Annotated in this window: 47 protein-coding genes and 1 pseudogene (1 of these 48 only partly in view); 23 read left to right on the forward strand and 25 right to left on the reverse strand. The window is 72.4% G+C overall.

The genetic code is table 11. The features are described 5' to 3' along the window. The 4 genes from ABD979_RS15980 to ABD979_RS15995 form a co-directional block, all read right to left on the reverse strand. Positions 1-610, reverse strand: the 5' portion of a protein-coding gene (locus ABD979_RS15980; protein WP_345508494.1) for a DUF1295 domain-containing protein. The gene continues 263 nt to the left of window position 1, outside the view; only the first 610 of its 873 coding nucleotides appear in the window; the start codon lies at positions 608-610; its stop codon lies off the left edge, out of view. 4 nt (positions 611-614) lie between these two features. Next, the gene (locus ABD979_RS15985) at positions 615-1940 is read right to left on the reverse strand and encodes a class I SAM-dependent methyltransferase (protein ID WP_425583994.1); all 1326 of its coding nucleotides are present in this window, start codon (positions 1938-1940) and stop codon (positions 615-617) included. Positions 1941-2058: 118 nt separating this feature from the next. Next, positions 2059-3582: a gamma-glutamyltransferase gene (locus tag ABD979_RS15990; protein ID WP_345508495.1), complete on the reverse strand. Its 1524-nt coding sequence runs from the start codon at positions 3580-3582 to the stop codon at positions 2059-2061. 174 nt (positions 3583-3756) lie between these two features. Next, on the reverse strand, positions 3757-4704 hold the full coding sequence (locus tag ABD979_RS15995; RefSeq protein ID WP_345508496.1) for a LysR family transcriptional regulator: 948 nt from the start codon (positions 4702-4704) through the stop codon (positions 3757-3759). A 96-nt stretch (positions 4705-4800) separates the two neighbouring features. On the opposite strand from ABD979_RS15995, the gene ABD979_RS16000 reads away from it, so the two are divergent. After that, the gene (locus tag ABD979_RS16000; RefSeq protein ID WP_345508497.1) at positions 4801-5742 is read left to right on the forward strand and encodes a Sir2 family NAD-dependent protein deacetylase; all 942 of its coding nucleotides are present in this window, start codon (positions 4801-4803) and stop codon (positions 5740-5742) included. Positions 5743-5797: 55 nt separating this feature from the next. On the opposite strand, the gene lexA is transcribed toward ABD979_RS16000, so the two are convergent. After that, positions 5798-6577, reverse strand: coding sequence for a transcriptional repressor LexA (gene lexA / locus ABD979_RS16005; RefSeq protein WP_345508498.1), 780 nt, complete (start codon positions 6575-6577; stop codon positions 5798-5800). 228 nt (positions 6578-6805) lie between these two features. On the opposite strand from lexA, the gene ABD979_RS16010 reads away from it, so the two are divergent. From ABD979_RS16010 to ABD979_RS16020, 3 genes are all read left to right on the forward strand, one after another. After that, positions 6806-7240, forward strand: coding sequence for a LysM peptidoglycan-binding domain-containing protein (locus ABD979_RS16010; protein ID WP_345508499.1), 435 nt, complete (start codon positions 6806-6808; stop codon positions 7238-7240). Positions 7241-7474: 234 nt separating this feature from the next. Next, on the forward strand, positions 7475-7792 hold the full coding sequence (locus ABD979_RS16015; protein WP_345508500.1) for a hypothetical protein: 318 nt from the start codon (positions 7475-7477) through the stop codon (positions 7790-7792). Further along, positions 7789-9609 (forward strand): alpha/beta hydrolase, encoded by a 1821-nt coding sequence (locus tag ABD979_RS16020; RefSeq protein ID WP_345508501.1) that lies wholly within the window; start codon positions 7789-7791, stop codon positions 9607-9609. The genes ABD979_RS16015 and ABD979_RS16020 overlap by 4 nt, the downstream gene beginning before the upstream one ends. A gap of 45 nt (positions 9610-9654) precedes the next feature. On the opposite strand, the gene ABD979_RS16025 is transcribed toward ABD979_RS16020, so the two are convergent. Further along, a complete protein-coding gene (locus ABD979_RS16025; RefSeq protein WP_345508502.1) occupies positions 9655-10884 on the reverse strand; it encodes a sensor histidine kinase in 1230 nt (409 codons plus the stop codon). Positions 10885-11361: 477 nt separating this feature from the next. Between ABD979_RS16025 and nrdR the strand changes: the two genes are divergently transcribed. Further along, positions 11362-11850 carry a transcriptional regulator NrdR gene (nrdR, locus tag ABD979_RS16030; RefSeq protein ID WP_345508503.1) on the forward strand — a complete coding sequence of 163 codons (489 nt, stop codon included), beginning with the start codon at positions 11362-11364 and terminating at the stop codon, positions 11848-11850. A 188-nt stretch (positions 11851-12038) separates the two neighbouring features. Next, entirely contained in the window at positions 12039-14960 is a 2922-nt protein-coding gene (locus tag ABD979_RS16035; RefSeq protein WP_345508504.1) for a vitamin B12-dependent ribonucleotide reductase, read from the forward strand. A 61-nt stretch (positions 14961-15021) separates the two neighbouring features. On the opposite strand, the gene ABD979_RS16040 is transcribed toward ABD979_RS16035, so the two are convergent. Both ABD979_RS16040 and ABD979_RS16045 read right to left on the reverse strand, forming a co-directional pair. Then, positions 15022-15618: a phosphatase PAP2 family protein gene (locus tag ABD979_RS16040; RefSeq protein WP_345508505.1), complete on the reverse strand. Its 597-nt coding sequence runs from the start codon at positions 15616-15618 to the stop codon at positions 15022-15024. A 128-nt stretch (positions 15619-15746) separates the two neighbouring features. Next, on the reverse strand, positions 15747-16112 hold the full coding sequence (locus tag ABD979_RS16045; protein ID WP_345508506.1) for an ArsR/SmtB family transcription factor: 366 nt from the start codon (positions 16110-16112) through the stop codon (positions 15747-15749). Between the two features lie 74 nt (positions 16113-16186). Here ABD979_RS16045 and arsB point away from each other — a divergent pair, with 74 nt between their 5' ends. Both arsB and ABD979_RS16055 read left to right on the forward strand, forming a co-directional pair. Continuing rightward, positions 16187-17281, forward strand: a complete 1095-nt coding sequence (arsB, locus tag ABD979_RS16050) for an ACR3 family arsenite efflux transporter (RefSeq protein ID WP_345508507.1) — start codon at positions 16187-16189, stop codon at positions 17279-17281. Then, positions 17278-17712: an arsenate reductase ArsC gene (locus tag ABD979_RS16055; RefSeq protein ID WP_345508508.1), complete on the forward strand. Its 435-nt coding sequence runs from the start codon at positions 17278-17280 to the stop codon at positions 17710-17712. The genes arsB and ABD979_RS16055 overlap by 4 nt, the downstream gene beginning before the upstream one ends. A 213-nt stretch (positions 17713-17925) precedes the next feature. Here the strand turns inward: ABD979_RS16055 and ABD979_RS16060 are convergent. Next, positions 17926-18225, reverse strand: a pseudogene (locus ABD979_RS16060) (hypothetical protein); the annotation flags it as partial. 24 nt (positions 18226-18249) lie between these two features. Between ABD979_RS16060 and ABD979_RS16065 the strand changes: the two are divergent. Next, the gene (locus ABD979_RS16065; RefSeq protein ID WP_345508509.1) at positions 18250-19674 is read left to right on the forward strand and encodes an NAD-dependent malic enzyme; all 1425 of its coding nucleotides are present in this window, start codon (positions 18250-18252) and stop codon (positions 19672-19674) included. Between the two features lie 141 nt (positions 19675-19815). After that, a complete protein-coding gene (locus ABD979_RS16070) occupies positions 19816-20667 on the forward strand; it encodes an NAD(P)H-binding protein (RefSeq protein WP_345508510.1) in 852 nt (283 codons plus the stop codon). A gap of 71 nt (positions 20668-20738) precedes the next feature. On the opposite strand, the gene ABD979_RS16075 is transcribed toward ABD979_RS16070, so the two are convergent. Beyond that, positions 20739-21146, reverse strand: a complete 408-nt coding sequence (locus ABD979_RS16075) for a transferase (RefSeq protein ID WP_345508511.1) — start codon at positions 21144-21146, stop codon at positions 20739-20741. Positions 21147-21355: 209 nt separating this feature from the next. On the opposite strand from ABD979_RS16075, the gene ABD979_RS16080 reads away from it, so the two are divergent. Both ABD979_RS16080 and ABD979_RS16085 read left to right on the forward strand, forming a co-directional pair. Then, positions 21356-22366, forward strand: a complete 1011-nt coding sequence (locus tag ABD979_RS16080) for an aldo/keto reductase family protein (RefSeq protein ID WP_345508512.1) — start codon at positions 21356-21358, stop codon at positions 22364-22366. 134 nt (positions 22367-22500) lie between these two features. Next, positions 22501-23040: a hypothetical protein gene (locus ABD979_RS16085; RefSeq protein WP_345508513.1), complete on the forward strand. Its 540-nt coding sequence runs from the start codon at positions 22501-22503 to the stop codon at positions 23038-23040. Between the two features lie 26 nt (positions 23041-23066). On the opposite strand, the gene ABD979_RS16090 is transcribed toward ABD979_RS16085, so the two are convergent. Beyond that, positions 23067-24974 carry an HNH endonuclease signature motif containing protein gene (locus ABD979_RS16090; protein ID WP_345508514.1) on the reverse strand — a complete coding sequence of 636 codons (1908 nt, stop codon included), beginning with the start codon at positions 24972-24974 and terminating at the stop codon, positions 23067-23069. Positions 24975-25176: 202 nt separating this feature from the next. On the opposite strand from ABD979_RS16090, the gene ABD979_RS16095 reads away from it, so the two are divergent. Continuing rightward, positions 25177-26085 carry a universal stress protein gene (locus ABD979_RS16095; RefSeq protein ID WP_345508515.1) on the forward strand — a complete coding sequence of 303 codons (909 nt, stop codon included), beginning with the start codon at positions 25177-25179 and terminating at the stop codon, positions 26083-26085. A 41-nt stretch (positions 26086-26126) separates the two neighbouring features. Here ABD979_RS16095 and ABD979_RS16100 read toward each other — a convergent pair whose 3' ends face one another. After that, positions 26127-26570 (reverse strand): universal stress protein, encoded by a 444-nt coding sequence (locus tag ABD979_RS16100; protein WP_345508516.1) that lies wholly within the window; start codon positions 26568-26570, stop codon positions 26127-26129. Further along, a complete protein-coding gene (locus tag ABD979_RS16105; RefSeq protein WP_345508517.1) occupies positions 26567-28030 on the reverse strand; it encodes an MFS transporter in 1464 nt (487 codons plus the stop codon). The genes ABD979_RS16100 and ABD979_RS16105 overlap by 4 nt, the downstream gene beginning before the upstream one ends. A 266-nt stretch (positions 28031-28296) precedes the next feature. Here ABD979_RS16105 and ABD979_RS16110 point away from each other — a divergent pair, with 266 nt between their 5' ends. Together ABD979_RS16110 and ABD979_RS16115 are read left to right on the forward strand one after the other, a co-directional pair. Continuing rightward, a complete protein-coding gene (locus ABD979_RS16110) occupies positions 28297-28701 on the forward strand; it encodes a ChaB family protein (RefSeq protein ID WP_345508518.1) in 405 nt (134 codons plus the stop codon). 145 nt (positions 28702-28846) lie between these two features. Next, positions 28847-29770 (forward strand): universal stress protein, encoded by a 924-nt coding sequence (locus ABD979_RS16115; RefSeq protein ID WP_345508519.1) that lies wholly within the window; start codon positions 28847-28849, stop codon positions 29768-29770. 44 nt (positions 29771-29814) lie between these two features. Here ABD979_RS16115 and ABD979_RS16120 read toward each other — a convergent pair whose 3' ends face one another. Continuing rightward, the gene (locus ABD979_RS16120) at positions 29815-30261 is read right to left on the reverse strand and encodes an SRPBCC family protein (protein WP_345508520.1); all 447 of its coding nucleotides are present in this window, start codon (positions 30259-30261) and stop codon (positions 29815-29817) included. Positions 30262-30397: 136 nt separating this feature from the next. Between ABD979_RS16120 and ABD979_RS16125 the strand changes: the two genes are divergently transcribed. Continuing rightward, on the forward strand, positions 30398-30784 hold the full coding sequence (locus ABD979_RS16125; protein ID WP_345508521.1) for a VOC family protein: 387 nt from the start codon (positions 30398-30400) through the stop codon (positions 30782-30784). 27 nt (positions 30785-30811) lie between these two features. On the opposite strand, the gene ABD979_RS16130 is transcribed toward ABD979_RS16125, so the two are convergent. The 3 genes from ABD979_RS16130 to ABD979_RS16140 form a co-directional block, all read right to left on the reverse strand. Further along, positions 30812-31162 (reverse strand): HIT domain-containing protein, encoded by a 351-nt coding sequence (locus tag ABD979_RS16130; protein ID WP_345508522.1) that lies wholly within the window; start codon positions 31160-31162, stop codon positions 30812-30814. Then, positions 31159-33597, reverse strand: coding sequence for a Tex family protein (locus ABD979_RS16135; protein ID WP_345508617.1), 2439 nt, complete (start codon positions 33595-33597; stop codon positions 31159-31161). The genes ABD979_RS16130 and ABD979_RS16135 overlap by 4 nt, the downstream gene beginning before the upstream one ends. A 140-nt stretch (positions 33598-33737) precedes the next feature. Beyond that, the gene (locus tag ABD979_RS16140) at positions 33738-35144 is read right to left on the reverse strand and encodes an amidase (protein WP_345508523.1); all 1407 of its coding nucleotides are present in this window, start codon (positions 35142-35144) and stop codon (positions 33738-33740) included. A gap of 128 nt (positions 35145-35272) precedes the next feature. Between ABD979_RS16140 and ABD979_RS16145 the strand changes: the two genes are divergently transcribed. Both ABD979_RS16145 and ABD979_RS16150 read left to right on the forward strand, forming a co-directional pair. Further along, positions 35273-35704 carry a hypothetical protein gene (locus ABD979_RS16145; RefSeq protein WP_345508524.1) on the forward strand — a complete coding sequence of 144 codons (432 nt, stop codon included), beginning with the start codon at positions 35273-35275 and terminating at the stop codon, positions 35702-35704. Between the two features lie 140 nt (positions 35705-35844). Beyond that, entirely contained in the window at positions 35845-36066 is a 222-nt protein-coding gene (locus ABD979_RS16150) for a hypothetical protein (protein WP_345508525.1), read from the forward strand. Positions 36067-36088: 22 nt separating this feature from the next. On the opposite strand, the gene ABD979_RS16155 is transcribed toward ABD979_RS16150, so the two are convergent. Both ABD979_RS16155 and ABD979_RS16160 read right to left on the reverse strand, forming a co-directional pair. After that, positions 36089-36541 carry a hypothetical protein gene (locus ABD979_RS16155; protein ID WP_345508526.1) on the reverse strand — a complete coding sequence of 151 codons (453 nt, stop codon included), beginning with the start codon at positions 36539-36541 and terminating at the stop codon, positions 36089-36091. Between the two features lie 455 nt (positions 36542-36996). Continuing rightward, positions 36997-37644, reverse strand: a complete 648-nt coding sequence (locus ABD979_RS16160) for a DUF6318 family protein (protein WP_345508527.1) — start codon at positions 37642-37644, stop codon at positions 36997-36999. A 234-nt stretch (positions 37645-37878) separates the two neighbouring features. Between ABD979_RS16160 and ABD979_RS16165 the strand changes: the two genes are divergently transcribed. Continuing rightward, complete coding sequence (locus tag ABD979_RS16165) at positions 37879-38466, forward strand: DoxX family protein (protein WP_345508528.1); 588 nt, start codon at positions 37879-37881, stop codon at positions 38464-38466. A gap of 196 nt (positions 38467-38662) precedes the next feature. Here the strand turns inward: ABD979_RS16165 and ABD979_RS16170 are convergent, their stop codons facing one another. After that, positions 38663-42511, reverse strand: a complete 3849-nt coding sequence (locus ABD979_RS16170; protein WP_345508529.1) for a S8 family serine peptidase — start codon at positions 42509-42511, stop codon at positions 38663-38665. Positions 42512-42990: 479 nt separating this feature from the next. Between ABD979_RS16170 and ABD979_RS16175 the strand changes: the two genes are divergently transcribed. Next, positions 42991-46356, forward strand: a complete 3366-nt coding sequence (locus ABD979_RS16175; RefSeq protein ID WP_345508530.1) for a TM0106 family RecB-like putative nuclease — start codon at positions 42991-42993, stop codon at positions 46354-46356. 54 nt (positions 46357-46410) lie between these two features. On the opposite strand, the gene ABD979_RS16180 is transcribed toward ABD979_RS16175, so the two are convergent. After that, entirely contained in the window at positions 46411-46866 is a 456-nt protein-coding gene (locus ABD979_RS16180; RefSeq protein WP_345508531.1) for a hypothetical protein, read from the reverse strand. A gap of 85 nt (positions 46867-46951) precedes the next feature. Next, a complete protein-coding gene (locus tag ABD979_RS16185; protein WP_345508618.1) occupies positions 46952-48391 on the reverse strand; it encodes an ADP-ribosylglycohydrolase family protein in 1440 nt (479 codons plus the stop codon). 155 nt (positions 48392-48546) lie between these two features. Between ABD979_RS16185 and ABD979_RS16190 the strand changes: the two genes are divergently transcribed. The 3 genes from ABD979_RS16190 to ABD979_RS16200 are packed head-to-tail and all read left to right on the forward strand — an operon-like array spanning position 48547 to position 50644. Then, a complete protein-coding gene (locus ABD979_RS16190) occupies positions 48547-48909 on the forward strand; it encodes a hypothetical protein (protein ID WP_345508532.1) in 363 nt (120 codons plus the stop codon). Continuing rightward, entirely contained in the window at positions 48902-49375 is a 474-nt protein-coding gene (locus ABD979_RS16195; RefSeq protein ID WP_345508533.1) for a hypothetical protein, read from the forward strand. The genes ABD979_RS16190 and ABD979_RS16195 overlap by 8 nt, the downstream gene beginning before the upstream one ends. Positions 49376-49399: 24 nt before the next feature. After that, entirely contained in the window at positions 49400-50644 is a 1245-nt protein-coding gene (locus ABD979_RS16200) for a lipid II:glycine glycyltransferase FemX (RefSeq protein WP_345508534.1), read from the forward strand. A 50-nt stretch (positions 50645-50694) separates the two neighbouring features. Here ABD979_RS16200 and ABD979_RS16205 read toward each other — a convergent pair whose 3' ends face one another. From ABD979_RS16205 to ABD979_RS16215, 3 genes are all read right to left on the reverse strand, one after another. After that, positions 50695-54708, reverse strand: a complete 4014-nt coding sequence (locus tag ABD979_RS16205; RefSeq protein ID WP_345508535.1) for a hypothetical protein — start codon at positions 54706-54708, stop codon at positions 50695-50697. A gap of 109 nt (positions 54709-54817) precedes the next feature. Next, on the reverse strand, positions 54818-55792 hold the full coding sequence (locus tag ABD979_RS16210) for a hypothetical protein (RefSeq protein WP_345508536.1): 975 nt from the start codon (positions 55790-55792) through the stop codon (positions 54818-54820). A gap of 94 nt (positions 55793-55886) precedes the next feature. Further along, a complete protein-coding gene (locus tag ABD979_RS16215; protein WP_345508537.1) occupies positions 55887-56741 on the reverse strand; it encodes a hypothetical protein in 855 nt (284 codons plus the stop codon). Positions 56742-56816 lie beyond the last annotated feature (75 nt).

Below are 56816 nucleotides of genomic sequence, written 5' to 3' on the forward strand. Positions count from 1 at the left end.
GCCACAGGCCGGTGTCGAGCACCGTCCCCTTGTTCGACGGGTCGTTGCGGAAGCGCGTCAGCTGCAGGTCTCCCACCGTCTCGAAGAAGAACCCGACGGCCCACAGGAGGACGCCGATCCACAGCACCCAGGCCAGACCGCCCTCGACGAACATCGCGATCTGGACGGGCAGGGAGACGAACCACATGATGAGGCCCTGCGGCAGGTAGATGTGCAGGAGCGCGTACACGTTCGGGTTGCCGTCGGCGCGCTCCATCATGGCCTCGTAACGGGGGTCCTCGCCCTTGCCGCGCGAGCGGCTGAAGATGTGCCCCGCGAGGCGCAGTCCCCAGACGGCCGTGAGCAGGAGCGCCAGCCAGCGCCGCAGCGCGTCGCCGTGGCCGCCGCTCGTGGCGAAGGCCGTGAGCGCGATGGCGACGAACCCGAGCCCCCACGTCACGTCGATGACGGCCTGCTTGCCGACGCGCAGCGCGATGGCGAAGGTGACGGCCAGGACGACGACGACGGCGAGGGCGGTGAACGCCAGGGTGCGCCCGAAGGCCCCGCCGTCGAAGCCGGTGGCCTCGGCGGCGGGGACGACGGTCGCCCAGAGCGGCGACACGGAGGTCACGCGGTCACCAGGCCCGCACGGGCGGCATACCGCTGCGGCCGTCGGCCGTCGGCTTCACGGCGAGGATCTGGTCGACGCCCATGCGGCCCTCCTCGAAGGCGAGCGCGCCACCGACGAGGTAGAGGCGCCACACGCGGCCGACCTCCTCGCCGACCATGTCGACGACCTTGTCCCAGTTGGCCTCGAAGGTGTCGTACCAGGCGTTGACGGTCCAGACGTAGTGCTCGCGCATCGCGTGCACGTCGCGGACCTCGAGCCCCGCCTGCTCGATGAGGTCGACGGTCTCGCCGACGGGACGCATGTGCATGTCGGGGGCGATGAAGGCCTCGATGAAGGGACCGCCGCCGGGGCGCGTGGTGCGCGACATCTGCTGGATCAGGGCGCGGCCGCCGGGGCGCAGCAGGCGGTGGATCTGGCCCGTGAAGGTCGGGTAGTTGCGCTGCCCGACGTGCTCGCCCATCTCGATCGAGGAGATCGTGTCGAACGGGCCGTCGGGCACCTCGCGGTAGTCCTGGAGCCGGATCTCGACGCGGTCCTGCAGCCCGCGCTCGCGGATCCGCTCGTCGATGAAGGCCTTCTGCTCGCTCGAGATCGTGACCCCGACGACCTGGGCGCCGAACTTCTCGGCGGCGTGCAGCGACAGCGAGCCCCAGCCGCAGCCGATGTCGAGGTGGCGGCCGCCCGCCTCGATGCCGAGCTTGCGGCACACGAGGTCGAGCTTGTCGCGCTGGGAGTCCTCGACGGTGTAGCCCGGCTCGGTGCTCGTCCAGTAGCCGCACGAGTAGGCCATGTGCGGGTCGAGGATGAGCGAGTAGAAGTCGTTCGAGAGGTTGTAGTGGTGCTCGATGGCGCTGCGGTCGCGGGTCTTGGTGTGCAGCCGGCCACGCAGCCTCGCCTGCGACACCGGCGGCTCGGGCGGGAGGCCCACGACCCCGAGGTCGAAGGCCGTGCGGATGCCGTTCTTCGCCACGGCCGCGACGGTGCCGGCCGAGGGGCGGCCGCCCGCGAGCGTGCGGGCCGTCGACCAGACGCGCCGGAAGCCGTCGAGGAGGTCACCGTCCACGTCGAGCTCACCCGTGACGTAGGCCTGGGCGAGGCCGAGCTCGCCGGGGTGGCGCACGAGCCGGCGCAGGGCCGCCGGGTCGCGCAGGACCACGGTCGGCGCGTCGCTCGGCCCGGCGACGCTGCCGTCCCAGGCGCGCAGGCGGACGGGGAGGGTGCCGCCGAAGAGGGGCTCGACGACCGCCGCCAGGCGGGAGGCGACGCCCCCGGGCCGGGAGGACGCCGCGGAGGGGGCGGGAGCGTCGGGGCGGTCGTCGGTCATGGTCATCGGGTGGCCTCTCGTTGGGGGTCGACGCGAGCGGGTCGGTGGTGCTGCACGTGCTTCGGTGTGGTGCTTCGGAGCGGACGGTCGCACGGATGGGTCGGGCGACCGGGGCGTCCGCGCCTCAAGGAGATACCCCGACAGCGGCCTCACGGCGCGCGTCGCCGGCAGCGACGAGGCCGCGGGGACCGAGCTCCGCCGCGCCGACACCCCCGAAGTACATGTGCGGACCCGGGTAGGCGTGCGCCGGAAGGCCGCTCGCTGCGATGGCGGCTGCGATGTCGGGCGACGGCTCGTGCTCCACGCGCGGCGAGCCGTCGTCGAGGAAACGGACGTGCAGCCGCGCGGCGTCGATGGCGTGCTGGAGGTCGTCTCCGAGCAGGAGGCCGCGCCCCAGCACCTGCATGAGCGCGGTCGTGATCCGGTCGGCGCCGGGGGAGCCGACGGCGAGGGCTGCCCCGACGGCGCTGCGCGCGGTCGTCGGCGCCATGTTCGAGGCGAGGCGTGTGCCGGGCTCGACGGCGTGCAACCCGAGGCGGTTGAGCTCCGGCTCGCCCAGGGCGTTGTTGAGCAGGATGCCGGTGCCGGGGACCACCATGCCGGCGCCGTAGCCCGCGGACATCGTGACGGCGCAGGCGGTGCCGTGCTCGTCGACGGCCGAGACGTGGGCCGTCGACGCTGAGGTCGGCAGCCCGGCGAGGCCGTGGCGCTCCACGGCGAGCAGCAGGGCGTGTCCGTCCGCGGCGAGGTCCCTCGACCGGTCGTGTACCGAGAGCCGGTAGGAGAGGACCCGGCGCTGGATGTCGATGACCTCCGGCCACGTCCAGTGCTCGTGCCGCGCGAGCTCGCCCAGCATCGCGGCGAGCATCGGCCCACCGACGGAGGGCGGGGGGTTGAGCGCCACGGTCCAGCTGCCGACGGCGCGCATCGTCGGGGTGCGCACCACGGCCTCGTAGGCCTCGAGGTCGGCCCGGGTGACGAGGCCGCCGTGGGCGGCCATGTCGTCGGCGAGCACCTGCCCGACCGCGCCGGTGGTGAAGAGGTCGACCCCCTGGGTCGCGAGCAGCTCGAGGATGTCGGCGAGGTCGGGGTTGACGCTCGTCTCGCCCGGCTCCACCGGTCCGCCGTCGGCGCCGGTGATGAGGGCGTGCGCCTCCGGGTCGTCGCCGAAGAGGCTGTCGCGCACGAGGGCGAGATAGAGCGCGGCCGCGGCCCCGGTGCGGTAGCCGTCGCGGCAGAAGTGGACCGACGGCTCGACCAGCCGGCGCCAGGGGAGCACGCCAAACCGCTCCCGTGCGAGCGAGAGCGCCTGCAGCGCACCGGAGTTCGCGACCGAGCCGTGCCCCGCGCCGATGGTGACGCCGCCGCCGTAGTCGGTGCGGACCTGCCGCACGCCTCGCCCGAACGCGGACGGGTCGAGCCCGCGGCCGGGCATCTCGACGTTGCCGTCGACGACGACGGGGTCACCGCCTGCCGGCCACACGTTGACGAAGGCGCCGCCCATGAGGCTGACGATGCCGGGCTCGGTGCTCATCGAGGCGAGGGCGGCTGCGACGGCCGCGTCGACCGCGTTGCCGCCGTCGGCGGCGGCCTCCAGCCCGGCCTCGAGCGGCGCCGGGCCGGAGGCGGCGAGGGCGACCCTCGTCATGACGGTTCGCGGTCGGTCGCGGCCCGCCGCGCCCGCTCCCGATCGGGCTCCGTCAGGGAGGAGCTGCGGTCGTCGTCACCCATGGCACCACCGTATGCCGATGGGACCGCGGGCGCGCGGACGGCGCGTCCGCGCGCGGCGGGCTCCCTCGGCCGGGTCCCTCGGTGGGCTGCGTCAGCGGGCCGCGGCGGCGAGCTCGGCACGGGGCGGGCGGGGGTCCGCGCCGGCGGCCTCGACCAGGGCGTGGAGCGCGGCGGCCACCGCGGGCACCCGCTGGAGGTCGGAGGTGGTGACGGCGAGGATCTGGCGCCGTGAGGCGGGGGAGAGGGGGAGCGTGGCGACCTCGTCGTGCTTCGCCGCGTTGAGGATGAGGTCCGGCACGAGCGCCACCCCGAGCCCGGCGGTGACGAGGCCGAGCTGGGCGACGTAGTCCTCCGTCTCGAACGCGACGTTGGGGCGGAACCCGGCGTGGTCGGCCAGCGAGAGCAGGTGGCCACGACAGCGCGGGCAGCCGGCGATCCACTCCTCCGACGAGAAGTCGGCGAGGCTGGCCGCGGCGTCACCGGCGTGGGGGTGGTCGCGGGGCACGACGAGGCGCACCTCGTCGTCCATGAGCCGACGCGTCACGAGGAGCGACAGGTCCTCCTCGAGCTCCCCGAGGTCGGCACCCTCGTAGGCGAAGGCGACGGCCACGTCGCAGTCGCCGCGACGGAGCGCCGCCAGCGACTCGGGCGGCTCGGCCTCGGTGAAGGTGACGGTGATGTCGGGGTGGCGGGCCTTGAGGATCGCGAGGGTGCGCGGCACGAGGGTGGCCGACGAGCTCGGGAACGCCTGCAGCCGCACGCGTCCCGCGCGCAGACCCGCGATGGCGGTGATCTCCTCCTCGGCCGCGTCGAGCGCCGCGAGCACCCCGACGGCGTGACGGGCGAGGACCTGGCCGGCCTCCGTGAGGCGGACCTGACGGCCGTAGCGCTCGACGAGGACCGTGCCCGTGCGCTGCTCGAGGCGCCGCACCATCTGCGAGATGGCCGGCTGGGTGAACCCGAGCGCGTTCGCGGCGCTCGTGAAGCTTCCCTCGTCGGCGATGGCCTTCATGACCCGCAGGCCCGCAGCATCGATCATGGGCCAATCATAACGGGTTCTTATGCTTTTCAGTGAGGTGACGTCAGCAAGGCATGGGTGACGAGGTCGTGCGACGAGGCGACGTAGGCTGGTCGCGTGTCCCAGCCGACCGGTCTGTCCTCCTCGTCCCCGACGACACGGCTGTCCACCTCGCGCATCCTGCCGCTCGTGACGCACGACCTCGGCACCTTCGAGGACCTCGTCGACCTCGTGAGCGGTGGCGGGGTCCTCGTGCTGAGCGGTGCAGGGCTCTCGACGGAGTCGGGCATCCCCGACTACCGCGGACCTGACGGGACCCGCCGCGTCGAGCCGATGACGTACGGCGAGTTCGCCGGCTCCGGCGAGGCCCGGCGGCGCTACTGGGCACGCAGCTACATCGGCTGGCAGCGCTTCGACGCCGCGGAGCCGAACGAGGGGCACCGGGTCGTCGCCGACCTGCAGGGGGCCGGCTACCTCGGACCCGTCATCACGCAGAACGTGGACGGGCTGCACCAGGCGTCCGGGGCGCGCGACGTCGTGGAGCTGCACGGCTCGCTCGACCGGGCCGTGTGCCTCACCTGCGGCGAGGTGACCTCACGACTCGGCCTGCACGAGCGGATGACGGAGGCGAACCCCGGCTTCATGGCGCGCTTCGCGGCCGCCGCGCACGCCGTGGGCTCGCAGTGGGGCGAGCAGGTGCGCCCGGACGGCGACATCGTCCTGGCCGACGAGCTCGTCGAGTCGTTCCACCCGCCGCGGTGCCTCGTCTGCGGCAACGACACCGTGAAGCCCGACGTCGTCTTCTTCGGCGAGTCCGTGCCCAAGCCCCTCGTGGAGCGGTGCTTCGGCCTCGTCGAGACGGCAGGGGCGCTGCTCGTGCTCGGCTCGTCGCTGTCGGTGATGAGCGGCTACCGGTTCGTGCGCCGGGCGCACGCCAAGGGCGTGCCCGTCGCCATCGTCACGCGCTCGGCCACGCGTGGTGATGCCGAGGCGAGCCTGCGCCTGCACGCGCCCCTCGGCACCACCCTGACCGGCCTGCGTTCCGCGCTCGGGGTCTGACGCTCCGGGTCTGACGCTCTGGGTCTGACGCTCCGGATCTGACGCTCGGCGCGTCCTAGATGCGTCGCAGGACGGCGGTCACCTTGCCGAGGATGGTGGCGTGGTCGCCGTCGATCGGCGAGAAGTCGGGGTTGTGGGGCATCAGCCACACGTGCCCGTCGGTGCGCTTGAAGGTCTTGACGGTCGCCTCGTTGTCGAGCATCGCGGCCACGACGTCGCCGTTCTCGGCGTGCTGCTGCTGGCGCACGACGACCCAGTCGCCGTCGCAGATGGCCGCCTCGACCATCGAGTCGCCGGCGACCTTGAGCAGGAAGAGGTCGCCCTCGCCCACGAGCTGCTTCGGCAGCGGGAAGACGTCCTCGACGACCTCCTCGGCGGTGATCGGCACGCCGGCGGCGATCTTGCCGAGCACCGGGACGTACGAGGCCTCGGGCCGGGCGTCGCCCGAGTCGGTCTCGGTGTCGTACTGGTCGCCGGCCGGGCCGGCCGTCCGGGCGCCGCGCGAGCCGCGCGCGGCGGGCGTGTCCGCCCTGGCTCGGGCGGGCGACGTGGCGCGACCGCGGTAGCCGACCTGCTCGGCCGTCGCGTCGGGGGAGACGACCTCGAGGGCGCGCGGTCGGTTCGGGTCGCGGCGCAGGTAGCCCTTGGCCACGAGCGCGTTGAGCTGGTGGGAGACGCTCGACGGGCTCGCGAGGCCGACGGCGTCGCCGATCTCGCGCATGCTCGGCGGGTAGCCCCGCCGGTCGACGGAGTTGCGGATCACCTCGAGCACCTTCCGCTGACGCACCGTGAGCCCGTCGCCGGTGTCGCGGTCGGGAAGCTCGGTCACGCCCATGGTGTCCCCTTCGTCGGCTCGTCAGACCGTTGCTGCGACCGGTCGTGACGACCGATGTCAGTGGTGGCTGGTGAGGTGTGTGGTGTGCGGAAAGCCTACGAGGTTCGAACACAGTTGCCAAACACCTGTTCGACGCGTGTCTCGACTTCATCGAACATACGTGCTAGAAATCGTCCAGACGTTCCATCGAACACCTGTTCGGTGGATCCGGAGCTAGGGGAGGTCACCATGAGCGCCACCGTGCTGACGGCCGTTCGTCCGATCGCGACGCAGGAGCAGCAGGCCGCGTCGGGTCCGCAGGGGCGCCCGCGCCTCGTCTCCGTGCCGACCGGTCGCGAGGCGGGCCGCGCCGCGCGAGCCGCCCGGGCTGCACGGGACGCCCGCGTCCCGATGCGGCTCACGCGCTTCGGCCGTCTCGTCGTCTCCCTGCTCGTCGCGTCGGTCGTGGCCCTGCTCGCCGTCGGCCTCGCCGGCCAGCTCGCGTCCGCCACCGGCGAGCCGCGCACGCTGACGGTCCAGCCGGGGCAGACCCTCTCGGGCATCGCCGCCCGGGAGCTGCCCGGTCTCAGCCGCGCCGACGGCGTGCTCGAGCTGCAGCTCGCCAACGGTCTCAGCTCGAGCCAGGTCCATGCCGGCCAGCAGCTGGTCGTCCCCGGTCCCTGAGCCCGCTCCGACCCAGCAGACCTCTGCGCACACCGTGCGCAGACCCCCAACGGCCGCGTTGGCTCCACCTCCAGCGGCTGTCGGGACCGGCGCTTCGACCCCGCCGGCCCCGTCCGGACGCCGCACCCCTGCACGGGGTGCGGCGTTCTGCTGCCTCCGGCGCCCTGTGGACGACGGGCCCGGTCCGGCGCCGTGACGTCCTAGCGTCACCACCGGGGAAGGGAGCCACGAGCGATGCACTACGAGGTGGACACCGCCGCGCTGCGCGAGAGCGCGCTGACGATCGGTGAGGTGCTGGCGCGGGTGCGCCGGCTCGGGGTCACCGACGACCTGGCCGCCGTCGCGACGGCGGTGCCGCCCGGGCGCACCACGGCAGGCGCGCCGGGGGTCGCCCTCGCGTGGCAGGCGCGGCTGGCCGGCCTCACGTGGGAGCTGCGCGAGCTCGGGGCCGGGGTGAGTGCCGCGGCCGACGGCTACGACGGCGCGGAGCAGGTGGCCCGGTCCGCCCTCTCGGGTCTGTCGGGCCTGTCGGGGTCCCGCCGGCACGCATGACCGCCGCGACGCTCGGGGGCGGACCGGGCATCCGCGAGATCCGCGCGGCCCGACCGGCGGTGCTGCTGGCCGTCGCCCGACGGCTGGAGGAGCGGCGCGCCACCGTGCTGAGCTGCACCGAGGCCCTGCTGTGGCGGCGCTCGGCCGGCACCCGGTGGTCGGGCCCGGCTGCAGCCGCCGTCGTCTCGCGGTACGCCTTCGTCGTCGACCAGCTCTCCCGGCTCGGCCAGAGCCTCGCCGCAACCGGGCACGCCCTGGGCCGGGCCGCGCGCCGGCTCGAGGCGGCGGCCGACCTCGTGCACCGAGCGGATCGTCGGGCCGCCGCCGAGGGTGCCTGGGTCGACCCCGACGGCGTCGTGCTCCTGCCCGTGCGTGCCTCGTTGGGGGAGCCGCTCGTGGAGGCGCACCGGGCCCGCCTCGACGCCCTCCTGCTCGCCGACGTGCACGCGTGCCTCCACGAGGCGCAGCGCACGGCGCGGGAGCTCGACGAGGAGCTCGCCCGCGCGCTGCTCGAGTCCGCGCGCGGCGCTGGCCCGGCAGCGGGTACGGGCTCGTCACCGGCTGCCCCGACGGGCCCGACGGGCGCGACGGGCCCGTCGGGCGCGACGGGCGCGACGCCCCTGCGTCCGTCCCCACCGCCCTCGGGCGTCTCGGGTGGCATGCCCGACCTCGTCTTCTCGACGGGCGCCTGGTGGCGCTCGCTCACCGCGGAGGAGCAGCGCTGGGTGCTGCGCGAGCGGCCGGAGTGGGTCGGCGCGCGCGACGGGGTCCCCGCGCAGGCCCGCCACGAGGCCAACCTCACGCTGCTCGCGCGCGCCGAGCGAACGGCATACGGCCGCGTGCAGGAGCTGGGCCGCGGCGGCGCCCCGTGGCACGTGGAGGAGCGGGCACGGGCGCAGGAGCGCGTCGACGGGCTCCGGGCGATCCGCGAGGTCCTCGCGCGGCGCGACGGGGTGCAGCGGCAGCTGCTGCTCGTCGACACCGCAGCGCTCGACCTGCGGGCGGTCGTGGCGGTCGGCGACGTCGACCGCGCCGACCACGTGGTGACCTACGTCGGGGGCCTCTCGACGAGCGTCGGCGGCGACCTGCGCCGCTACGACGAGACGTTCGTGCGGATGCGTTCGGAGGCGCTGCAGCTCGCCGGAGGTGCTGACGTCGCCGTCGTGACGTGGATGGGCTACGACGCACCCCAGCTGCGCGAGGTCGTCACCTCGATCGACCGGAACGTGTTGAGCTCCAAGCTCGCTCGCGACAACGCGGCGGCGCTGGCCGACTTCATGACCGGTCTCGACGCGGCCCGCGACCGTCCGGCGCACACGAGCGTGTGGGCGCACTCCTACGGGGGCACGCTCGCGGGCTTCGCCGTGCTGCGGACGAGCGCCATCGACGACGTGGCCGTCCTCGGTGCACCCGGTATGCCGTTCGCCGACGTCGGCAAGGCCTCCCTGGCGCCCGGCTCGCTCAACGTCCTCGGGGCGATCGGCGACGACGTGTTCTCCTACGGGTGGGTCGTGCACGGCACCGCGCCCGCTGAGGTCGCGGGAGCCGTCCGCCTGTCGACGCTGGCCCTGAAGAGCCCCGGGTCCGGCTGCAACCACTGGCTGCGGCCGCGCTCCGACTACGTCGACGTCGGCCGCACCTCGTCGGGCCATTCCGACTACCTGCGGGCCGGCACCGACAGCGCCCGCAACCTCGTCGCCCTCGCGGTCGGTCGCCGTGACCTGCGTGTGCTGCAGGGGGACGACGAGCGGGCGTGCACGACGACCGGGCCGAGCCTCGGCACCGACCCGCTGGCCTGGCCGCGGCTGCTGCCGTGACGACGTGGGGCGATGGCTCGCGACGGGCCGGGCAGCGAGCCGTGCTCAGCAGGCGGGCAGGTCGAACCAGACCTCGGTGCCCGGTCCGTCGACCGAGTCGATCCCGATGCGGCCGCCGTGGGCCTCGATGATGCGCTTGACCGTGGCGAGCCCGATGCCGCTCCCGTCGACCGAGGTCTCGATGCGGTTGAAGAGGCCGAAGACCATCTCGCGCTCGCCCACGGGGATGCCGATCCCGTTGTCACGCACCGAGATCCGCCAGGCACCACACCGTTCGCTGGCCGACACGGCGACGACCGGCGGCACGTCCGGCCGGGAGTACTTGACGGCGTTGGAGACGAGGTTGAGCAGCACCGAGTAGATCTGCTGGTCGTCGACGACCACGACGGGCAGGGGCCCGACCGAGACCGTGGCGGACCGGGCGGTGAGGCGCGGTGCGAGGTCCTCGAGCACCGCGCCGAGCACGGCATCCAGCTCGGTCTCGGTCGTGAGCAGCTGGGCACCGACCTGGGCGTGGGAGAGGATCTGCTCCATGAGCCCGGCCATCCGCGTGGCCGACCGGAAGGCCGTGGCGACGAGCCGCTGGGCCATCGCGTCCTCGAGGACCGAGGGCTGCTGGCCGAGCATCTCGGTGCTCGCCATGATCGCGGTGAGCGGGCTGCGCAGGTCGTGGCTCACCTGCCCGGCGAACACCGACAGGGCCTCGTTGGAGCGGTGCAGCTCGTCACGGGCGCGGGTCAGGGCCGAGAGGGACCCCTCGAGCTCGCGCGTGCGCAGACGCAGCTCGAGCACGTCGACGACCCGCTCGGCCAGGGCGCCGAGGGCCGTCTCCTGGGCGGCGTCGAGCGCCCGCGGCGCGTGGTCGAAGACGCAGAGCCGCCCGATGATGACGCCGCCCGGCGTCCGCAGGGGAGCGGAGGCGTAGAAGCGCACCGTGCCGAGGACGCCGGTGACGAAGGGGTTCTCGCGGAAGCGGTCGTCGAGGCGCGCGTCCGGCACCACGACGCGGTCGGTGTGCTCGAGCACGGCGGCGCACATCGAGTCCTCGCGGGCGCAGATCGAGGCCGCGAAGCCCGTCGTGGCGATCTGCTGCTGCTCGGTCGAGGTGATGAGGTTGATGGCGGCTCGCGGCACGGCGCACACCTGGGCCGCGATGTCGACGAGGGCCTGCAGCTCACGGGCCGGCGCGTGGTCGAGCACGTCATAGCCCGCAAGGGCGTGGTCGCGGCGGTCCGCGGGGTCGAGCGGGGACGTCGTCGATGTCCGGTTTGTCACCATCGCACTCTGTCATGGACCGCGCGGGGCCGCAGCGCGGTCCCTGCTCGTGTCGTCGGTCCGTCGCTGGTCGCGCCAGTGGTCGCGTCAGTGGTCGCGTCGTCGGTCTCCGTGCGGGCGACGGGCCCCGGATCGTGGGGCGGGAGCGGCCGCGGACCCCCACATGATGGGTATCGGCGTCCGCGGACATGCCGGACGAATGGGACCGCGAGGGCGTTTGCGCAGGTCAGCGCCACGCCGCGCCGACGGCGAAATCCCTGCTTGCGGCCTCGTCCGCTCGCGCCTACAGTTACCCCTACATCTAGTAGTTACACAGATGTAAGACGTCCACATGTAGTCCCCAGCTCAACGGGGGTTACCCACAGGTCATCCCCAGCCCGTCCCCACCTCCGTCCCCAGGCGGACCGGGGAACCGCGGTGCGGGGACGTCAGACCTGTGCTCGAAGAGCCATGCCCCGGGAAGGAAGGTGACCGCGCGTGCACTGCCCGTTCTGCCGCCACACCGACTCCCGCGTCATCGACTCGCGGACCACCGACGACGGCACCTCGATCCGGCGCCGTCGGCAGTGCCCGGAGTGCAACCGTCGCTTCACGACGCTGGAGACCTCGAGCCTCAACGTCATCAAGCGGTCGGGGGCGAGCGAGCCGTTCAGCCGGGCCAAGGTGCTCTCCGGAGTGCGCAAGGCCTGCCAGGGCCGGCCCGTCACCGAGGACGACCTCGCGCTTCTCGCCCAGAAGGTCGAGGAGACGATCCGGTCCCAGGGCAGCGCGGAGATCGACGCGCACGAGGTCGGCATGGCCGTCCTCGAGCCGCTCCGGGAGCTCGACGAGGTCGCCTACCTGCGGTTCGCCAGCGTCTACCAGGGCTGGGAGTCGCTCGAGGACTTCGAGGGAGCCATCGCGCTCCTGCGGGCCGAGCGCGACGCGCTGGGCGAGGAGCCGGTCCGCCACGACGCCCCGCGGTGAGCGGGCGCACCCGGACCTGAACGACCAGGACCCGCACGACATCAGGACCCGAACGACCAGCACGAACCAGCACCACCGCGCACGACGAGCACCACCAGCACGACCCGCACCGCCCCGGCCACGTCCGCTGTCGGTGCCACACGCAACACTCAGTCCAGCAGCAGATTCGGTCAGGGAGGCCGCGACACATGACGGAGATCGGTAACCGCAGCTCACGCGCGAAGGCGGGCGCGAAGGGCGTCCGGATCGAGCGCATCTACACCACGCCCGGCGTGCACCCGTACGACGAGGTGACGTGGGAGAAGCGTGACGTCGTCCAGCAGAACTGGAAGACCGGCGCGACGATCTTCGAGCAGCGCGGCGTCGAGTTCCCCGACTTCTGGTCGGTCAACGCCAGCACCATCGTCACGACGAAGTACTTCCGTGGCGCCGTCGGCACGCCGGCCCGCGAGGTCTCGCTCAAGCAGCTCATCGACCGGGTCGTGCTCACGTACGTCGCGGCCGGCAAGAGCAACGGCTACTTCGCCTCGGCCGAGGACGCCGAGATCTTCGAGCACGAGCTGTCGCACGCCCTGCTGCACCAGGTCTTCTCGTTCAACTCGCCGGTGTGGTTCAACGTCGGCACGAAGAGCCCGCAGCAGGTCTCCGCGTGCTTCATCCTCGCCGTCGACGACTCGATGGACTCCATCCTCAACTGGTACAAGGAGGAGGGGAAGATCTTCCAGGGCGGCTCCGGCGCCGGCCTCAACCTCTCCCGCCTCCGCTCCTCCAAGGAGCTGCTCTCCTCGGGTGGCACGGCCTCTGGTCCCGTCTCCTTCATGCGCGGCGCCGACGCCTCCGCCGGCACCATCAAGTCGGGCGGCGCCACGCGCCGTGCGGCCAAGATGGTCGTCCTCGACGTCGACCACCCCGACATCGAGGAGTTCGTCGAGACCAAGGCGCGGGAGGAGGACAAGATCCGCGCGCTGCGTGACGCCGGCTTCGACATGGACCTCGGCGGCAAGGACATCGTCTCGGTCCAGTACCAGAACGCCAACAACTCGGTCCGGGTCAACGACGAGTTCATGAAGGCCGTCGAGGACGGCACCGAGTTCGGGCTGCGCTCGCGCTCGGACGGTTCGGTCATCGACACCGTCGACGCGCGTGAGCTCTTCACGAAGATCGCCAAGGCCGCCTGGGAGTGCGCCGACCCGGGCATCCAGTACGACGACACCATCAACGCCTGGCACACGAACCCCGAGACGGGCCGCATCACGGCCTCGAACCCGTGCTCGGAGTACATGTCGCTCGACAACAGCTCGTGCAACCTCGCCTCGCTCAACCTGCTGAAGTTCCTCCGCGACGACGACACGTTCGACGCGGTCACCTTCCAGAAGGTCGTCGAGCTCGTCATCACGGCGATGGACATCTCGATCTGCTTCGCCGACTTCCCGACCGAGCCGATCGGCGAGACGACCCGCAACTACCGCCAGCTCGGCATCGGCTACGCCAACCTCGGCGCGCTCCTCATGGCGACGGGCCACGGCTACGACTCCGAGGGTGGCCGCAGCCTCGCCGCCTCGATCACCTCGCTCCTGACGGGCGCCGCGTACAAGCGCTCTGCCGAGATGGCCTCGGTCGTCGGTGCGTATGCCGGCTACGCCCGCAACGCGGACGCCCACAAGCGGGTCATGCGTAAGCACCAGGCCGCCAACGACAACATCAAGACGCTCGACGCGATGGACGGGGGCGTCCACCAGCTCGCCACGAAGGCGTGGGACGACGTCGTCAAGCTCGGTGAGAAGCACGGCTACCGCAACGCCCAGGCGTCGGTGCTCGCGCCCACCGGCACGATCGGCTTCATGATGGACTGCGACACGACCGGCATCGAGCCGGACTTCTCGCTCGTCAAGTTCAAGAAGCTCGTCGGCGGCGGCTCGATGCAGATCGTCAACCTGACGATCCCGCGCGCCCTGAAGAAGCTCGGCTACCAGCAGGAGTCGATCGAGGCCATCGTCGAGTACATCGCCGACAAGGGTCACGTCATCGACGCCCCCGGCCTCAAGCCGGAGCACTACGAGGTCTTCGACACCGCCATGGGTGCCCGCTCGATCTCGGCCATGGGCCACGTGCGCATGATGGCCGCGACGCAGCCGTTCCTCTCGGGTGCCATCTCCAAGACGGTCAACCTGCCCGAGACGGCCACGGTCGAGGAGATCCAGGACGTCTACATGCAGGGCTGGAAGCTCGGCATCAAGGCGCTCGCGATCTACCGCGACAACTGCAAGGTCGGCCAGCCGCTCTCCGACGGTGGCTCGACGGCCAAGGACAACAAGGCTGCCGCAGACGCCGCTGCCGCCGAGGTCAAGGTCGAGAAGGTCATCGAGTACCGCCCGGTCCGTCGTCGCCTGCCCAAGCGCCGCACCTCGCAGACGACGTCGTTCGCCGTCGGTGGCGCGGAGGGTTACCTCACGGCCGGCACCTACGACGACCAGCAGCTCGGCGAGATCTTCCTCAAGTTCGGCAAGCAGGGCTCGACCCTCGCCGGCGTGATGGACGCCTTCTCGATCGCCGTGTCGATCGGCCTGCAGTACGGCGTGCCGCTCGAGACCTTCGTCGAGAAGTTCACCAACCTGCGGTTCGAACCGGCCGGCCTGACCGACGACCCCGACGTGCGCATGGCGCAGTCGATCATGGACTACGTCTTCCGCCGCCTGGCGCTCGACTACCTCGACTTCGACACCCGCTCGTTCATGGGTATCCACACCGCTGCGGAGCGGGCCCGCCAGGTCGAGACCGGGTCGTACGAGGCCAGCTCGAGCGACGAGTCAGACGAGGAGCTCGAGGACGAGCTGGAGACCCTCCAGCAGTCCGCCCCGGTCGCCAAGCGCGCCGAGGCCAAGTCCGACGAGGCCAAGGGCGAGCTCAAGGCCTCCGAGGTCAAGTCCGGTGCCGGTGCCGCGTCGGCCCGCGAGACGAGCTCCGACGTGCACAGCTCGGCCGAGCTGCTCGAGAAGTTCGGCGGCATCACCGCCGACGCGCCGATCTGCATGACCTGCGGCACGAAGATGCGTCCCGCCGGCTCCTGCTACGTCTGCGAGGGCTGCGGCAGCACCAGCGGCTGCAGCTGACGCCAGTCGTCAGGCTTGACCGTCCTGGGGCGGCACCGATCCTCGGTGCCGCCCCAGTCGTCTACGCCGCCGGCGCGAGCACGCGGTGGACGACGGGGAGTCGTCGCAGCGCCCCGACCAGGCGGGTAAGAGGCAGCCGCACGAGCAACCAGCCGCCACCGGCGACCGCCCCGCCGAGCGCGAGGCCCGCGATGACGTCGTGCGGGTAGTGCGCACCGACGTAGACGCGGGTCACGGACATCAGCACCGCGGCAGCGGCGGCGAGGACGCCCAGACGCCTCGACACGAGCAGCAGGCCGACGGTGACGGCACCGGCCATCACGGAGTGGTCGGAGGGGAAGGACCAGTCCGTCGTCCGGTCCACGAGGGTGAGCACCGCCGGGTGGGCGGCATACGGCCGTGCCTCGGCGACGAGGGCAGCGACAGGCTGGTTGACCGCGAGCGCGAGCACCGTCCCGAGGCCCGCCCAGACGGCCGCGGCCAGGCGCTGGTCGCTCGCACGGCGCCGGCGCCAGATGTCGAGCAGGACCAGCGCGGCGAAGAGCGCGACGCCGTACGTGGCGAACGCCGCGGCCGGGGCGTGGAGCGCCGTCGTCGTGCGCGCGAGGTCGTTGAAGCGCAGGAACAGGCTGTCGCTGAGGTCGAGCAGGCGGCTCACGGTCGTCCTTCGGGTCGGTGGTGCGGCAGGGCACGGCAGCCCACAGGGTGACCCGAAGATCTGAGAGCGATCTCAGAGCTCAGAGCTCAGAGCTCAGAGCCCAGAGCCCAGAGCCCAGAGCCCAGAGCTCAGGGGAGGAAGCGCCGGACGTCGTCGAGCGCGTCCGGCCGGAGCCGGAACCACGCCCAGGTGCCGCGTCGCTCGCGGCTGAGGATGCCGGCCTCGACAAGCGTCCTGAGGTGGTGGCTGACGGTCGGTTGGGACACCTGCACCGCATCGGTCATGTCGCACACGCACGCCTCCTGCCCGGGTGCGGCGCCGATGATGCTGAGCAGCTGGAGCCGGACGGGGTCGGCGAGCGCCTTGAGCAGCGCGGCGCGCCGGTCGGCCTCGGCCCGATCGAGCAGGGGCACCGGTGCCGATCCGCACGCCGAGACGCACGGGACCTGCTGCGGGGTCCTCGACAGCGTGGTCGTCAGCTTCGTGATGCCCATGGTCCACCGTCTGTCGGCCTGTATCGATGACGGTCCATGTTGACACACGTCGATATAGCGGTCACCGTCACCTCGTGACCCGAGCTTCCCTGCAGCGCCCGACCGCTCCCGACCCCGTCGCCGGGAGGCTCTCGACGCTCGACCGGTTCCTGCCGGTGTGGATCGGTCTGGCCATGCTGGCCGGCCTGCTCCTCGGCCGCCTCGTGCCCGGCCTCGGCGACGCGTTGTCGCGGGTCGAGGTCGACGGGGTCTCGCTGCCCATCGCGCTCGGTCTGCTCGTCATGATGTACCCGGTGCTCGCCAAGGTGCGCTACGACCGGCTCGACTCGGTGACCGGGGACCGGCGCCTGCTCGTCGGGTCGCTGCTGCTCGACTGGGTCGTCGGTCCGGCGCTGATGTTCGCCCTCGCCTGGATCCTCCTGCCCGACCTGCCGGCCTACCGCACCGGCCTCATCGTCGTGGGCCTCGCGCGCTGCATCGCCATGGTCATCATCTGGAACGACCTCGCGTGTGGCGACCGAGAGGCAGCAGCCGTGCTCGTCGCGCTCAACTCGCTCTTCCAGGTCGTGGCGTTCGCCGGTCTCGGCTGGTTCTACCTCTCCGTCCTGCCGGGCTGGCTCGGTCTCGAGCAGACCGGCATCGACGCCTCGACGTGGGACATCGCACGGTCGGTGCTGGTCTTCCTCGGCATCCCGCTCGTGGCGGGCTTCCTGTCGCGCCGCCTAGGTGAGCGCCGGCGCGGGCGCGACTGGTACGAGAAGAGGTTCATCCCGAAGGTCGGGCCATGGGCGCTCTACGGTCTGCTCTTCACGATCGTCGTGCTCTTCGCCCTCCAGGGCGACGCGATCACCTCCCGCCCGCTCGACGTCGCCCGCATCGCGGTGCCGCTGCTCGTCTACTTCGCCCTGATGTGGGGCGGCGGCTTCGCCTTCGGCGCGGGTATCGGGCTCGGCTACGAGCGCACGACGACCCTCGCCTTCACGGCCGCCGGCAACAACTTCGAGCTGGCGATCGCGGTCGCCATCGCCACGTTCGGCGCCGCCTCGGGCCAGGCGCTCGCGGGCGTCGTCGGCCCGCTCATCGAGGTGCCCGCCCTCGTCGCCCTCGTCTACGTCAGCCTCGCCCTCCGCCGCCGTTTCACCCACTCGGAAGGACCGATCCACCCGTGAGCACCGAGACCCGAGCCGCCGACCGGTCGTCCGTCCTCTTCGTCTGCGTGCACAACGCCGGGCGCTCCCAGATGGCGGCGGCCTACGTCACCCACCTCGCCGGCGACGCCGTCGAGGTCCGTTCCGCGGGGTCCGCGCCCGCCGACCAGGTCAACCCCTCCGCGGAGGCCGCGATGGCCGAGGAGGGCATCGATATCACGGCCGAGACCCCCAAGGTGCTCACCACCGACGCCGTGAAGGAGTCCGACGTCGTCATCACCATGGGGTGCGGCGACACGTGCCCGATCCTCCCGGGCAAGCGCTACGAGGACTGGGAGCTCGCCGACCCGGCCGGCCAGGGACTGGACGCCGTGCGACCCATCCGCGACGAGATCAGGCAGTGCGTCCTCGGCCTGCTCGAGTCGCTCGGCATCACCCCCGTGCAGGCCTGAGCGGAGCGACGAGCGGATCCCGCCGGTCAGCCGGCGACGAGCTCGAGCGCGCGTCCGAGCCGCTCACGGGCGTCGGTCGCGACGTCGACGAGGCCCTCGGTGCGGGTCATCGTCACCATGGCGGTCGGGTCCATGGCCTCGACGAGGGTGTGCGGTGTCGAGGCTGCACACCACGAAGTTGCACGGCAGCAGCACCCCGATCGAGGGCTCGGCCTGCAGGGCCGCGAGCGCGAGGGGAGGCCGGCAGGCGCCGAGGATGACCTGTGGAGCGAGCCCGGTCCGGGGTGTCGGGCCAAGGGCGCCGCAGGTCCGGTATATCCGTTTTGCACAATTCCGCGGCCTTCCGTGGGACAGTGGCCGACGGAGGCGGAGGAGCCACGCCGTATGCCGCCGACTCACCTCGGCGGCATACGGCTGCGGTCCACGGGCGGTCGTGCGGCCCGCCCTGCCGGTGGTGGCGGTCGTCCGCGCGTCACGTCCACGGCGGGTGGAGGATGGCGGTGTCGGGGGCACCGAAGCACGTGCAGGAGGACCGCCATGGCCACACCGAGTCCGGGATACTCCATCACCGTCCGGGTCGAGGTGCCGGCCGCCTCCGGTTCGACGGCGGCGCTGACGACGGCTGTCGCCTCCGCGGGAGGTGCGCTCACGGCACTCGACGTCGCCGAGAGCCGCACCGACCGGCTCGTCGTCGACGTCACGTGCGATACGACGGACGAGCGGCACGCTGCCCTCATCACCGCAGCCATCGCGGCCATCCCCGGCGCCGACGTGCGCAAGGTGAGCGACCAGACGTTCCTGCTGCACCTCGGCGGCAAGCTCGAGGTCAACCCCAAGGTGCCGCTCAAGCACCGCGACGACCTCTCCAGGGCCTACACGCCGGGGGTGGCCCGCATCTGCCTGGCGATCGCCGAGCACCCCGACGACGCAAGGAGACTCACGATCAAGCGCAACACCGTGGCCGTCGTCACCGACGGCTCTGCGGTGCTGGGGCTCGGCAACATCGGTCCGCTGGCCGCCCTGCCGGTCATGGAGGGCAAGGCGGCGCTCTTCAAGCAGTTCGGTGGTGTCGACGCCTGGCCGGTGTGCCTCGACACGCAGGACCCGGACGCCATCGTCGAGATCGTGCGCGCGCTGGCCCCGGTCTACGGCGGCATCAACCTCGAGGACATCTCCGCGCCGCGGTGCTTCGAGATCGAGGCCAGGCTGCGCGGGATGCTCGACATCCCGGTCTTCCACGACGACCAGCACGGGACGGCGATCGTGGTGCTGGCAGCGCTGACGAACGCGCTGCGGGTCGTCGGCAAGAGCCTCGACGACGTGCGCATCGTCGTCTCGGGCGTGGGCGCGGCGGGGCAGGCCATCATCCGGCTGCTCCTCGCGCAGGGCGCCCGCGACATCGTCGGGTGCGGGCGTGACGGCGCGGTGCACTCGGGCGCCACGGGCATGGAGCCCTTCCGGCAGTGGATCGCCGACCACACGAACCCTCGCCACGAGACGGGCTCGTTGCGTGAGGTGCTCGCCGGCGCGGACGTCTTCATCGGCGTGTCGGCGCCGGACCTGCTGACCGGCGACGACATCGCCACCATGGCGCCGGGCGCGGTCGTCTTCGCGATGGCCAACCCGGTGCCCGAGGTCGACCCGATCGCCGCGTCGGTGCACGCGGCCGTCGTGGCGACGGGGCGGTCAGACCACCCCAACCAGATCAACAACGTGCTCGTCTTCCCGGGGTTCTTCCGCGGGCTCCTCGACGCCGGGGTCACCGACGTCACCGACGCGATGATGGTGGCGGCGGCGTCAGCCATCGCCGACTGCGTCGAGCCGGGGGAGCTCAACGCGAGCTACGTCGTGCCGAGCGTCTTCGACCCGCACGTGGCGCCCGCCGTCGCTGCGGCGGTCCGCGATGCGGCGGCGGCGACCCCCGGACGGAGGCCGTCCGACTCCTCGCCGACATCCGGCTGAGGGGCCGTGGCACGGCGGGCATGTACGGAGGGAGTGCGAGGCGGATCACGTCACGACATCGAGACGGCGAGGGTCGTCGGTGCCACGCTGGAGGTGACGCGAGATCACCCGCGCCGCGCGGCCAGTGGAAGGACTGAGGCCATGATCGCGGTCGTCGGCGGCTCCGGCCGCCTCGGTCGGCTCGTCTGCAGACGGCTCGTCGAGGCCGGGGAGCAGGTGCGAGCCGTCGCGCGCTCCGAGCCCGAGACCCCCGTGGTGGCAACGGAGTTCGTTGTCGCCGACCTGCGTCATCCCGGCTCGCTGCCGCGAGCGCTCGACGGTGTCGACACGGTGGTGGCCGCGGCGCACGGGATGGACCCGGGCAAGGGGGAGTCTCCCCGGGAGGTCGACCGCGACGGCAACGCGGCCCTCGTCGACCTCGCGGTGGCGCGGGCGATCGACGTCGTGCTCGTGTCGGTGGTCGATGCTGCCGCCGACCACCCGCTGGAGCTGCACCGGATGAAGTGGGCGGCGGATCAGCACCTCCGGGCGAGTGGTGCGGCGTGGACGATCGCGCGTGCCTCCGCCTTCGCGGAGATGTGGATCGAGATGCTGCGGGAGTCGGCGCACACGGGGAAGGGCCCGCTGGTCCTCGGCCGTGGTCGCAACCCTGTCAACCTCGTCAGCGTCGGGGACGTCGCGGTGGCCGTGGCCCGGGCGGCGACCGGCCGCAGCCTGCGTGGCGCGGTGGTGGACGTCGGCGAGGACGACCTGACGTTGGACGAGCTGGCCCGTCTCGTCGTGCCGGGGGCGACACCCCGGCACCTGCCCCGACCCGTGCTGTGGGTGATGGGGCAGGCGGCCAGGCCCGTGCGACCCTCGTTCGCGCGGCTGGTCCGCACGGCCCTCGTCATGGACCGCGCCGACCTGCGTCACGACCCGTCGGCGGCGCGGCGCGCCCACCCCTGGCTGCCGGGCACCCCGGTGCGTGGGTTGGCCATGGCTCCGGCCTGACTCGGCGTCAACCTGGGTGCATGTCAGCCTGAGTCGGGGTCAGTGAAAGGCGGCGTCAGCCAGAGTCGGCGTCAGGCGGCGCGGGCGCCCTTCGTGCCGCCACGGATGACGGCGTGGGGCGGCACGATCTCGTCGGTGTCGACGCGTGCACCGTCCCAGACGTGGGTGTCGGGGCCGATCTTGGTGCGGGCACCGATGCGGGCGTCGCGGCCGACGACAGCACGGGTCGCCACGTGCGCGGCAGTGCCCACCACGGCTCCGGCGTGCACGACCGCCTCGCGGTCGATCCACGCCCCGGCGCTGATGCGCGCCCCGGCGCCGACGACCGCGCCGCGGTCGACGTACGCGGAGGGGCCGACGTGGGCCGACGCGTCGACGTGAGCGTGCGACTCCACGAAGCCGCCGCCGTTCTCGTGGCGGACGTAGCGCAACGTGGTGCCGTTGTCCTCTTCGAACTCCTCGTACTTCCTGCGTCTCACGATCCACCTCCTGTGGTCCGGCGGGCGAGCCGTCCGGCTCGTCCTTGCGTCCAACGTTCAAGCACCCTTGAAGATTCCGACGCCGTTGCTTCAGAAGGTGTACCCGGACAACGAAGCGGGCAACCATGCAGTTCCAGCTCTCGAACGGGGGTCCCGGCGCCCCCGGGGCGCCTCTGGCGCGCGCCCGTCGGCGGCATACGGTGGGAGGCATGAACTTCCGATACCTCGGCAACAGCGGGCTCAAGATCTCAGAGATCACCTACGGCAACTGGCTGACCCACGGGTCGCAGGTGGAGAACGACGTGGCGACCCAGTGCGTGCGCGCCGCGCTCGACGCGGGCATCAGCACGTTCGACACGGCCGACGTCTACGCCAAAACCAAGGCCGAGAGCGTGCTCGGCGCCGCCCTCAAGGGCGAGCGTCGCGAGAGCCTCGAGATCTTCACGAAGGTCTACTGGCCCACCGGGCCCGGCGGCAAGAACGACACCGGCCTGTCGCGCAAGCACATCATGGAGTCGATCAACGGCTCGCTCGAACGGCTGCAGACCGACTACGTCGACCTCTACCAGGCGCACCGCTACGACACCGAGACGCCGCTCGAGGAGACGATGCAGGCGTTCGCCGACGTCGTGCGCCAGGGCAAGGCGCTCTACATCGGCGTCAGCGAGTGGACGGCCGACCAGATCCGCGAGGGCGTGGCGCTCGCCAGGGAGCTCGGCTTCCAGCTCATCTCGAGCCAGCCGCAGTACTCCATGCTGTGGCGCGTCATCGAGGGCGAGGTCGTGCCGACGTGCGAGGAGCTCGGCGTGAGCCAGATCGTGTGGAGCCCCATCGCGCAGGGTGTGCTGACCGGGAAGTACCAGCCGGGTCAGCAGCCGCCCGAGGGCTCGCGCGCCGCCGACGAGAAGGGCGGCGCCGACATGATCAAGCGCTTCATGAACGACGACGTGCTGACGCGTGTGCAGAACCTCAAGCCGATCGCCGACGAGGCCGGCCTGACGATGGCGCAGCTGGCCGTCGCCTGGGTGCTGCAGAACCCGAACGTCGCGGCCGCGCTCGTCGGCGCCTCGCGGCCCGAGCAGGTCGCCGAGAACGTCAAGGCTGCCGGTGTGACGCTCGAGCCCGAGCTCATGACGAAGATCGACGAGGTCCTCGGCGACATCGTCGAGAAGGACCCGGGCAAGACGAAGGAGACCGCGCCGCAGCAGCGCGTGGCCTGACCGGTCGGACCCTCGCGATGCCGCCCTGCCGCCGACGTGCGGCCGGGCGGCATCGCCATCCGGGACGGGGTTGGGAGCGGCGGGCTGGGGACAACTCGAACGGGAGGCTCTGCGGCAGGTCCACGATGGCCGGCATGAGCCTGCACGGACTGCCCGACATGTTCCGGGAGCTGCCCATGACGGACCGCCGGGTCGCCGCCGACGTCATGGACCTCCTGATGCGCGACACCGACCGGGCCACCGGCTGCGCAGCCGTTGTGGTGTGCGACGAGGAGCACCGGGGTCTGCAGCCCGTCCTGCTCCACGACGACCCACCACCCCGGTCGGTCCCGCAGCGGCGCAGCGGGAGCCGGAGCTTCGGCCGTGCGACGGAGTGGGGCCGCGACGCAGGTCATGACCGCCGCGACGTGGCTCGGGACCCGAGCCGTCTCGTCGGGCTCGAGGACTTCGACCGCCTCCTCGACCTGCTGCTGCCGCTCGTGGTCGCACGGTCCGGCTCGGTGCTGCTCGGGCGCGGCCGCCCGCGGGGGATGGTGGCCGACGACGTCGACCGGCTCTGGCACCAGCACGCGATCGACCGCTGCCGCGGCCTGGACGTGCCGCTGCTCGGCTTCTACGTCGCCACCGGGGACGGGATCTTCCGCCTGCCCGATCCGCTGACGGCCGTCTCCTGAACGGCTCGGACCGGAGGGGCTGCGGATCAGAAGGGCGGCGGGTCGCTGTCGGGCGGGCCGGCGACACGGGGTCGGTCCACCGAGTCGTCGTGGTCGACGCCCGGCGGGGCCAACAGCGCCGCGTCACGCACCGCCTCGAGCCAGTCACGGGGGCTGGTCACGTAGGTGCGCCCCGCCCGGGTGCGCCACCGGACGGTGCCGCCGTCGCGGCGCACGTCCCAGTGCTCGTGCGTGTGCAGGTTGTGGTGGGCACGGTGCTTGCTGGTGAGGTTGCCGACGGCGGTCGGGCCGAGCGGCCACGGCACGTCGTGGTCGAGGTCGCAGCGCGCGGCCGGAACCGTGCACCCCGGACCTCGACAGGTGCCGTCGACGGCCTCCACGACGGCGCGCATGGTGGCGGTCGGGCGGTAGGACCGGGTGGAGAGGTCGAGCGCGACACCCGTCGCGTCGTCGACGAGAAGACGCCGCCAAGCCGCGTCCTCGGTGAGGGCGATCCGGCGAGCCAGGTCCGCCGACACCCATCCGTGCCCCGGCAGCTCGCCGGGTGCGGGCGTCAGCCCCAGCAGCGACCCGACCGGCACGATGACCGTCACCCTCGCGGCCGGTCGCCGACCCAGGCGGGCGAACCACGGCGGCGGTGCCTCTGCCGCGGGTTCACTTGGGACGTCGGCTGGTTCGGCTCGACGTGGCCCTGGCGACGGGCCGTGGTCCGATGTGCCAGCCGGGGCCGAGACATCGGTGGAGCGCTCCATGGCAGTCGCGTCGAAGGTGCCCGAGGGCTCGTCTGGTTCGGCGGGCTCGCCGGGCTCGCCGGGCTCGTCGGGCTCGCCGGGCTCGGCACGCTCAACCGGCTCAGGTGGCCTTTCGCTGGCGCCCGGGACCGGCCGGCAGGAAGCGCCGCCGGCGGCCGGGTGGGCAGGATGCAACGGGCTGCCGTCGCACGTTCCGGGCCAGCCGAACATCAGGGTGTCGGTGATGACGTCGGCGCGGAGGGAGTCGAGGTCGCGGGGGTCACCTGCAGCCCGCGCGGCGCGAGCCACTGCGTCCGCCCGTTCGAGGGCGGCGACGATCTTCTCGGCGTCGTTGACGACCGTCAGGGTGCCGAGCCCTTCCCGGTCGATCTGCGCGTGCGCGCCACGGCGCCGACGGGCGGCACGCCGGCGTTCCGCAGCCTCCCGGTCGGCGGCCACGCACGCGCGGGTGAGGCGCTGCCTGAAGAGCGTCGGAGACGGCGGCGCACCGTCCTTGGGTCGCAGCGTGGCCTCGACGATCGCGGGGCCGCACTCGGCCGGCAGCGACCGCAGCTCTGCCTGGATGGTGCAGGCCCGGTAGACGCTGACGCCTCCCTGGCGCAGTCGTGACCGCAGCTCGGCCGCCCCGGGGGTGCGGGCCGTGGCCAGGTCGAGTCGGGCGTGCACCTCCTGGCTGCCGAGCCCGGTCGCCGTGGACACCTCCATGACGGTCAGCTCGTCGGGGTCGATCCACCCCTTCGGCTTCGGCTGGCCCAGAGAGGCCCGCCGGGCTGCCTCAGCGGCCTCGATGTCGGCCTGGAGCCGGGCCAGCGCCTCGAGGCCGACGGCGTCGAGGACGGCCTTGCACCTCTCGACGGCTTCGAGCACCCGGAGGTCTCCATCGGCCAGCGCCTCGGCGGCATCGACGTCGTCGCCGGCGACGGTGGGGGAGAGGTCGTCGGCGGCGGCCTCGAGCAGCTCGCCGACGAGTGTGGGCACCTCGTGCGACAGCAGTCGCGTGGCGATCTCCCTGCGCAGGGTCCGTTCGAGCAGCGGCAACGAGCGCTGCCGCAGCGGCCGACGGGCGTCGGCCCGTACCCGGTAGAGCGTGGTGATGTCAGCAAGGTCCACGACGGCGTCGCCCTGGCGAGAGGCGTCGTCGGAGGGGTGCCAGCCCTCCGACAGCACGGCGTCCGCGCTCATCCCCGCCTCCTCCCGTCGTCCCCCTGTTCTCATTAGAACAGGTGTTCGAATGCATCGGAAGGCTCTGTCCACATGTCGACCGCGCCCAGTGCGCCGAGCACCGGTGTCGGAGCGGTCACACCTCGGCTCTGGAGCGTCCTCGACGCGGGACGATGGAGGTGGCCGGAGCATGCGGCCCCGACCGAAGTGGAAGGGGAGTGCCATGAGTGCCGCCACCAACGAGTCCATGAGCCACGGGATCGTCGTCGGGTACGACGGCTCGCCGGGCGCTCGCCTCGCCCTCGAGTGGGCCGCTGAGACCGCCAGACGGGACGACCGGCAGCTGACCCTGCTGCACTGCGTCGGGCTGACGATGACGCCGACGTTCCGGGCATACGACCCCGGCGTGCAGGCGAACGCCTACGACCAGATGTCGCGTGGCGTGCTCGCGGAGGCCGTCGAAGTCGCCGGGAAGTGGCTGGACCGCAAGGACATCCATCCGCTCAGCGTCATCGGCAGCGCCGCTGCCGAGCTCGTGGGCGTGTCGGAGCAGGCGGACCTCGTCGTCACGGGATCCCGTGGCCACGGCAGCATCTCGTCCGGTCTGCTCGGTTCGACGTCGTATGCCGTCACGGCCCACGCGCACTGCCCCGCGGTCGTCGTCCGGGGCACCTCGGTCGTGCACGCCGGGCCCGCGCACCCCGTCGTCGTCGCCTTCGACGACTCGAAGCCCGCGCAGACCGCGCTCGACACCGCCATCCCCGTGGCGGCGGCCGCGGAGGCGCCGTTGCGCCTCGTCGCGGTCGACAACGTCGGTGGCCTGGAGGTGTGGCCCGAGAACGACTCGGTGCTCGGGCGCGAGGAGATGATCGACTCCATGCACCGCCACGTCGGCGACGCCCTCCGCGAGGTGGCCGACGCCACCATGGCCGCGCACCCCGGGCTCGACGTGCGCACCGACGTGCTGAACGGCGCGTCGGGCCAGACGATCGCGGCGTATGCCGACGACGTGCGGGCCGGGCTGGTCGTCATGGGTTCGCGCGGGCACGGCGGCTTCACCGGCATGCTGCTCGGCTCGGTCAGCCACCGGGTCATCCACGACGCCTGCTGCCCGGTCATGGTCGTGCACTGACCCTCACCGACGGGGTGCGGGAGCAGGCGTCAGTCGGGTCGTCAGCGCCGGGGCGGCACGACGACGACGGGACAGTGCGAGACCCCCACGAGCCGCCCGCCCAGCCAGCGGTCGCCCAGCGCGGTGGCGCCGCCCGCGTCGATGACGACGAGGTCGGCCGAGCGGCTCTCCTCGACGAGCACCGACCGGCGCTTGCCGGCCACGACGCGGGTCTCGACGAGGTGGTCGTGACCGAGCACCCGGGCGACGTCGTCCGCCAGGCGGCTCTCCTCGGAGCCCCGGCTGCGCTCGTCCGCGACGACGGACGGGAGCCGTCCGCCGGTGGCGGTCTCCGGCGCGTGCGGTCGCCACGCGCGGACGGCCACGACCCGTCCGCCGCGGGCGGCCGCCTCGTCGGCCGCCCAGCGCAGTGCGCCGGGGGAGCCGCTCGTCGGGCTGACCCCGACCACGATGGTGAACTCCCGGGCAGCGGCGGCGAGGTTCATGCGTTCGCCTCCGCGTCCTCGGTGACCTTGCTCAACGGGTCGGCCACGTCCTCGAGCGACTTGCGCTCGGCGTCGATGCCGATGGCGAGCGCGACGACGCCACCGATGATCATGATGACGGCTCCGGCGACGTAGCCCCAGGTGAGCGGCATCCGGTCCTTACCGTCGCCGATGAGCGCGCCGTAGAGCACCGGCGCGATCGCGCCGGCGCACTGGGCGACGACGAAGAAGTAGCTGATCGCCTGACCGCGCACCTCGATGGGGAAGATCTCGCTGACCGTGAGGTAGGCGGCGGACGCGCCCGCCGAGGCGAAGAAGAACGACACGCACCAGAAGATCGTGTGCGTCGTCGCGTTGAGCACCTCGGCGTGGAACGCCCACGCGGAGACGAGCAGCACGACGCCCGCGATCGTGTAGGTGCTGAAGATCATCTTGCGGCGCCCGATGGTGTCGAAGAGGTGGCCGAGCAGCAGCGGGCCGAGCAGGTTGCCGGCCGCGAAGGGCAGGAAGTAGAGCGACGTGCCGGCCTTGTCGATGCCGTAGAAGTTCGTCAGCACCAGCGCGTAGGTGAAGAAGATGGCGTTGTAGAGGAACGACTGCGTCACCATCATCGTGAGGCCGAGCACCGTGCGGCGGCCGTAGCGCCGGATGAAGACGTCCCACAGCACCTTCGGCCCCATGCGCTCCTCCGGCTTGACGAGGATCGCCTTGCTCTCGTCGACCTCGGTGATCTCGCCGCCCTCGCGGCGCACGCGCTCCTCGATCTCGGCGACCGTGCGCTCGGCCTCCTCGGCGCGACCGTGCGTCAGCAGCCAGCGCGGGCTCTCCGGGATGTGCCGCCGCAGCCAGATGATCGACAGGCCGAGCACCGGCCCGATGAAGAACGCGATGCGCCAGCCGATGTTCTCGGCGACGTTGTCGGGGTTGAGCAGGTAGAGGTTCGCGAGGGCACCGAAGAACGCTCCGCCCCAATAGGTTCCGTTGATCGCGATGTCGACGCGACCGCGGTAGTGCGAGGGGATCAGCTCGTCGATCGCGGAGTTGATCGCCGTGTACTCGCCGCCGATGCCCATGCCGGCGACGAACCGGAAGACCCAGAGGAACCACATGTTGGGCGAGAGGCCGGCGAGGCCCGAGCCGACGAGGTAGATGACCAAGGTCATGATGAAGAGCCGCTTGCGGCCCAACCGGTCGGTGAGCCGCCCGAAGGTCAGCGCGCCGACGACCTGGCCGACGAGGTAGACGGTGCCGGTCAGCCCGACCTGCGCCGCCGACATGCCGAGCGCCTTCTGGAAGCCCGACTCCGACACGATCTGGATCTCGAGGCCGTCGAGGATCCACGACACCCCCAGTCCGAGGACGACCGACCAGTGGAACTTCGTCCACGGCAACCGGTCCATCCGCGCCGGCACCAGACTTCGAATGGCACCGTCCGTCCGTTGTGCGACAGCCTCGCTCATCCCATCTCCTTCGATTCGGTGTGGTGAACCGTCGGGTCAGGGCGTGCGGCGCCACGTCCTCACCGTCGGGCCCCGTACCCCGCCGCGCCCGTCGGTGAACATGCCGAACCCGACCGCTGCCGATCCCGTATGCCGTCCGTGCGCGCGGGCGCCCGGGCCGGGGTACGTGACCGGTACCGACCCCGACGAGGAGGACCGTGATGCCCACGAAGAAGCGATCGAGCACGTCCGGTGGTACGTCCGCGCGGCGGAAGGACTCGGCCGACATGCCGTCCACCCTCGAGCGCTCGCCGCGCAAGGCCCAGGAGACGTGGCTCGCGACGCACGAGGCGGCCGTCGAGCAGTACGGCGAGGGGGAGCGCGCCCACCGCACCGCGTTCGCCTCGCTCAAGCACTCCTTCGAGAAGGTGGGCGACCACTGGGAGGAGAAGGCGCAGAAGGGACCCAGCGACGCCCAGGCCGAACGCCGTGGCGCCGAGGCCCGGGCGCACCGTGACGACGGTGACTCCGCGGGTGGTGTCGACGCGAACGCCACGAAGCAGCACCTCTACGACATCGCCAAACGACTTGAGGTCAAAGGCCGTTCGCAGATGACCAAGGACGAGCTCGTGGAGGCGATCCAGCGCGCGAACGACCGTGCGACCGCTGCTGCGCGCGAGGCCGACGCCTAGGCGCACGAGTCCGGCTCCCGGCATACCTCCTCGGGGGCCGTAGGCCTGTCTGAGTGGTCACACTGCCCCGCCGAGGGGGGTGCGCGGCGAGACGATGGAAGTGTCCGGAGCGAGTCCGGCGCGATCCACGGAAGAGGTGCTCACCATGAACGGCCAGGCACGAACCACCCACGGCATCGTCGTCGGGTACGACGGTTCGGCAGGATCCCAGCTCGCGGTCGAATGGGCCGCCGAGACGGCACGGCAGCAGGGCCGGCGCCTGACACTGATGCACAGCGTCAACCTGGCCACGGTTCCCGCCTTCCCCGCGATGGACGTCTCGCAGCTCGAGCCGTCGCTCGAGAACGCGGCCAAGTCGCTCGTCGACGAGGGCGCGGAGCGCGCCGGCGCGACGCTCGACGCGTCGCAGATCGAGACGCAGTACTGGCTCGGCAGCCCCGCCGTGCAGCTCGTCGACGCGTCGCGCGACGCCGATCTCGTCGTCGTCGGGAGCCGCGGGCGTGGACGCATCCGCTCGGGCCTGCTCGGCTCGACGTCGTACGCCGTCGTCGCGCACGCGCACTGCCCCGTCGTCGTCGTGCGCGGACCCGAGGGAGACGCCCCGGACGACGTGCCGGCGCCGCCCCGGCCCGGGCGTGACCACGACGTCGTCGTCGGGATCGACGACTCCGACGCCGCGATGCGCGCCGTCGACGCCGCCGCGGAGGTCGCCGAGCGCGAGGGCGCCGTGCTGCACGTCGTTCGCGTCGCCCACCCGAGGTCGATGGAGGCGTGGACCTACGCCGAGACCGCCAAGGGCGGCACGGAGGAGACCCACGCGTTGCGCGACCACGCCGAGCAGTCGGTGACCCGCGCTGCGAACCGCGTGCGGGCGCAGCACCCCAAGGTCGTCGTCACGACCGAGGTGCTCTACGGCGACGCGGGCCACGCGGTGGCCGAGCTGAGCGCGGGCGCCGGCCTGCTCGTCGTCGGCTCGCGCGGGCACGGCGGTTTCACCGGCATGCTGCTCGGCTCGGTGAGCCACCGCGTCATCCACGACGCGACCTGCCCGGTCATGGTCGTCCGCTGACGCGGCAGGAGGCGCACACCGGTCAGGGTGCCCCGGACCCCGGTTCAGCTCCCGAGGGCTGAGCTGAACCGGCCGAGAGCGTCGTCCCAGCGGGCCTTGTCGCCGGCGCCGTCCTCGGCGATCCCCTCGCCCTCGTGGTAGAGGTCGACGCGCGTCTTCGCGCCGTCGGGTCTCAGCTGCAGGTCGACGATGCTGAGGGGGCCGTCCTCGTGCGGGTGCCACGACACGCGGATCTGCTCCATCGGGTGGTAGCTGCGCACCACGCCGTGCGGCCCGTCGGCGCTGTGCCACGACTCGCCCTTGTTGCCGAGGGTGACGCCGGGCCCGAGCAGGGCCTCCGTGCCGTGGGCGCTGATGAGGTGCTGCCACACCTGCTCGACGGACGCCTCGACCGTGACGGTCGAGTGCACGCCCGCGGGAGACCCGTCGAGGTCGGTGTCCTCGGCGCTGTCGGGGTTCGACTCGGTTGACCTGCTCTGCGTGGAGCTCATGGGCACCTCCGGTTCGCGTGGGCGGGCCCCCTGATGGGCCGGACCCACCACAGACAGTCGACCAAAGACTGGGCCCGATGACAATGGTCCGGCGAGAACCGATCCGCGCGGTGCCTCCGGGCCCTAGCCTCGGGTGATGATCGACCACTACGGGATCAACTGCTCCGACCTGCAGGCGAGCGCCCGCTTCTACGACGCCGTGCTCGGAGTGCTCGGCTACACCCGGCAGATGGACGTCGGGGTGGCCATCGGTTACGGCCCGGAGGGGCATCCACAGTTCTGGATCAGCGCCTGGCAGGGGGAGGAGCCGAACCGCGAGATGCACTGCGCCTTCGCGGCGGCCAGCGTCGACGCCGTGCAGGCCTTCCACGCCACCGCCCTCGACTTCGGAGCCGAGTCGCTGCACGAGCCGCGGCTGTGGCCGGAGTACCACCCCGGCTACTACGGCGCCTTCGTGCGCGACCCCGACGGCAACAACGTCGAGGCCGTCTACCACCGGGCGAGCCCGGACGCCGACGGCTGAGGCGTCGACCAGGTCCGTCCCGGCCGGTCAGCGCAGCGGCTCGCCGCTGCTGACGTGGACGTGCAGGTGCTTGGAGTCCTGGTAGCGGCCGAGGTTGGTCAGCACCGCGGCCGCACCGTGCTCGGCCTCGACCTGCCGGGCCACGCGCTGCACGACGGCGAGCAGGTCACGGACGTCGGACTCGTCGCCCTCGGCCACCGTCGTCAGCGAACCGAGGTGGCGCTTGGGCACGACGACGACGTGCACCGGCCAGTGGGGCCGGGTGTGATGGAACGCGAGCACGGTCCCGGTCTCCTCGACGACGTCGAGTGCCTCGGGGTGCGGTAGCGCGACGTCGCAGTAGAAGTCGTCGCCCGTGTAGGGCGCCCCGGCACTCATCCCTGGTAGCCGGCTCGTCGCAGCGCGTCGGCGATGGAGCCGGTGGCCGGGGCGTCGTCGCGACGCGGACGGGACCCCTGCCCCGAGCCGGAACCCTGACCGGACCCGCGACCGGAACCCTGGCCGGAACCCTGACCCGGACCGCCGGGACGTCCCTGGCCGCCACTCGGGCGCCCCTGGCGGCCGCGGGACTGACCCGGCCGTGCGTCGCCGGCGTCGCGTGCCCCGGGCGCGCCGGGGGCGGGCACCTCGTCGTCGAGGCGGAGCGTGAGGGAGATGCGCTTGCGCGGCACGTCGACGTCGAGCACCTTCACCATGACGACGTCGCCGGGCTTGACCACCTCGCGCGGGTCGCGCACGAAGTTCCGCGAGAGCGCCGACACGTGCGCGAGCCCGTCCTGGTGCACGCCGACGTCGATGAAGGCGCCGAAGGCGGCCACGTTGGTGACGACCCCCTCGAGCGTCATCCCCGGCTTCAGGTGCTTGATCTCCTCGACGCCCTCCTTGAAGGTGGCCGTCTTGAACGTCGGTCGCGGGTCGCGACCCGGTTTGTCGAGCTCGCTGATGATGTCGGTGACCGTCGGCAGGCCGAAGGTGTCGTCGACGAAGTCAGCGGGCCGGATCGCCTGCAGGGCAGCGGAGTTGCCGATGAGAGAGGTCAGCTCCTGACCCGTCGACTCGAGCATGCGGCGCACGACCGGGTAGGCCTCGGGGTGCACGGCCGAGGCATCGAGCGGGTCGTCGCCACCGGGGATCCGGAGGAAGCCGGCTGCCTGCTCGAAGGCCTTGGGTCCGAGTCGTGGCACGTCCTTGAGGGCGGAGCGGGAGCGGAACGGGCCGGACGTGTCGCGGTGGGTGACGATGCTCTCGGCGAGTCCGTGCGTGATGCCCGAGACGCGCGTGAGCAGCGGCGCGGACGCGGTGTTGACGTCGACGCCGACCGCGTTGACGCAGTCCTCGACGACGGCGTCGAGGGAGCGCGACAAGGCCACCTGCGAGAGGTCGTGCTGGTACTGCCCGACCCCGATCGACTTCGGGTCGATCTTGACGAGCTCGGCGAGCGGGTCCTGCAGGCGGCGCGCGATGGACACGGCACCGCGCAGCGAGACGTCCATGTCGGGCAGCTCCTGCGACGCGAACGCCGACGCCGAGTAGACCGAGGCCCCGGCCTCCGAGACGACGGCGGACGTCAGCTTCAGCTCCGGGTGCGCCTTGATGAGGTCGGCCGCCAGGCGGTCGGTCTCGCGCGAGGCGGTGCCGTTGCCGATCGCGACGAGCTCCACCGAGTGCGCGGCGGCCAGCCGGGCCAGGGTCGCGAGGGAGCGGTCCCACTGGTTCTGCGGCACGTGCGGGTAGATGACCTCCGTGGCCACGACCTGCCCGGTCCGGTCGACGACCGCGACCTTGACTCCGGTGCGGAACCCCGGGTCGAGGCCCATCGTCGCGCGCGCGCCGGCGGGCGCCGCGAGCAGCAGGTCGCGCAAGTTCGCGGCGAACACGCGGACGGCCTCCTCCTCGGCGGCCCGGCGCAGCTGCATCCGCGCGTCGATGCCGAGGTGGACGAGGATCTTGGTGCGCCAGGCCCAGCGCACCGTGTCGGCGAGCCACTGGTCGGCGGGCCGGCCATGGTTCTCGACGCCGAAGCGGTGGGCGATGGCCCGCTCGTATGCCGTGGGTCCCGGCTGCTTCTCGGCGCTCGGGTCGTCGGGGGAGATCTCGAGCGCGAGGACGTCCTCCTTCTCGCCGCGGAAGAGCGCGAGGATGCGGTGTGAGGGCAGCTTCGAGAGCGGCTCGTCGAACTCGAAGTAGTCGGAGAACTTGGCACCCTCGTCCTCCTTGCCGGCACGCACGCGCGAGGCGAGGTGCCCCTGCTTCCAGACGCGCTCGCGCAGGTCGCCGATGAGGTCGGCGTCCTCGGCGAAGCGCTCGACGAGGATGGCGCGCGCACCGTCGAGCGCAGCGGCGGCGTCGGCGACCTCACGGGCAGGGTCGACGAATCCGCTTGCCGCGCTGGTCGGCTCGGTCTCGGGTGAACCGAGCAGCAGTTCCGCGAGCGGCTCGAGGCCCGCCTCCCGGGCGATCTGGGCCTTGGTGCGGCGCTTGGGCTTGAACGGCAGGTAGATGTCCTCGAGGCGGGCCTTGGTCTCCGCGCCGAGCACCTGGGCCCGAAGGGCGTCGTCGAGCTTGCCCTGCTCCTCGATGCTGGCGAGCACCGAGGTGCGCCGCTCCTCGAGCTCGCGCAGGTAGCCGAGGCGCTCTTCGAGTGTGCGCAGCTGGGTGTCGTCGAGACCGCCGGTGACCTCCTTGCGGTAGCGCGCGACGAACGGCACCGTGGAGCCGCCGTCGAGCAGGCCCACGGCGGCACCCACCTGGCCGTCGCGGACGCCGAGCTCCTCGGCGATGCGTCGTTCGATCGAGGGCCTGCTCGCCTGCATGGTCACGCGGTTGATCTCCTAGTCCGACGACACCCGGGGCCCTGCATTCTGCCCTGTGGTGGCGGCCGCGGGCGACCGGGGTGGGCACGTAGCCCACCGTGACGGCGGGACGGGGGCGGACGGCATACGGCCTCGGTGGCTCAGGAGTGGATGGGCCACCGGGGCGTGAGGTCGGGGGACCGGTGCCGCTCGAACCAGTGGAGCGCGCGGAGCACGCCCTCGTCGTCGAAGCGGCGCCCGGCGACCTGCACGCCGATGGTGCGCCCGTCGGGGGTGAAGCCGGCGTTCGTGGTGCCGGCGGGCTGGCCCGACAGGTTGAAGGGCGCGGTGAAACCGATGTGCGACATCGCGGCGTCGCCGTCGCCCCAGGGCATCGGCCACTCCGCCGGGAAGGCGCTCATCGGCGCGACGGGCGAGAGGACGAGGTCGAAGGGGGCGGTGGCGGCGACGGTGGCCTGCTGGATGGCCATCGTGCTCGCGTAGTCGCGCATCACGGTGCGTCCGTCGACGGCGCACGCCGCCTCGACCCAACGGCGGACGAAGGGCAGCACGCGAGCCCGCCCGGCCTCGTCGAGGGCTTCCAGCTCCACGAGGGAGCGGACCCGCCAGAACCGGTCGAGGTCGGCCAGCCAGCCGGGCTGCATGAACGGCGCGAGGTGCTCGACGACGGCACCGGCCGAGGCGAAGACCTCTGCGGCGCGTTCGACGGCCTCCCGGACGGGGGTCTCGACGGGCGAGCCGCAGCCGGCGTCGAGGAGGAGAGCGACGCGCAGCCCCTTCGGGTCGAGGTCGGCCACGGTGGCCGAAAGACGTTGCGGCGGAAGGCTCGTCCAGTCGCGGACGTCCGGGCGGCTGAGGACCGAGAGCAGGAGTGCGGCATCGGCGGTCGAGCGCGTCAAGGGGCCGGCCGCCCGGCCGAGGTAGGGCGCGTCGAGGGGCACCCGGCCCGCGCTCGGCTTGAGGGTCGTCAGGCCCAGCCAGGTGCCGGGGAGCCGGATCGAGCCGCCGATGTCGGTGCCCACGTGGAGCGGGCCGTAGCCGGCCGCAGCGGCGGCCCCCGCGCCGGAGCTCGACCCTCCCGTCGTCAGCGACGGGTCCCACGGGGAGCGTGTGATGCCGTGCAGGCTCGAGACGCCGGAGCTGAGCATGCCCCAGTCGGGCATGACGGTGGAGCCAAGCAGCACGGCGCCCGCCTCGTCGAGGCGTTCGACGACGGGGCTGCTGCGCCGCGGGACGGTCGGCGTGACGCCCGCGTTGCCGGCAGGCATCGGCACGCCGGCGCGGCCGAGGTTCTCCTTGACGGTGACGGGCACTCCGTCGAGCGGTCCGCGCGGCCGGTGGTCGCGCCAGCGCTGCTCGCTCGACCGGGCCGCGTCGCGTGCGGCGTCGAGGTCGTGCACCCAGAACGCGTTGAGGGTGGGTTCGCGCGCCTCGACGACGGCCCGCACGTCGTCGAGCACCTCGACGGGCGACGTCGTCCCGGCCGCGTATGCCGTCAGCAGCTCGGTCGCGCCCAGGGCCGCGGGGCGGGTGTCGCCGTGCGGCATGCGCTCTCCTTCGTCGGTGGGTTCACGGGCTCGGCAGCGGGTCACCGGCCGGTTGGGTGGGCCCGGATCCACGCTAACCCGGAGGGCACGCCGGCACGACTGTCACCGGTCGCGGGCATGCTCCTTGCATGCGCTTCGACGAGCTGCCCAGTGGCTGGGCCCAGAGACCCATCACCGACCCCGAGGTGTTCGAGGGAGTCGTCGACCTCATCGTGACCGAACCCTCGCGGGAGAGCGGCGCGATCTACCTGCTGCTGTGCCACCCGAACGGGCGGCTGCTCCAGCCGGTCTGCCTGCCGGCAGGGCGCGGAGGGTCGGGGGCCCGGCTGGTCGAGGAGGTGCGGCAGGTGCTGACCGAGGCGGCTGAGCACGGGGTGCTCGACGTCGTCGTGGTCGTCGCCCGGGCCGGCGATCCCGGGGTCTCGGCGGGTGACGGTCGGCTGCGGGCCGAGGTGGCGGCAGCCTGTCGAGCGGCCGGGTGCGCGCTGCGCGGCATGGCGGTCGCGACGCCGGGCGGGGTGAGGGTGCTGCCGCTGCACGCCCCGTCGGCGGCGGCCTGAGCGACAGGGGGTGACGGGGGAGGGAGGCCGTTTCGAGCGGACGATCGTGATGTACTCGAAGGGTGGGGGAGGCCTGTCGGGAGTAGCGTCCGAAGGGGCGGGCGGCGGTGGCGCCGGGCGATGGATGACAGGAGGCAGTCGTGACCGACGGGCACGGGGAATCGGGGCAGTTGGACGAGGCGGACGCGGCGGCCGGCGCGTCCGCGTCGGACGTGGAGTCCGCGGGCGAGGTGGCCCAGGCGTCGGAGTTCGGCGGCGAGGCCAGCAAGTCCACCGGGCCTGACGGCGCTGCGGAGCGGTGGGACCGCGACGCACAGGACGAGGACGCCCTGCTGGGGCGTCAGGTCGACGACAAGGGCTAGCCGACGTCGACCGTGGGTGATGTCAGTGGTTGACGAGCACGCTGCGGGCTTCGCGCACGGTCACGGTGGTGGTCGGGCCGGGCACCGTGACGGTGGAGGGGATCTCGTCCCAGCGGCGCCCGTCGAGGCTGAAGTCCGCACCGAACGTCGTGTCGACCCGGACCGGGCGGGCTCCCGGGGTCCGGTAGACGTGGGTGACGTCGCCGTCGGGGTAGACGCCGCCGCGCGACGACGTCGGTCCGAGGGTGGAGCCGTCGCCGAAGACGTAGGTGAAGCCGATGAGCTTGGGGCGGATCTGCACCGTGATGCCGCGAAGCACCGACCGATCCACCTCACCGGGCTCGAACCCCTTGGCGGCCCAGTTCACGGCGTAGAACGTGGGGAGGTTGACGAGGGTCGTGTTCCCGGCCGGCTGGCTCGTGACCTGCGGCTTCGCCCATGGCGTGCGCATGAACTGCGCCTTGAGGTCGGCCATCGTCAACGTCGGTCGCGCCCCCGGAGCCACGTCAGACGCACAAGTGATCCCGCGGGAATGCCAGGGCTGCAGCACTTGGTCGCCCGCCATTAAGCGAACCCAGATTCGAAGCAGCGGACCGAGCTCTCCAGGAGGACAAGCCCTAAGCGCATGTGCGCACGACACCTGTTCGGTCAACGTCCCTGGTTGCGCTTCAGGACAGTCATTGAGCGAGACGTACTCGTACCTAGGGGCATCCGGTGGTCGCTCGCCGACGAGGATGCCTCCTGCGTCATGCGGAAACTGTGGAAGCCGGAGGACCTTCGCTCGAGACATTAGGCCAAGAGTCGCGGCGGTCTCATCCGTACTGCAGGTATCGAAGATCGACTTATCACATCCAGCGTTTGCATGGAGGGCTGAGGCAACAAACAAGCCCAAGAACAGGCTAAGCGCGGTCACCGCCCTAATCGCGCGCTTCATTTCACTACCTGCAGACGTGCCATCACCCATCGATCTGTGTACGTCATGGAGGCGAGAAACGCGCCGTCTCCGCTTTTTGTCTGGTCGACCTTCTTGCCAGAACGGTCCACAATGGCGACCGAGTTCTGACGAACGAAGACGACGACCGCGCTTTTCTGGCGACTGAACGAATTGGCCGCCGCCGACTTCACAGACAGTGATGGAGGCTCGTGATGCCAACCCTTCCCCGCCAACTCGCGCGTGGATGAAATGAATGCCTCACAGATGGTGCATCCAGGGCCCGACAATCCCCGTAACGGCTCGATCGATCCGGTCGTGAATGCTCTGTCGACCTGGCGTAGGTAGTAGGCCGCGAACGCCTCTGCGCCAGATTGGGTTCTGGCGCGCGCAGCGGCGGGGATGGCTGGGCCTGCGGTCGGCGTCGTGGGTGGAGTGGTGCTGGTCGACGGTGGGGCAGGCGTGCTGGTCGTGGTGGCCGAGCTGGTGCTCGACGTCGTCGACGGCGGCGCGGCGGTCGAGGACGCCGGCGGGGTCGCGCCGCCGCCGGTGCAGCCCGTCACCGCCACCATCGCGACCATCCCTACGAGCCGCAGCCCGCCGACGCGGCGAACCGGGCGGGTTCGGTGCGGTGTGACTGCGGTCATCGGCTTCCCCTGCGTTCATGACACAACGGCGACGTCACACGATCGTGCCGCAAAACAGGACCGCGCCACAGCCTTCATCCACAACTTCCTGTGTCGCAACCGGTTTCGCCCGGTTTCGCCTGTCTCCCACGTCACACGCCATTGTCTGGAACCTGTCGGGAACTTACTACTACACTTTGTAGTACCGACAGAGATAGCTGCCGGAACACAAGTCGAGTTCTGGAGTTGAGTTCCATGGGCACCATTCCCCGCGACACGCACGCGCAAGGCACCGCGCAAGCCACCACCCACGACCCCACCAAGGGTGTCGTCACCTTCCAGGATGAGGTCGTCCGCTCTGCCGTCGCCCGGCGTCTGCTCGCCGGTCTGCGCATCGTGCTCGGCTTCACCTTCCTCTGGCCCTTCATCGACAAGATGTTCGGCCTGGGCTACATGACCCCGTCGGCCAGGGCCTGGATCCACGGCGGCACGCCCGCCCAGGGCTTCATGAAGAACGCCGAAGGCCCGTTCGCCAGCTTCTTCAAGAACATCGCCGGCCCGTGGGCCGACTGGCTCTTCATGGCCGGCCTGCTCGGCATCGGCGTCGCCCTCCTCGCCGGAGCCGGGCTCAAGCTCGCGGCCTGGGCGGCCGCGCTGCTCCTCGCGCTGATGTACCTCGCCGAGTTCCCCCTCGGCACGACCGGCGCGTACACGAACCCGCTCATCGACAGCCACTGGATCGAGGCATTCGGCATCGCGGTGGTGGCCGCGACCCTCTCCGGGGACACCTGGGGACTCGGCAAGTGGTGGGGCCGTCATGTCGGTAACGGCATCCTGCGGTGAGCCGGGGCGGTGACCGCGACCACCGTCACGGTCACCGGCACGGGCCCCCGGGCCCGAGCGCCGAGGCGGTCCTCTTCGGAGGACCGTCTCCCTCGTGTCCCCGGCCGTTGAACGTCCGCCACCCGGCCCGGACAGACGTATGCCGCCCGCCCCCGAGGGGACGGACGGCATACGGCGTGGGGCGCTGGCCGGTGGGTCAGCGCACCTTGAGGGCGACGACGCGCGACAGGGACGGCGCGTACGACGTCGAGCCGTTGTACGTCGCCTGGACCGAGTGCGTGCCGCGGGCGAGGACGGGCGCCTTGAGCACCGCCCGACCCGAGACCACGGTCGCCGTGCCGATCACCTTGGAGCCGTCACGGAAGGTGACGGTGCCCCGGGTCGTGCTGGGCGCCACCTTGGCGGTGAGCGTCGGACGGCCGCCGTACGTGTAGTCACGGCTGCTCGAGCTGAGCGCGGTCGCGCTGTTCAGGCCCTTGACGGTGACCGTGACGGCGGGCGACGTGCTGCCCAGCGTCGAGAGGTCCCCGCCGTACGTGGCCGTGAACGAGGTGACCCCGCGCGGCAGGTTGCGCACCCCGAGGGCCGCCTTGCCGGCCGAGACCGTCGCCGTGCCGAACTTCTTGCCCGCCTGGAAGAACGTCACGGTGCCCGTGGCGTTCGAGGGGCTCACGGTGGCGGTGAGCGTCGTGCGGCCACCGTAGGTGAAGCTCGACGGGCTGGCCGTCAGCTTCGTCGTCGAGACCGCCTTGACCCGCACGACCTCGGCACGGCGCAGGTCCGTGTTGAGGTGGTGGATGAGCAGCAGGCCCAGGGGCTTGTCGCTCGCCATGGCGGCGTCGTCACGACGGACCATGAGCTTCTCTCCCGGCATGTCGGTGTTCAGCTGGGTGCCGAAGTCGCCGAAGGCCGAGAGGCCCGCCGAGGCGAGGCTCACCGTGAGCGGCGCCTTGTCCGAGCCGACGGCGTCGACCTGGCCGGACTGGGAGAACGACTGCACCCAGTAGCGGACCTTCGGCGACGCGCCGGAGACGAGGCCGGCGTCCATGAGGGCACCGACCGAGACCGGGAGCGCGAGCGAGTCGCTGTTGAACACGTTCGTGTCCAGCGAACCGTCGATGCCGTTGACGAGCTGGTCGTCGATCAACTTGCCCACCTTGCCGGGGCGCAGGTCGAGCAGCTCCGACAGGAAGTAGTCGAAGTCGTCGGTGCCGCTGCTCGCGCGGGTGTTGTAGGCGACCGCGTCTGCGGTGCCGTCGCCGTTCGTGTCGAGGAAGACGTCGAACTCCGTCGACGACGCGGGCGTGCGCCACGAGCCGTGCGTGCTGATGCCGAAGCTCAGCGTCGCGTCCTCGAGGCTCCCGGCGTCGGGGGCGTCCGAGGCCGCCCCGACGTAGCGCAGGTCGGCCCCACGGTCGTCACGGGTCGACGTGCACCCGACGACGAGGGTCGACGAGCAGGAGGGAAGCCGCCCGCTCTGGGCCTGCAGCTGGAAGGTCGAGACCGTCGAGGCGTAGGCCTCGTAGCCCGTGCCCTGGTCGAGACCCTCACCGGCCAGCGTCAGCTGGCCCGTCTTGACCGCGCCGCCGCTGACCCTGACCGTCGAGGACGTCGAGGACATCGACGAGGCGGCTCGGGGAGCCGACCAGACAGGCACGCGCAGCGCGCCGCCCGAGGTGTTGTTCACCGGCGTGAGCACCATGCGACCGCTCGCGTCAGCGCGGTAGTTGCGCTGCAGGCCGGCCCCGAGCGGGTCGGCAAGGGTCGTCGGGTCCTGCACGGCGCGCAGGGCCGAGCGGGTGAACCGTGCGGTCACCGTGACGTCGGCCGATGCACCGGGCGCGAGCGAGAGCTGGCTCGGGCTGAAGGTGTAGGTCACGCCCGGCGTCGGGTGCGCGGCCTTGTAGGCGATCGTGTACGCCGCCGTGCCGACCGGACGCTTGTTGACGACGCGGACGGTCTTGCTCACCTTCTGCGTCGCCGAGGTGACGGCGACCGGGCCGAACGAGACGCTCACGGCGCCGGGGTCGTTCGTGACGTACGCGAGGGTGGAGGTGTCCACCGCCGCGTCGGCCACGACCCGGCCCGCGCCGACCCGCTCGGGGCCGAAGACGGCGCCCGTGTGGTTGGGGCCGACGTAGACGTCCTGGGTCGCGGTGTTCATGATCGCGGCCTTGACCTCTTCGACGCTCCACGAGCGGTGCGCGCCACGCACGAGCGCGGCCTCACCGGCGACGTGCGGCGACGCCATCGACGTGCCGCTCTCGGAGATGCCCTCGTTGCCGGTGCCGACGGCAACCGAGAAGGTCGTCACGCCGGGCGCGGCGACGTCGGGCTTGAGGTTGCCGGAGACACCGATGCCGCGCGACGAGAAGTCGGCGAGCTGGTCGATGGCGGCGGGGTTGACGATCGACACGCTGTTGCGCAGCGCGTTGGTCATCGTCACCCGGACCGGCGTGGACGCGTCGAGCTGAGCCTTGATCGCGGTGGTGGCCTGGGCGATCGTGATCATCGCCGGGATGTCCTTGTCGCCCGTGACCCCGGCCGAGAAGGCGTTGGAGTCGCTGCCGTAGATGACGCCGATCGCGCCGGCGTCCTTGGCGAGCCCGGCGCGGACGGCCGAGCCGCACCGACGGTCGGCGCCCTCGGTCCACATCTGCAGGACGACCGTGCCGGCCACCTTCTGCGCGTCCGCCGTCGAGTAGGGGGCGCAGCCGTCGGTGTTGTTGGTGTCGCTCGGGGCGGCGGCCCAGTTGCCCACCGCCGAGACCGGCGCGTTGGTGACGCCCGGCTTGGTCGTCCAGTCGTAGGCGACCGACTTGAGGGCGGCGAAGACGTTGTCGCGCTTGCCGTCGACGGTGTTCGCCGGCTCGATGCCGGCGGGGGAGTCGACCTTGAGGCCGTCGACGACGTCGTTGCCGTCGTCGGACGCCGCGACCCCGAGCACGCGCGGTGCGTTGCCGGGGGAGCCGCCGACCTCGTAGACGTCGCCCGAGTTGCCGATCGAGGCCACGACGACGGTGCCGAGCGCGGCGAGGTTGTTCGACGCGACGGAGTCGGGGTCCTCGGGCGATCCGTAGGAGCTGCCGAGCGACATGTTGACGACGTCGAGGTGGTCGGAGACGTCACCGTCGCCGTTCGGGTCGGCCGCCCAGTCGAGGGCCCGGCCGACGGCGTCCGTGGAGCCCTCGCAGCCGAACACCTTGAGGGCGTAGAGCGAGGCCTTGGGTGCGACGCCGGGGCCGATGTCGAGCTTCGACGGCGCGATGGGCGCGGTGTAGCCGCCGCGCCACGTGGTGCCGTCGGCGGCGACGCCGTAGCCCGCCGTCGTGCCCGCGACGTGGGAGCCGTGGCCCTCGCAGTCGATGGGGTTGGCGTCCGGGCTGAGGACGGGGTTGTAGGTGTCGGACGTCGGGTCGGCGTTGTAGTCGTCGCCGACGAAGTCGTAGCCGCCGACCACCTTGGCGGTCGGCGTGAAGGCGTTGGAGGCCGACGCCGCCTGGAAGGCCTCGACCGTGCCCGGGCCGCCGAAGTCGGCGTGGGTGTAGTCGATGCCGGTGTCGATGACGCCGACGCGCACTCCCTTGCCCGTGTTCCCCTTGGCGGCCCAGACCTTGGGCGCGCCGATGAGGGGCACCGAGGAGGAGTTCGTCAGGGACTTGGGCGTGAGGCGGTGGATCGCCTTGACACCGGGGATCGCTGCGAGGGCCTTGAGCCGGCTCGCGTCGGTCTGGACCGCGATGCCGGAGTAGACGGCGTGCACCTTGTAGAGGGTGCGCGCCCGGGTCGCCGACGCGCCGAAGCGCGACTCGATGCTCGACTGGGCCCGCTTGATCGCCTTCGTCTGGTCCTTGGCGGCGGTCGTGGCGGCCGACGTGCCCCTGGCCCGGGCCGACCCGAAGGTGCGGGCCGCGGGCGCGGCGTCGAGCTCGATCATGACCGACACCGGGCCCTTGGCCGAGCGCAGCCCGGCGTCGACCTTGTCACCGGCCGTGCGCTGCGTGCCGGCGCCGAACGAGCCGGCGCCCCTGACGGAGTCGGGCACCGTGGCGTTGGAACGATGCTCCGTGGGGCTGGGGGTGGGACTGGTATTCGACGCCGCGGTTGCTGCCGGGGCCCCGAGCGTGGCGGCCACGAGCGCCGTGACGGCCCCCGCTCCCACCGATCCAACCAGGCCGCGACGTCCGCGCCGCGAGCCTCGAGAATTGTTCGACACACATCCTCCTTGCGCAGCGCCGATCGTGAGCCGGGTTGTCGCCCCCGGTTGATCACGTGAGGGCCCCTGCCCCCGAGACTGCTTGCCGCGCCTCGCGCAACATATCCGCGAACGGGGACACCGACACCTCGAAACGTTCCTGAATTTCCGCTGAGAGCGGGGATCGGCGCCGAGCGGGCTGCGGAGCCCCGTGGTGGAGGTGACATCGGAGCCTTGGGCGGCGCGGGGTGCGTGCGTGTCGCGGTGCGCCCTCCGGGGCCCGCGAGGGCACCCGTGCCCTGTCGGTGGCGGACGGCATACTCGCTCGCATGCAGCGCATCGACGGCCACCTCGTCCTCAGCCCGACGGACCTGACCAAGCACGTCGCCTGCGCGCACATCACGACCCTCGACCTCGAGGCGCTCGAGGCGCTCGAGTCGCCCAGGGGTTCAGCCAAGGGTGCGGGCGTGCGGGCGAGCGGCAGCGACGAGTCGCTCAACCTCGTCTTCGCCAAGGGGCTCGAGCACGAGCACGCCTACCTCGATCGACTGCGGGCCGAGGGTCGTGTCGTCGAGGACGTGGCGGCCCTGGGCCTGCGCGGCCCGGCGGCCGAGGCGGCCACCGTCGACGCGATGCGCCGGGGCGTCGACGTCGTCTACCAGGCGACCTTCTTCGACGGGCACTGGGTCGGCCTCGCCGACTTCCTCGTGCGAGCCGACCTCCCGGACGGTGAGCGCAGCGACCTCGGCCCGTGGCGCTACGACATCGCCGACACCAAGCTGGCGCGCCGGCTCAAGGTGCCCGCGCTGCTGCAGATGGCGACGTATGCCGCCCGGCTCGAGACGTTGCAGGGCGTGCCGCCGCAGTGGCTGACCGTCGTCACCGGTGACACGGAGACCCACCCGTGGCGCCTCGTGGACGTGGCGCCCTACGCCCGGCGGCGCCGGGAGGAGCTGCTCGACGCCATCGCCCGCCCGCGCCCCACCGAGTCGGCGCGCGTGCAGCACTGCGGCCAGTGCCGGTGGAAGGAGCGGTGCGCCCAGGAGTGGCTCCAGCGGGACGACCTCATCCAGGTGGCCGGCATGCGCTCCGACCACCGCGCGGCGCTCGTCGGCCTCGGCATCCCGACCCTGCGCGCGCTCGCCGAGGCCGGCGAGGACGACCTCGCGCCCGCCCTGTCGACCGCCACCCGTCGGCGCCTGCACCAGCAGGCCCGCCTGCAGCTGGCCGAGCGCGAGAGCGCCCGCGCGCAGTACGAGCTGCTCGACCCCCAGCCGGCGCGCGGGCTGCAGATGCTGCCCGAGCCCGACGAGGGCGACGTCTACCTCGACTTCGAGGGTGACCCCTGGGCCGAGGGCGGGGCGGGCCGCGAGTACCTCGCCGGCATCTGGACGAGGCAGGGGGAGTTCGTCGAGTTCTGGGCGCACGACTTCGCCGCCGAGGGCCGCCTGACGACCGGGCTGCTCGACTGGCTCACCGACCGCTGGCGCCGGTTCCCCGGCATGCACGTCTACCACTACGCCCCCTACGAGACGACGGCGCTCAAGCGTCTCGTCGGCCAGCACGCCACCCGCGAGGCCGAGCTCGACCAGCTGCTGCGTCACGAGGTCTTCGTCGACCTCTACGCCGTCGTGCGCCAGGGCCTGCGCATCAGCAAGGGGTCCTACTCCATCAAGAAGCTCGAGGAGTTCTACTGGGGCCACACGCGATCCGCCGACGGCGGCGGTGTGGCCGACGGGCTCTCGTCCGTCGTCGAGTACGAGCGGTGGCTCGCCGGTCGAGAGGACGGGTCGCCCGAGCAGCGCATCCTCGACGAGATCCGCACCTACAACGAGGAGGACGTCCGCTCGACGCTGGCGCTGCACGACTGGCTCGAGGCGCGCCGCTCCGAGCTGGCGGCTGCCGGTCACGCGCTGACGCGTCCGGTGCCCGAGCCGTTGCGCGAGATCGGCGACGACGAGCGCGCCGAGATCGAGCTGACCGAGCGCCTCGTCGCCGCCGGTGACGAGCTGCTCGCCGGGCTGGTCGGGTGGCACCGGCGCGAGAAGCGGCCCGAGTGGTGGGACTTCTTCCGCTACAAGGAGCTCGAGACCGCCGAGCTCGTCGAGGACGGCACCGCGATCGGCGACCTCGGCGAGCCGGAGGAGATGCGGGTCGTCAAGCTCTCGAAGGTGTGGCGCTACCCCTTCCCGCCGCAGGACTGCAAGGTCTCGCTCGGGTCGTACGTGCCGGACGTCGACACCCACGCCACGGTCGGCCGGGTCGTCGACCTCGACCCCGTGGAGGGGTGGGTCGAGCTGTCGATGAAGAAGTCCCTGCCCCCGCCCCGGCCGCGCGGCCTCGGCGGGCCCGGACCCGTCATGGACCGCGTGCTGCGGGAGAGCATCGCGCGCACCGGCGAGCTGGCGCTCGCCGGTGGGGAGAACCTGGCCCTGCGCCTCGTCCGGCGCACCGTGCCGTCACCCGACCTCCTCGCGCCGCGCCCGGGCGAGGAGCCCAAGGACGTCGTCGTCCGCGTCGGGCTGGGCCTGCAGGGCGAGGTGCTCGCCGTTCAGGGCCCTCCCGGCACCGGCAAGACCTTCGCCGGCTCGGCGCTCATCCGCGAGCTGCTCGACGCCGGCCTGCGCGTCGGGGTGACGGCACAGTCGCACGCGGTCGTGCTCAACCTCCTCGAGGAGGTGGGCCGGCCGGCACTGCACAAGGACGGCACGAACGCCGACCCCGACGCGCCGCCCGCGCGCGCATCGCTCGTGGAGCACACGACGAGCAACGACGAGCTGGCCGCGCGCCTCGCCTCGGGTGAGGTGCGACTCGCCGGGGGGACCGCCTGGCTCTGGTCGCGCGACGACATGGTCGACGCCGTCGACGTGCTCGTCGTCGACGAAGCCGGCCAGTTCTCCCTCGCCAACGCCGTCGCGGTCGCGCCTGCGGCACGCTCGCTCGTGCTGCTCGGCGACCCGCAGCAGCTGACCCAGCCGACGAAGGCCGTGCACCCCTACGGGTCCGGCGTCTCGGCGCTCGACCACCTGCGCACCGGTGACGACGGGGTGCACGACGTCATCCCGGCCGACCGCGGCGTGTTCCTCGACCACACCCACCGGATGCACCCCAGCCTGACCGCGTTCGTCTCGGAGCTGGCCTACGAGGGCCGGCTGGCGTCGGCCCCGGGCCGCGAGCGCCTCGGCGTCGAGGCGCCGGGTGCGCTCTCGGGCGACGGGCTGCGCTGGGTGCCGGTCGTGCACGAGGAGCTGTGCGAGCAGTCGAGCCGGCAGGAGGCGGCCGTCGTCGCCGACCTCGTCGCCGACCTGCTGCGCGGCACGTGGACCACCGCCGACGGCGTGACCCGCCCGGTCGAGCTGTCGGACGTGCTCGTCGTCGCCCCCTACAACGCCCACGTCGCCACCCTCGCGCAGGCCCTGCCCGAGGGGGCGCGCGTCGGCACGGTCGACAGGTTCCAGGGGCAGCAGGGGCCCGTCGTCATCTACTCGCTGGCCAGCACGACGGCGGCGCTGGCGCCCCGGGGCGTCTCCTTCCTCTACGACCTGCACCGGCTCAACGTCGCGATCTCGAGGGCGAGGGCGCTCGCCGTCATCGTCGGGAGCCCGCTGCTCACCGACGCCGAGGTGCACACGCCCGAGGAGCTGCGAGCCGTCAACGCCCTGTGCCGCTACGTCGACGAGGCCAAGGTCGTCTGAGGCCGGCCGTGACCGCCTGGCCGTGGGCGCGGCTGGGATGGTGGGGGATCGGCGTCAGCGGCGGCGCGGGAGCGTGTCGAGATCGGCCTCGACGACCGCGCGGTCCTCGGCGTCGGCGACCGACGTCAGGGCCTCGCGCGCCTCGGCCTCGAAGCGTCCCGCTGCCTCGAGGTCACCGGCCACGGCGGCCGCGCGGGCCGAGGCCTCCAGCGCGGCAGCGAGGTCCCAGTCGTCCACGCCACCCGCGCGGGCGATCGCGACGTAGCGCGCCGCGTGGTGGGCGGCCGTGTCGGCCTGACCGAGGGTCGCGTGCACGCGCGAGCACAGCCAGTGACCGCGGCCGACGTTGACCGGGCGGACGTCGGGCACCTGGCTCCAGTGGTAGGCGGAGGCGTGGGCCGTCGCCACCATGAGGTCGTCGTCGTCCGGGGTGCGCGAGGCTCGGTCGAGCAGCTCCCACGTCGCGTTGTAGAGGTCGACGCCGAGGCGCCGGTGGTCCAGCTCGCTCATGTCCCAGAACCTAGCGCGGGGGCGGTGGACCAGTCCCGCAGTCGGGCGTCGCTCGGGCGTCGCTCGGGCGTCGCTCAGGCGTCGCTCAGGCGCCGTGGGCGGCGACGTGCCAGAGGCGTCCCTCGCCGAGGATGCCGGGCAGGGCCTCCCGGATCGAGCGCTCCGCGAGCTCGGGAGCGACACCGAGGTCGACGGCATACCGGAGCGCGACGGCGGGCATGCGCTGGATGCCGTGGCGGCAGTGGACGAGCACCCGCTTGCCCTCGGCGCGGAACTGGCGCAGTGCGGACGAGGCGTCGTCGAGCACGAAGTCGAGGTGCGGGTTGGCGGCCTCCTGCTCCTCGTCGTTGATCCAGAACTCGATGTGGTCGCGGGCCGACATCCCGGCCGCCGGGATGTCCTCGAGCCCGAGGGCGCACAGCGACACGATCGCCTGGACGTCGAGCTCGTCGGCGCGGGCGAGGTCGGTGATGGTGCCGAGCACGATGTCGGGGTCGATGGGGTGCGGCACCCCGAGCGCCGGGATCGCCGGGTCGCCCATCGAGGCCACCGACGGCCACTCGCCGGGACGACGGCCGTTCACCGAGGTCGACACCGAGAGCTCGACGAGGTCGTGAGCCCGCAGGCCCGGCCAGCCGTGCACCATCCGGCGCCACTGCGTGGGCACCGCCGACGCCCCGTAGCGCGCGCCGAGAAGGGAACCGGCGATCGCGGCCACGGTGTCGGTGTCGTGACCGGCGCGCACGGCAGCCTGCAGACCCCGCTGGAGGTGCATGGCGGAGCCGTCACCGCGGTCGGTCGTCGTGATGGCGGCCCACGCGTCCTGCAGCGCTGTCACGGTGTAGCCGTTGTCGCCGAAGCTGCCCGGCTCGGCGCCCGTCGCAGCCTCGATCCAGTCGCCCCACCGCCCGGCGTTCGCGGCACTGACGAGGTCGAGGCCGGCGGCGAGGTCGAGGCGCCCCTCGGTCACGGCCACGCGGACGGCCTCCGACCACAGCACGGCCGAGTCGCCGGCGAGGGGGTCGGTGTGGGTGAGCTCCGCGATGGCCCGCGCGGCGCGCGCCGTCGCCGCCCGGTCGTCGAGCGCGGAGACCCCGACGATCGGGGTGCGCATCAGGGCTCCGTTGCCCGCGGTCAGGCCCGTTCGGGCGTGCAGCGCCTTGCTCGCGCGCGTCAGCCGCTCGTGCGGTCGACCCGAGAGGCCCTTCGCCTCGGTGAGCACAGCCTTGGTCTGGATGCCCACGTCGGTGGCCCCACCGTCGAGCCACGCGGTGAAGGCATGGGCGACGGCGTCGAGGCCGTCGGGCGAGCTGAGGTCGATGCCGCGGGCCGCCACCTGCGCCACGCACAGCGTCATCTGGGTGTCGTCGCTCCACTCGCCGGGCTCGTAGGGCCCGAGACCGCCGCCCTTCATGACGGCCTCGCCCACCGGGGGAGCGGCCATCTCGTAGGGCACGCCGAGCGCGTCGCCGCACGCCTCCCCGAGCAGCACGCCGGCGGCACGGTCGACGGCGAGGGGACGCATCGGCACGGGGACTCCTCGGGGCTGCTTGCCGGGCTGGGAGCCGGGCGGGGGACTCGGGTGGATCGCGGCGCTGGTGGGCACCGGCACGAAACTACCGGCACCGTCGACGTCGGGCCGCGACGGTCCGGCCGGCGGCGACGCCGTACGCTTCTCGGGTGCTCCAACCCCTGACCGTCGTGCTCCTCGTGGCGTGCGGCCTGCTCGGCCTGCTGGCCGCCCACCACCTGCTGCGTCGGCGCCTTGTCGACGACCCGCTCATCATCGTCGGCGGCGTGCTCGAGCTGGGCCTGCTCGTCCAGCTCGTCGTCGGGCTGGCCCGATCGTCGGCCATCGCCGACGGCGCGGAGCGGGCCACCTTCATCGCCTACCTCTTCACCGTGCTCGTCGTCGTGCCGGTGGCCGTCGTCATCGCCGTCAAGGAGAAGACGCAGTGGTCCATGGCCGTCGTGCTCGGCGGCGCCCTCGTCGTGGCCATCCTCGTCGCCCGCCTCCAGCAGGTCTGGACCCTCAATGCCTGAGCCGACGCAGACCACCACCCCGCCCGCGCGGCCCCACACCGGTCACGGGTTCGGGCGACTCCTCGTGGCCGTCTACGGCCTGCTCGCCCTCGCGGCGACCGGTCGCTCGATCCTGCAGATCAGCGAGTACTTCGACCGGGCCCCCACCTCCTACGTGCTCTCGGCGCTCGCCGCGGTCATCTACATCGTCGCGACCGTCGGCCTCGCCCGCGGCGACCGCGCCTCGGTGCGCCTCGCGACGGGCGCGCTGGGGGTCGAGCTGCTCGGCGTGCTCGTCGTCGGCGCGATTTCGTATGCCGTCCCGTCCGCCTTCCCGGACAAGACGGTGTGGTCGCACTTCGGCTCGGGCTACGGCTACGTCCCGCTGCTGCTGCCGGTGCTCGGCCTCTGGTGGATCCGCCGGACCGCGAGGGCGACCGCCGCTGCCGAGGTGGCCGACGGCGCGCGGGTGGCGTCGGAGGAGTGATCCGGCGCCGCTAGGGTGGCGCCCATGACCGAGCAGACCCCCGTCACGGCGCCGCCCTCGCCGGCGGCCCCTCTCACCGAGCCCCCCAGGTGGCCGCTCACCGTACGTGAGATCACGCCCGACGAGGCCGTCGAGACGCTCCTCGAGGTCGGCGGCAGCTTCCTGCAGACGCCGGCCTGGGGACGCGCCAAGCAGGGGTGGCGCAGCACCCACCTCGGCTGGTTCGACGCCACGGGCCGACGCGTCGGGGCCGGGCTCGTGCTCTCCCGCACCATCCCGCGCCTGTCCCGCTCGTACGCCTACCTGCCCGAGGGGCCGGGGCTTCCCTGGGACCTCGTGGCCGAGGACCCCGCGCGGTGGCTCGATCCCCTCGTCGCGTGGGCCAAGGACGCCAAGGCGTTCGCGCTGCGGCTCGGCTACCCCGTCGTCTCCCGCGTGTGGGACCGGGAGCCCGTCAAGAAGCAGGTCACCGACAGCGGCCTGCTCAGCTTCACGAGCCTGCCTGCCGCCGTCGACAACCCGTCCGCCCGGCGGCTCGAGGCGTGGCTCGACCGCAACGGCTGGCTTCCGCTCGGGGCCGACGGCGTGGCCGTCGGCCAGCCGCGCCTCCTGTGCGTCGTCGACCTCCGGGGCCGCACGGACGCCGAGCTGCTCAAGGGCATGAACCAGCAGTGGCGACGCAACGTCAAGAAGGCCGAGAAGGCCGGTGTGCAGGTGCGGGCCGTCGGTCCCGAGGGCCTCGACACCTTCCACGACCTCTACGTCGAGTCGGCTCGGCGCGACAACTTCCTGCCCCGGCCCAAGGCCTACTTCGACGTCATGGCGCGATCGTTCGCCTCCGACGACGACGGCCCGGTCTCGGCGCGCTTCTACGAGGCCCACGTCGACGGCGACGTGCTCGCCTCCGCGCTGATGATCCGCTTCGGGCGCACCTTCTCCTACCTCTACGGCGGCTCGACCGAGCGGAACCGCGACGCCCGTGCCTCGAACGCCCTGCAGTGGCAGGCGATGCGAGACGCCGCGGCGGCCGGGTGCGAGGCGTACGACTTCCGCGGCTTCAACACCTCGCTCGGGGCCACGAGCCCGCTGACGGGTCTGCTCCTCTTCAAGCTCGGGGCCGGCGCCGACGTCGTCGAGATGGTGGGCGAGCGCGAGCTCGTGCTCAGCCGTTTCTGGCACCTCGCGTTCGAGAGGGCGATGGCCGCTCGCATCGCGATCAACAAGCGCCGCAAGGCGGCCCGCGCATCGGACGACGCCGGGGACGTCTGACGCAGAACGGCCCGCGCCTCGATGGCGCGGGCCGTTCTCGTGCAGCGGTCTCAGCGGGTGACGGACCTCGTCGCGGCCGAGGCCCTGGTCGTGGTGGCATACCCCGTCTTGCGGCCGGTGACGCGCACCGTGAACGTGCGGCTGACGTCGGCGCTCTTGAGGACGTACGTGCGGGCCGTCGCGCCACGCACGGCGACCCCGGCGCGGTACCACTGGTAGGAGAGGGTGACCGGCGACGGGCCCCACGTGCCGGCGCTCGCGGTGAGCGTGCGTCCCACGCGGGCCGTGCCCGAGACCCGGGGGACCGGGCTCGCCGTGAGGGCGCGGGGAGCGACGGGGGCCGTGCTCGCCGACGTGCGCGTCAGCGTGGCGAACGCGATTCGACGGCCGGTCACCGCGACGCGAACGGTCTTGCCGAGGTCGGCCGTGCCCAGCAGGTAGCTGGACGTCGTGGCGCCGCGCACGGCGACGCCCGAGCGGAACCACTGGTAGGAGAGCGTGACGGGGGCTGGTCCCCACGTGCCCGCGGTCGCCGTCAGGCGGCTGCCGACCCGGACCGTCCCCGTGACCTTCGGCGTCGGTGACGGCGTCAGGAGGCCGCTCGCGACCGTCGCCGTCTCCGCGGAGTAGCGGGCGACGGACGCGTAGCCGACCTTCGACCCGACGACCCGGACCCTGACCTTCTGGGAGAGGTCGCTCGCCGTGAGGGTGTAGGTCGCCGACCGTGCGCCACTGATGGCGACGCCGGAGCGGTACCACTGGTAGGCGAGCGTGACCGGCGCCGGGGTCCACGTTCCCGGGGCCGCGGTCAGGCGCGAGCCCACCCGCACGACGCCGGTGACGCTCGGCGAGGGCGTCAGGGTGAGCGTGCCCACCGCGGTGAACGGGCGCCAGGCGCTCGCCCCGAGGTCGGCGCGGTTCGCGTCGACGGCCACGACACGCCACTCCCACGCGCCCATCGGCAGGGCTGCCGTCGGGGCCCAGGCCTGCGCGCTCGTCGTGACGTTCTCCGCGAGGGCGGTCGTGCCCGGGGCGCGACGCTCGAAGCGGTACGTCACCCCACCCGGTACGGCGGTCCACGAGAAGTACGGGCTCGACTGGCTCATGGCTGCCCCGACGGCCGGGGAGGTCTGGGTCGGAACGGTGCCCGTGGAGAAGAAGCGGCCGGTCGTCGACCACTGGCCGGGGCGGTTGTCCGCGTCGAGCCGCGCGACGCGCCAGACGTAGGCCGAGCTGCTCGCGGGCAGCGGCAGGCCGTGCGCGTAGGCCACCTGCCGGCCCGTGACGGAGGCGACCCGGTTGACGGGCGACCAGTTCGTGTCGTCGTTGCGGTAGACCTCGAGGACGTAGCTGCCGGCGAAGTCGGCCGGCGTCCAGACGAACGGCGAGAGTCCTCCGGTCACGGCGTTGCCCACGGGGGAGCGCAGCACGGGGGCGGGGCTCAGCTTGCGGAACTCCCTCCCGGCCTGGCCGGGCCGGTCGCCGACCGACCACGTGAGTCCGTTGCCGGCCGCGTCGATGGCCTGCACCCGCCAGTAGAGCGGGCCCTCGGGGTAGGTCCGGTCCCACGCCGTGTAGGTCGCCTGGTCGACGACCTTGTCGTCGACCAGCGTGGCGAAGCTGCGGGTCTGCGAGACCTGGATGCGGTAGCTCATCGCCGTCTGCGTGCTGCGCTCACCGGTCGCGGCATACGTGCTCGCCGCGTTCGTGGTGAGGTAGTCCTGCCACGAGAACGTGACTTGGTTGGCGACGGCCGCCCCGGCCGCCGGCGACGTCAGGCTCACCGGGGGCGAGGTCTTGCTGAAGGCGTTCGTGGCCGCCGCGAGCGTCGACACCGGGTCGGGCCCGCACACACCGTTGGCCTTGCACGGCCGGATGTACCAGTAGTACGCCTGCCCGGCCTGGCTGTCCGGCAGCGCCATCGGCTTGTTGTAGATGTTGGGGGTCCAGCGGCTGCCCGTGACCCTGGGAATCCGAGGCTCGGGGTAGACGAGGTTGGTCAGCTCGCGGTCACGGGCCACGTAGACCATGTAGTAGGACGCGTCCGGCACCGAGTCCCAGTCAAGGACCGGCGTCGTCGGCACGTCCGTGCACAGGATCGGGCTCGTGGTCGGAGCTGAGATCGACGCTGTGCAGGCCTTGCCGGCGTCGAGGCTCGTGCCGGTGACAGCCAGCCGGCGACCGGTCACCGGCGCGAGCTCGGTGATCGTGAAAGAGCCCATCGTCGTGCCCTGTGCCAACCGGACGTTCCGGGCCGAGAAGGCCTCGACGAACCAGCGGTACTCGCCCGGCTTCAGGATCGCGAGCGACGTGTCCGTGGCGGCCGGGTAGGCGTACTTCGTCGAGAGGATCGGGGCGGTGGCCTCGTCGTAGAAGTATTCGCTGTTCTTGTCGCCGATGCGGACTCGGTAGTACGCAGCGTCCTCCGCGGGCTGCCACGCGAGGCCTGGGAACCTGTTCGTCGCCGTGCCGGCGCCGATCGGCGTGAGTGCCTCGAGCGCCCCGGTCGTCGGCGCGTTCTCGAGCAGCTCGAAGCGTCGCGGTGCGTAGCGGGGCGACTCCCGGCCGTCGGCCGTGATCGACTGGACCGTCCAGCTGTAGGGGCCGTCAGTGGCGGCGAGCGCCTTGTCGGAAGTCCAGCTGAGGGCGTAGGTCTTGATGTCGGCGACGACCCTGCCGGTGCCGCTCGTGAGGATCACGCGGTACTTCTCGACGTCACGGGCGGCCTGCCACCGCAGCGTGGGGACGCTGACGCTCGCCCCATCGGCCGGCGCTGTCTGGATCACCTGTCCGGTCGCGTAGACGAAGGAGTGGATCTCGGAGTAGATGCCCTGCACGTCGGCGGGCCCGTCGATGGCGCGGACGCGCCAGTAGTAGACCCCGCCCTGGACCGGCGCGCAGTTCTTGCGGTCGAGCAGGTGCGCGGGCGTGTACGTCGTGCCGGCCATCTCGCAGGTCGTGAAGGAGAGCGGCGAGAAGTTCGGGTCGCGACCGAGGTCGAGCTGGTAGCGCGTCGCGTGCTGGACGGGCTCCCATTCGAAGTAGAAGTCATCGCCGGTCGGCGGCGAAGGCATGTCCGCCGGGTGCAGCAGCGTCGGTCGGTCGAGCCAGTTGCGCTGGACGAGGCGCTTCTGCTCCACCTGCTGCCAGTCGAAGGTCTCGCCCTGGGCGTTGCGCGCCCGCACGCGCCAGTAGTACTGGTCGTTGAGGTACGTCGTCGGCGGGGAGTAGCGCGTGCCCTTGAGGTTGACCTTGTTGTCGAGCAGGGTGTTGAAGTCCTGGTCGGTGCTGACCTGCAGCTCATAGGTCTTGGCGCCCGCGACGGGGTTCCACGAGAGCACGACGTCCTCGACGGCGGCGCCGTCCTCCGGGTAGCTCGGCGTCACCTGGGAGAGGGGACCGATCGAGTAGCCCCACACGACGGAGTACGCGGTGTAGCGGCCGTTGGCGAGCTGGGCACGCACGCGCCAGTAGTAGCGGCCGTCGGCCCGGGCGTCGGGCACCACGACGGAGGTGGTCTTCGTCGTGTAGGTCGAGGCCCCGACGAAGTCGGTGTCGACGTCGACGTCGACCAGGTAGCTCGTCGCGCCCGGCACGGCGGTCCACGACAGCAGCGGGGGGTTGGCCGGCTGGGCCAGCGACGAGCCGTCGGCCGGTCCCTTCGGCGTGGGCGGCAGCGTCGAGCGGACCGCGAGCGCGGACGTGGCCCAGGCACCGATGCCCGCGGCGTCGACGGTGCGCACCCGCCAGAAGACGTCTCCGTCCGGCAGCATGACGGTCGGCACGAGGCGCGTGTTCGTCGTCGACCTCGTGAAGAGGATGCTGCTGAAGTCCGGGACGGCGGACAGTTCGACGTCGTAGCGCCTGGCCCCGACGGAGGCCTGCCAGCCGAGCACCGGGGTCGCGGAGCTCGCGGCGCCGCTGCTCGGCGTCAGCCCGCGCGTGGCCGCAGGCGCGGCGACCGCGGTCCCGGCCGACGGCGGCACGAGACCCACGACGATGACGGCCGCGAGCACGGCCCTGACCCACAACCCCACACGGCGACGTGACGTCGTCGACGACATGCTTCCCCCTGTTGTCCAGATGACTCCGGCGTCAGACTAGGGGCCGCTGCGAGCGACGGTGCAGAAACGGTGAAATCGGCACAAAGCCCGCGGCAGCACGGGCGGAGGGTCAGCGGCGCCGGAGGTCGTAGTACGGGCTGAGGTAGCACGTCGCATACCCCCGGCCCTGCTGCGAGGTGACGAGCACGCCGTCGACGAGCACCCGGCACACGACGGTGGGTCGGTCCGCGGAGGTCGTGCCGGCGGCACCGGCAGCGCGCACCCGCAGGCTGAAGTAGTCCTTGCTCGTGACCGCCGCCGGCACCGGCACGTCGAAGGCGAGCGGCGCCGGTTGCGCGGCGAAGTCGTGCCGTTGGTGCGTGGCGTCCGAGAGGGCGACCTCGACGCGGGTGCCACCCTCGGCCTGCGCCTCGAAGCGGATGGTGCGGGCGTCCGTGGGCACGGGGGTGACGGGCACGGTCGGCACCTTCACGAGCGGAGGCGCGGTCATCGCACCCCGGGTCGGGACGGCTCCGGTGGGCGCGGTCGGCGCCGTCGGGCGCGTCACGGTGGGGACCTGCGGGGTGGGGAAGGTGCGGGTGACGGCAGGGCGGCGGGGAGCCACCCGGGCCGGGGACGACAGCGGGTCGAGGTCGTCGGCGCCGTCGATCGCGGCCCACAGGCCGAGCGGCACGAACAGGCCGACGACGACGGCGACGACGTGCCAGGCGCGCAGCCGGCCACCGAGCAGCCGGGCTGCCGGTCGCGGCAGGGTGATGGTCCGTGCCGTCCGGTGGATACCTCCCGAAGCGGGGCCGACGTGGGTCGTGGTGCCCTCCGGGTCCCTCGGCGCCTCCGGGGTGCCCGGGGTGCCCTGGGCGCCGGCGGCCTTCCGCGCCGTTGCCGTCTCGTCGTCGGCACGCTGCGGCACCCAGCTCGGCTCGGCTGCCTCGAGCCCGAACGTCCTGTCGTATGCCGGTACGTCCCCGGGCGTCGGCACGTCCTCCGCGGTGGGTGCGTCGTGCGGGGCGCTCGCGGCGGGCTCGGCGGCCTCGCCCGTCGTGTCGCGCGTCGGATCGGGTGCGTGCGATGGCTGGTCTGACACAGGTCCCCTCGTTCTCGGTGTCGGCTGCCCAATCTAGGCGAGCGATGTGCAGGCCGCCGCGCGGGCTCCGCCCGGCCGGTCGCGGCGACGTGGGTCAGAGCGGCACGGTGCAGCGGGCCTCGAGGGTCGAGGTGTTGACGGCGACGAGCGTGGAGCCGGCGTAGACGCGACACTGCACGCGGCCCTCTCCGGACGTCACGGCGGCCACGACGACGAGCTCCGAGTGCGGCGTGTCGAGCTGCACGTCGAGTGCGTAGGGCACCGGCGCCTCGTGGCTGTCGACGCTGGTGCCGTCGACCATGGTCTCGACCTGGGCCACCGGACCGGGGCCGCCCGAGTCGGGCGGCACCATGACGACCTCGACCGTGAGGAGGCTGGCGCCGGACGGGACCGGTGCCACGACGGGGCGCCCGCGGAGGAACGGGGCGTGGATGGTCGAGGCGCTGACGTCCGTGACCATCACGCCCTCGACCGCGAAGGGGCCGTCACCGACGGAGCAAATCGTGGTCGTGCCGTCGACCTCCAGCTGCGTGAAGGTGCCGGTGCAGTCGCCGGAGGCGTCGTGGCTCTGGTTGCCGGCGATGCCGAGCAGGAGGGGCGGCACGAGCAGGACGGCGACCCAGCCCGGGAACCGGCGCCTGGAGCTCGGGACGGGCGTGGGGGGTGGCGGTGGCCCGGGCCGCGCGACCGACGTCCCGCGAGGTCGGGAGGGGGCGGTCCGGGGCGCCCACGCCTCCGCCGGCAGCGCGGCGGCCGCCGGGTGCGGGCGACCGAGTGCCCCGTCGGGCGACGCGTCGGGCTGGTCGTCGGGGAAGGAGACGTGCCGGTCGTGCTGGGGGTCCGGCAGGGCGGGCCGGGCCGCGCCGGCCGGCAGGCTGCGCGCGGTGCCTGACGTGCTTGACCGGCCCGACCTCCTGGTCGGGGCCGTCCTCGAGTCGTCGTCCGACACGGCGTGCTCCCCTCGACGCGTGGGACCACCGTAGGTCCTCTCCGGCCCGCGCCGTCGCACCTCAGACCACGAAAT

It is taken from the genome of Terrabacter aeriphilus, assembly GCF_039542985.1.
Taxonomy (GTDB): domain Bacteria; phylum Actinomycetota; class Actinomycetes; order Actinomycetales; family Dermatophilaceae; genus Terrabacter; species Terrabacter aeriphilus.

Bases quoted from the DNA above. Each gene is read 5' to 3' on its own strand.
- ABD979_RS15985 (WP_425583994.1), bottom strand. From the start codon at position 1,940: ATGACCATGACCGACGACCGCCCCGACGCTCCCGCCCCCTCCGCGGCG.
- ABD979_RS15990 (WP_345508495.1), bottom strand. From the start codon at position 3,582: ATGACGAGGGTCGCCCTCGCCGCCTCCGGCCCGGCGCCGCTCGAGGCC.
- ABD979_RS15995 (WP_345508496.1), bottom strand. From the start codon at position 4,704: ATGATCGATGCTGCGGGCCTGCGGGTCATGAAGGCCATCGCCGACGAG.
- lexA (WP_345508498.1), bottom strand. From the start codon at position 6,577: ATGGGCGTGACCGAGCTTCCCGACCGCGACACCGGCGACGGGCTCACG.
- ABD979_RS16010 (WP_345508499.1), top strand. From the start codon at position 6,806: ATGAGCGCCACCGTGCTGACGGCCGTTCGTCCGATCGCGACGCAGGAG.
- ABD979_RS16015 (WP_345508500.1), top strand. From the start codon at position 7,475: ATGCACTACGAGGTGGACACCGCCGCGCTGCGCGAGAGCGCGCTGACG.
- ABD979_RS16020 (WP_345508501.1), top strand. From the start codon at position 7,789: ATGACCGCCGCGACGCTCGGGGGCGGACCGGGCATCCGCGAGATCCGC.
- ABD979_RS16035 (WP_345508504.1), top strand. From the start codon at position 12,039: ATGACGGAGATCGGTAACCGCAGCTCACGCGCGAAGGCGGGCGCGAAG.
- ABD979_RS16045 (WP_345508506.1), bottom strand. From the start codon at position 16,112: ATGGGCATCACGAAGCTGACGACCACGCTGTCGAGGACCCCGCAGCAG.
- ABD979_RS16065 (WP_345508509.1), top strand. From the start codon at position 18,250: ATGGCCACACCGAGTCCGGGATACTCCATCACCGTCCGGGTCGAGGTG.
- ABD979_RS16070 (WP_345508510.1), top strand. From the start codon at position 19,816: ATGATCGCGGTCGTCGGCGGCTCCGGCCGCCTCGGTCGGCTCGTCTGC.
- ABD979_RS16080 (WP_345508512.1), top strand. From the start codon at position 21,356: ATGAACTTCCGATACCTCGGCAACAGCGGGCTCAAGATCTCAGAGATC.
- ABD979_RS16085 (WP_345508513.1), top strand. From the start codon at position 22,501: ATGAGCCTGCACGGACTGCCCGACATGTTCCGGGAGCTGCCCATGACG.
- ABD979_RS16090 (WP_345508514.1), bottom strand. From the start codon at position 24,974: ATGAGCGCGGACGCCGTGCTGTCGGAGGGCTGGCACCCCTCCGACGAC.
- ABD979_RS16095 (WP_345508515.1), top strand. From the start codon at position 25,177: ATGAGTGCCGCCACCAACGAGTCCATGAGCCACGGGATCGTCGTCGGG.
- ABD979_RS16100 (WP_345508516.1), bottom strand. From the start codon at position 26,570: ATGAACCTCGCCGCCGCTGCCCGGGAGTTCACCATCGTGGTCGGGGTC.
- ABD979_RS16105 (WP_345508517.1), bottom strand. From the start codon at position 28,030: ATGAGCGAGGCTGTCGCACAACGGACGGACGGTGCCATTCGAAGTCTG.
- ABD979_RS16110 (WP_345508518.1), top strand. From the start codon at position 28,297: ATGCCGTCCACCCTCGAGCGCTCGCCGCGCAAGGCCCAGGAGACGTGG.
- ABD979_RS16115 (WP_345508519.1), top strand. From the start codon at position 28,847: ATGAACGGCCAGGCACGAACCACCCACGGCATCGTCGTCGGGTACGAC.
- ABD979_RS16120 (WP_345508520.1), bottom strand. From the start codon at position 30,261: ATGAGCTCCACGCAGAGCAGGTCAACCGAGTCGAACCCCGACAGCGCC.
- ABD979_RS16125 (WP_345508521.1), top strand. From the start codon at position 30,398: ATGATCGACCACTACGGGATCAACTGCTCCGACCTGCAGGCGAGCGCC.
- ABD979_RS16130 (WP_345508522.1), bottom strand. From the start codon at position 31,162: ATGAGTGCCGGGGCGCCCTACACGGGCGACGACTTCTACTGCGACGTC.
- ABD979_RS16135 (WP_345508617.1), bottom strand. From the start codon at position 33,597: ATGCAGGCGAGCAGGCCCTCGATCGAACGACGCATCGCCGAGGAGCTC.
- ABD979_RS16140 (WP_345508523.1), bottom strand. From the start codon at position 35,144: ATGCCGCACGGCGACACCCGCCCCGCGGCCCTGGGCGCGACCGAGCTG.
- ABD979_RS16145 (WP_345508524.1), top strand. From the start codon at position 35,273: ATGCGCTTCGACGAGCTGCCCAGTGGCTGGGCCCAGAGACCCATCACC.
- ABD979_RS16155 (WP_345508526.1), bottom strand. From the start codon at position 36,541: ATGGCCGACCTCAAGGCGCAGTTCATGCGCACGCCATGGGCGAAGCCG.
- ABD979_RS16160 (WP_345508527.1), bottom strand. From the start codon at position 37,644: ATGACCGCAGTCACACCGCACCGAACCCGCCCGGTTCGCCGCGTCGGC.
- ABD979_RS16165 (WP_345508528.1), top strand. From the start codon at position 37,879: ATGGGCACCATTCCCCGCGACACGCACGCGCAAGGCACCGCGCAAGCC.
- ABD979_RS16175 (WP_345508530.1), top strand. From the start codon at position 42,991: ATGCAGCGCATCGACGGCCACCTCGTCCTCAGCCCGACGGACCTGACC.
- ABD979_RS16180 (WP_345508531.1), bottom strand. From the start codon at position 46,866: ATGAGCGAGCTGGACCACCGGCGCCTCGGCGTCGACCTCTACAACGCG.
- ABD979_RS16185 (WP_345508618.1), bottom strand. From the start codon at position 48,391: ATGCGTCCCCTCGCCGTCGACCGTGCCGCCGGCGTGCTGCTCGGGGAG.
- ABD979_RS16195 (WP_345508533.1), top strand. From the start codon at position 48,902: ATGCCTGAGCCGACGCAGACCACCACCCCGCCCGCGCGGCCCCACACC.
- ABD979_RS16200 (WP_345508534.1), top strand. From the start codon at position 49,400: ATGACCGAGCAGACCCCCGTCACGGCGCCGCCCTCGCCGGCGGCCCCT.
- ABD979_RS16205 (WP_345508535.1), bottom strand. From the start codon at position 54,708: ATGTCGTCGACGACGTCACGTCGCCGTGTGGGGTTGTGGGTCAGGGCC.